This window comes from Streptomyces sp. NPDC058864 (assembly GCF_042742985.1).
Classification (GTDB): Bacteria; Actinomycetota; Actinomycetes; order Streptomycetales; family Streptomycetaceae; genus Actinacidiphila.
This window is the reverse complement of the sequence record NZ_JBHYMQ010000023.1, coordinates 57672-111808: the sequence shown is the minus strand read 5'-3', so window position 1 is coordinate 111808 and position 54137 is coordinate 57672. Positions and strand designations below refer to the sequence as shown.

Annotated in this window: 58 protein-coding genes and 1 pseudogene (2 of these 59 cut by a window edge); 34 read left to right on the top strand and 25 right to left on the bottom strand. The window is 74.1% G+C overall.

Features of this window, described 5'->3' with window-relative positions:
* On the top strand, positions 1–37 hold the end of the coding sequence (locus tag ACFW3D_RS19755; RefSeq protein WP_500505488.1) for an NCS1 family nucleobase:cation symporter-1. It extends 1496 nt beyond the left edge of the window; only the last 37 of its 1533 coding nucleotides appear in the window; its start codon lies off the left edge, out of view; it ends in the stop codon at positions 35–37.
* Positions 38–74: 37 nt separating this feature from the next.
* Here the strand turns inward: ACFW3D_RS19755 and ACFW3D_RS19750 are convergent, their stop codons facing one another.
* The 6 genes from ACFW3D_RS19750 to ACFW3D_RS19725 all read right to left on the bottom strand — a co-directional run bounded on the left by ACFW3D_RS19750 (position 75) and on the right by ACFW3D_RS19725 (position 6069).
* Positions 75–1718, bottom strand: a complete 1644-nt coding sequence (locus ACFW3D_RS19750; protein ID WP_500505487.1) for a PucR family transcriptional regulator — start codon at positions 1716–1718, stop codon at positions 75–77.
* A gap of 80 nt (positions 1719–1798) precedes the next feature.
* Positions 1799–2662: an amidohydrolase family protein gene (locus ACFW3D_RS19745; protein WP_500505485.1), complete on the bottom strand. Its 864-nt coding sequence runs from the start codon at positions 2660–2662 to the stop codon at positions 1799–1801.
* Positions 2650–2961: an L-rhamnose mutarotase gene (locus tag ACFW3D_RS19740; protein ID WP_500505483.1), complete on the bottom strand. Its 312-nt coding sequence runs from the start codon at positions 2959–2961 to the stop codon at positions 2650–2652. The genes ACFW3D_RS19745 and ACFW3D_RS19740 overlap by 13 nt, the downstream gene beginning before the upstream one ends.
* Positions 2958–3950: an aldo/keto reductase gene (locus tag ACFW3D_RS19735; RefSeq protein ID WP_500505481.1), complete on the bottom strand. Its 993-nt coding sequence runs from the start codon at positions 3948–3950 to the stop codon at positions 2958–2960. The genes ACFW3D_RS19740 and ACFW3D_RS19735 overlap by 4 nt, the downstream gene beginning before the upstream one ends.
* 14 nt (positions 3951–3964) lie before the next feature.
* The gene (locus ACFW3D_RS19730; protein ID WP_500505480.1) at positions 3965–4732 is read right to left on the bottom strand and encodes an SDR family NAD(P)-dependent oxidoreductase; all 768 of its coding nucleotides are present in this window, start codon (positions 4730–4732) and stop codon (positions 3965–3967) included.
* Entirely contained in the window at positions 4729–6069 is a 1341-nt protein-coding gene (locus ACFW3D_RS19725) for an enolase C-terminal domain-like protein (protein WP_500505479.1), read from the bottom strand. Before ACFW3D_RS19725 ends, ACFW3D_RS19730 begins: the two co-directional genes overlap by 4 nt.
* A 232-nt stretch (positions 6070–6301) precedes the next feature.
* Between ACFW3D_RS19725 and ACFW3D_RS19720 the strand changes: the two genes are divergently transcribed.
* The 3 genes from ACFW3D_RS19720 to ACFW3D_RS19710 are packed head-to-tail and all read left to right on the top strand — an operon-like array spanning position 6302 to position 10012.
* Positions 6302–7354: a sugar ABC transporter substrate-binding protein gene (locus ACFW3D_RS19720; protein ID WP_500505478.1), complete on the top strand. Its 1053-nt coding sequence runs from the start codon at positions 6302–6304 to the stop codon at positions 7352–7354.
* 34 nt (positions 7355–7388) lie between these two features.
* Positions 7389–8963: a sugar ABC transporter ATP-binding protein gene (locus ACFW3D_RS19715; protein WP_500505477.1), complete on the top strand. Its 1575-nt coding sequence runs from the start codon at positions 7389–7391 to the stop codon at positions 8961–8963.
* A gap of 2 nt (positions 8964–8965) precedes the next feature.
* Positions 8966–10012, top strand: coding sequence for an ABC transporter permease (locus ACFW3D_RS19710; RefSeq protein ID WP_500505475.1), 1047 nt, complete (start codon positions 8966–8968; stop codon positions 10010–10012).
* Between the two features lie 33 nt (positions 10013–10045).
* On the opposite strand, the gene ACFW3D_RS19705 is transcribed toward ACFW3D_RS19710, so the two are convergent.
* Entirely contained in the window at positions 10046–10480 is a 435-nt protein-coding gene (locus ACFW3D_RS19705; protein WP_500505474.1) for a nucleoside deaminase, read from the bottom strand.
* A 2-nt stretch (positions 10481–10482) separates the two neighbouring features.
* Entirely contained in the window at positions 10483–11328 is an 846-nt protein-coding gene (locus tag ACFW3D_RS19700) for a TIGR03619 family F420-dependent LLM class oxidoreductase (protein ID WP_500505473.1), read from the bottom strand.
* A gap of 93 nt (positions 11329–11421) precedes the next feature.
* On the opposite strand from ACFW3D_RS19700, the gene ACFW3D_RS19695 reads away from it, so the two are divergent.
* Complete coding sequence (locus ACFW3D_RS19695; protein WP_500505472.1) at positions 11422–11883, top strand: Lrp/AsnC family transcriptional regulator; 462 nt, start codon at positions 11422–11424, stop codon at positions 11881–11883.
* 2 nt (positions 11884–11885) lie between these two features.
* On the top strand, positions 11886–12263 hold the full coding sequence (locus ACFW3D_RS19690; protein WP_500505471.1) for a nuclear transport factor 2 family protein: 378 nt from the start codon (positions 11886–11888) through the stop codon (positions 12261–12263).
* Between the two features lie 25 nt (positions 12264–12288).
* Here the strand turns inward: ACFW3D_RS19690 and ACFW3D_RS19685 are convergent, their stop codons facing one another.
* Positions 12289–14346, bottom strand: coding sequence for a phosphocholine-specific phospholipase C (locus ACFW3D_RS19685; protein WP_500505470.1), 2058 nt, complete (start codon positions 14344–14346; stop codon positions 12289–12291).
* Positions 14347–15048: 702 nt separating this feature from the next.
* Between ACFW3D_RS19685 and ACFW3D_RS19680 the strand changes: the two genes are divergently transcribed.
* The 4 genes from ACFW3D_RS19680 to meaB all read left to right on the top strand — a co-directional run bounded on the left by ACFW3D_RS19680 (position 15049) and on the right by meaB (position 21023).
* Positions 15049–15807, top strand: a complete 759-nt coding sequence (locus ACFW3D_RS19680) for a potassium channel family protein (RefSeq protein ID WP_500505469.1) — start codon at positions 15049–15051, stop codon at positions 15805–15807.
* A 131-nt stretch (positions 15808–15938) separates the two neighbouring features.
* Positions 15939–17834: a methylmalonyl-CoA mutase small subunit gene (gene mutA / locus ACFW3D_RS19675; protein WP_500505468.1), complete on the top strand. Its 1896-nt coding sequence runs from the start codon at positions 15939–15941 to the stop codon at positions 17832–17834.
* The gene (gene scpA / locus ACFW3D_RS19670) at positions 17834–20035 is read left to right on the top strand and encodes a methylmalonyl-CoA mutase (protein ID WP_500505467.1); all 2202 of its coding nucleotides are present in this window, start codon (positions 17834–17836) and stop codon (positions 20033–20035) included. Before mutA ends, scpA begins: the two co-directional genes overlap by 1 nt.
* Positions 20036–20039: 4 nt before the next feature.
* Positions 20040–21023: a methylmalonyl Co-A mutase-associated GTPase MeaB gene (meaB, locus tag ACFW3D_RS19665; protein WP_500505466.1), complete on the top strand. Its 984-nt coding sequence runs from the start codon at positions 20040–20042 to the stop codon at positions 21021–21023.
* Between the two features lie 22 nt (positions 21024–21045).
* On the opposite strand, the gene ACFW3D_RS19660 is transcribed toward meaB, so the two are convergent.
* Positions 21046–21333 carry a hypothetical protein gene (locus ACFW3D_RS19660; RefSeq protein ID WP_500505464.1) on the bottom strand — a complete coding sequence of 96 codons (288 nt, stop codon included), beginning with the start codon at positions 21331–21333 and terminating at the stop codon, positions 21046–21048.
* 179 nt (positions 21334–21512) lie between these two features.
* On the opposite strand from ACFW3D_RS19660, the gene ACFW3D_RS19655 reads away from it, so the two are divergent.
* Positions 21513–21968 (top strand): PH domain-containing protein, encoded by a 456-nt coding sequence (locus ACFW3D_RS19655; RefSeq protein ID WP_500505463.1) that lies wholly within the window; start codon positions 21513–21515, stop codon positions 21966–21968.
* 77 nt (positions 21969–22045) lie between these two features.
* Here the strand turns inward: ACFW3D_RS19655 and ACFW3D_RS19650 are convergent, their stop codons facing one another.
* Complete coding sequence (locus ACFW3D_RS19650; RefSeq protein ID WP_500505462.1) at positions 22046–22855, bottom strand: DUF6597 domain-containing transcriptional factor; 810 nt, start codon at positions 22853–22855, stop codon at positions 22046–22048.
* A gap of 74 nt (positions 22856–22929) precedes the next feature.
* On the opposite strand from ACFW3D_RS19650, the gene ACFW3D_RS19645 reads away from it, so the two are divergent.
* The 3 genes from ACFW3D_RS19645 (at position 22930) to ACFW3D_RS19635 (ending at position 26228) form a co-directional block, all read left to right on the top strand.
* On the top strand, positions 22930–23514 hold the full coding sequence (locus ACFW3D_RS19645) for a TIGR03086 family metal-binding protein (protein WP_500505461.1): 585 nt from the start codon (positions 22930–22932) through the stop codon (positions 23512–23514).
* Positions 23515–23609: 95 nt separating this feature from the next.
* Positions 23610–25631: an FAD-dependent oxidoreductase gene (locus ACFW3D_RS19640; protein ID WP_500505460.1), complete on the top strand. Its 2022-nt coding sequence runs from the start codon at positions 23610–23612 to the stop codon at positions 25629–25631.
* Between the two features lie 54 nt (positions 25632–25685).
* Positions 25686–26228, top strand: a complete 543-nt coding sequence (locus tag ACFW3D_RS19635; protein WP_500505459.1) for a PadR family transcriptional regulator — start codon at positions 25686–25688, stop codon at positions 26226–26228.
* Positions 26229–26313: 85 nt separating this feature from the next.
* Here the strand turns inward: ACFW3D_RS19635 and ACFW3D_RS19630 are convergent.
* Positions 26314–26538: pseudogene (locus tag ACFW3D_RS19630) on the bottom strand (RNA polymerase sigma factor); the annotation flags it as partial.
* 14 nt (positions 26539–26552) lie between these two features.
* Positions 26553–27644: a PP2C family protein-serine/threonine phosphatase gene (locus ACFW3D_RS19625; protein WP_500505458.1), complete on the bottom strand. Its 1092-nt coding sequence runs from the start codon at positions 27642–27644 to the stop codon at positions 26553–26555.
* Between the two features lie 152 nt (positions 27645–27796).
* On the opposite strand from ACFW3D_RS19625, the gene rpmG reads away from it, so the two are divergent.
* Both rpmG and ACFW3D_RS19615 read left to right on the top strand, forming a co-directional pair.
* Positions 27797–27961: a 50S ribosomal protein L33 gene (gene rpmG, locus ACFW3D_RS19620; RefSeq protein WP_018561168.1), complete on the top strand. Its 165-nt coding sequence runs from the start codon at positions 27797–27799 to the stop codon at positions 27959–27961.
* Positions 27962–28011: 50 nt separating this feature from the next.
* The gene (locus ACFW3D_RS19615) at positions 28012–28269 is read left to right on the top strand and encodes a type B 50S ribosomal protein L31 (protein ID WP_500505457.1); all 258 of its coding nucleotides are present in this window, start codon (positions 28012–28014) and stop codon (positions 28267–28269) included.
* Between the two features lie 25 nt (positions 28270–28294).
* On the opposite strand, the gene ACFW3D_RS19610 is transcribed toward ACFW3D_RS19615, so the two are convergent.
* The 4 genes from ACFW3D_RS19610 to ACFW3D_RS19595 form a co-directional block, all read right to left on the bottom strand.
* Entirely contained in the window at positions 28295–28693 is a 399-nt protein-coding gene (locus tag ACFW3D_RS19610; protein ID WP_500505456.1) for a PTS-dependent dihydroxyacetone kinase phosphotransferase subunit DhaM, read from the bottom strand.
* Positions 28690–29361: a dihydroxyacetone kinase subunit DhaL gene (gene dhaL, locus ACFW3D_RS19605; protein WP_500505455.1), complete on the bottom strand. Its 672-nt coding sequence runs from the start codon at positions 29359–29361 to the stop codon at positions 28690–28692. Before dhaL ends, ACFW3D_RS19610 begins: the two co-directional genes overlap by 4 nt.
* Positions 29362–29385: 24 nt before the next feature.
* Positions 29386–30378 carry a dihydroxyacetone kinase subunit DhaK gene (gene dhaK / locus ACFW3D_RS19600; RefSeq protein WP_500505454.1) on the bottom strand — a complete coding sequence of 331 codons (993 nt, stop codon included), beginning with the start codon at positions 30376–30378 and terminating at the stop codon, positions 29386–29388.
* A 98-nt stretch (positions 30379–30476) separates the two neighbouring features.
* Positions 30477–31208, bottom strand: coding sequence for a GntR family transcriptional regulator (locus tag ACFW3D_RS19595; protein WP_500505453.1), 732 nt, complete (start codon positions 31206–31208; stop codon positions 30477–30479).
* 215 nt (positions 31209–31423) lie between these two features.
* Here ACFW3D_RS19595 and ACFW3D_RS19590 point away from each other — a divergent pair, with 215 nt between their 5' ends.
* The 5 genes from ACFW3D_RS19590 to ACFW3D_RS19570 all read left to right on the top strand — a co-directional run bounded on the left by ACFW3D_RS19590 (position 31424) and on the right by ACFW3D_RS19570 (position 35444).
* Positions 31424–32188 (top strand): LamB/YcsF family protein, encoded by a 765-nt coding sequence (locus ACFW3D_RS19590; RefSeq protein WP_500505452.1) that lies wholly within the window; start codon positions 31424–31426, stop codon positions 32186–32188.
* Positions 32185–32814, top strand: coding sequence for a 5-oxoprolinase subunit B family protein (locus ACFW3D_RS19585; protein WP_500505451.1), 630 nt, complete (start codon positions 32185–32187; stop codon positions 32812–32814). Before ACFW3D_RS19590 ends, ACFW3D_RS19585 begins: the two co-directional genes overlap by 4 nt.
* Positions 32811–33674: a 5-oxoprolinase subunit C family protein gene (locus tag ACFW3D_RS19580; RefSeq protein WP_500505450.1), complete on the top strand. Its 864-nt coding sequence runs from the start codon at positions 32811–32813 to the stop codon at positions 33672–33674. Before ACFW3D_RS19585 ends, ACFW3D_RS19580 begins: the two co-directional genes overlap by 4 nt.
* An 89-nt stretch (positions 33675–33763) precedes the next feature.
* Positions 33764–34954, top strand: a complete 1191-nt coding sequence (locus tag ACFW3D_RS19575) for an acyl-CoA dehydrogenase family protein (RefSeq protein WP_500505449.1) — start codon at positions 33764–33766, stop codon at positions 34952–34954.
* An 88-nt stretch (positions 34955–35042) separates the two neighbouring features.
* Positions 35043–35444, top strand: coding sequence for a VOC family protein (locus ACFW3D_RS19570; RefSeq protein WP_500505448.1), 402 nt, complete (start codon positions 35043–35045; stop codon positions 35442–35444).
* Here ACFW3D_RS19570 and ACFW3D_RS19565 read toward each other — a convergent pair whose 3' ends face one another.
* A complete protein-coding gene (locus tag ACFW3D_RS19565) occupies positions 35445–35936 on the bottom strand; it encodes a nucleotidyltransferase domain-containing protein (protein WP_500505446.1) in 492 nt (163 codons plus the stop codon). It abuts the gene before it with no gap.
* Between the two features lie 248 nt (positions 35937–36184).
* On the opposite strand from ACFW3D_RS19565, the gene ACFW3D_RS19560 reads away from it, so the two are divergent.
* From ACFW3D_RS19560 to ACFW3D_RS19535, 6 genes are all read left to right on the top strand, one after another.
* Positions 36185–36646 carry a fluoride efflux transporter FluC gene (locus ACFW3D_RS19560; protein WP_500505445.1) on the top strand — a complete coding sequence of 154 codons (462 nt, stop codon included), beginning with the start codon at positions 36185–36187 and terminating at the stop codon, positions 36644–36646.
* Positions 36643–36990 (top strand): DUF190 domain-containing protein, encoded by a 348-nt coding sequence (locus ACFW3D_RS19555; RefSeq protein ID WP_500505444.1) that lies wholly within the window; start codon positions 36643–36645, stop codon positions 36988–36990. Before ACFW3D_RS19560 ends, ACFW3D_RS19555 begins: the two co-directional genes overlap by 4 nt.
* A complete protein-coding gene (gene crcB, locus ACFW3D_RS19550) occupies positions 36987–37361 on the top strand; it encodes a fluoride efflux transporter CrcB (RefSeq protein WP_500505443.1) in 375 nt (124 codons plus the stop codon). The genes ACFW3D_RS19555 and crcB overlap by 4 nt, the downstream gene beginning before the upstream one ends.
* A 183-nt stretch (positions 37362–37544) precedes the next feature.
* On the top strand, positions 37545–38000 hold the full coding sequence (locus tag ACFW3D_RS19545; RefSeq protein ID WP_500505442.1) for an SPW repeat domain-containing protein: 456 nt from the start codon (positions 37545–37547) through the stop codon (positions 37998–38000).
* 140 nt (positions 38001–38140) lie between these two features.
* On the top strand, positions 38141–39007 hold the full coding sequence (locus tag ACFW3D_RS19540; RefSeq protein ID WP_500505440.1) for an oxygenase MpaB family protein: 867 nt from the start codon (positions 38141–38143) through the stop codon (positions 39005–39007).
* A gap of 76 nt (positions 39008–39083) precedes the next feature.
* On the top strand, positions 39084–41123 hold the full coding sequence (locus ACFW3D_RS19535; protein ID WP_500505439.1) for a serine/threonine-protein kinase: 2040 nt from the start codon (positions 39084–39086) through the stop codon (positions 41121–41123).
* A 5-nt stretch (positions 41124–41128) separates the two neighbouring features.
* On the opposite strand, the gene ACFW3D_RS19530 is transcribed toward ACFW3D_RS19535, so the two are convergent.
* A complete protein-coding gene (locus ACFW3D_RS19530; protein ID WP_500505438.1) occupies positions 41129–42025 on the bottom strand; it encodes a LysR family transcriptional regulator in 897 nt (298 codons plus the stop codon).
* Between the two features lie 181 nt (positions 42026–42206).
* Between ACFW3D_RS19530 and ACFW3D_RS19525 the strand changes: the two genes are divergently transcribed.
* The 5 genes from ACFW3D_RS19525 to ACFW3D_RS19505 all read left to right on the top strand — a co-directional run bounded on the left by ACFW3D_RS19525 (position 42207) and on the right by ACFW3D_RS19505 (position 48147).
* The gene (locus ACFW3D_RS19525; protein WP_500505437.1) at positions 42207–43124 is read left to right on the top strand and encodes an SDR family oxidoreductase; all 918 of its coding nucleotides are present in this window, start codon (positions 42207–42209) and stop codon (positions 43122–43124) included.
* 649 nt (positions 43125–43773) lie between these two features.
* On the top strand, positions 43774–44877 hold the full coding sequence (locus ACFW3D_RS19520) for an NAD(P)H-dependent flavin oxidoreductase (protein WP_500505436.1): 1104 nt from the start codon (positions 43774–43776) through the stop codon (positions 44875–44877).
* Between the two features lie 13 nt (positions 44878–44890).
* A complete protein-coding gene (locus ACFW3D_RS19515) occupies positions 44891–46459 on the top strand; it encodes an acyl-CoA synthetase (RefSeq protein ID WP_500505435.1) in 1569 nt (522 codons plus the stop codon).
* A gap of 83 nt (positions 46460–46542) precedes the next feature.
* On the top strand, positions 46543–47364 hold the full coding sequence (locus ACFW3D_RS19510; protein WP_500505434.1) for a universal stress protein: 822 nt from the start codon (positions 46543–46545) through the stop codon (positions 47362–47364).
* 84 nt (positions 47365–47448) lie between these two features.
* Positions 47449–48147 carry an alpha/beta fold hydrolase gene (locus tag ACFW3D_RS19505; protein ID WP_500505433.1) on the top strand — a complete coding sequence of 233 codons (699 nt, stop codon included), beginning with the start codon at positions 47449–47451 and terminating at the stop codon, positions 48145–48147.
* Here ACFW3D_RS19505 and ACFW3D_RS19500 read toward each other — a convergent pair.
* The 6 genes from ACFW3D_RS19500 to ACFW3D_RS19475 all read right to left on the bottom strand — a co-directional run bounded on the left by ACFW3D_RS19500 (position 48116) and on the right by ACFW3D_RS19475 (position 52962).
* Complete coding sequence (locus ACFW3D_RS19500; protein ID WP_500505432.1) at positions 48116–48538, bottom strand: rhodanese-like domain-containing protein; 423 nt, start codon at positions 48536–48538, stop codon at positions 48116–48118. The genes ACFW3D_RS19505 and ACFW3D_RS19500 overlap by 32 nt on opposite strands.
* Positions 48535–49122: a cysteine dioxygenase gene (locus ACFW3D_RS19495; RefSeq protein WP_500505430.1), complete on the bottom strand. Its 588-nt coding sequence runs from the start codon at positions 49120–49122 to the stop codon at positions 48535–48537. The genes ACFW3D_RS19500 and ACFW3D_RS19495 overlap by 4 nt, the downstream gene beginning before the upstream one ends.
* Before the next feature lie 215 nt (positions 49123–49337).
* Positions 49338–49886: a chloramphenicol phosphotransferase CPT gene (gene cpt / locus ACFW3D_RS19490; RefSeq protein WP_500505428.1), complete on the bottom strand. Its 549-nt coding sequence runs from the start codon at positions 49884–49886 to the stop codon at positions 49338–49340.
* Positions 49887–50082: 196 nt separating this feature from the next.
* Positions 50083–50748, bottom strand: a complete 666-nt coding sequence (locus ACFW3D_RS19485; protein ID WP_500505427.1) for a phosphotransferase — start codon at positions 50746–50748, stop codon at positions 50083–50085.
* A complete protein-coding gene (locus tag ACFW3D_RS19480; RefSeq protein WP_500505426.1) occupies positions 50739–51260 on the bottom strand; it encodes an isochorismatase family protein in 522 nt (173 codons plus the stop codon). The genes ACFW3D_RS19485 and ACFW3D_RS19480 overlap by 10 nt, the downstream gene beginning before the upstream one ends.
* Before the next feature lie 70 nt (positions 51261–51330).
* Positions 51331–52962: an acyl-CoA synthetase gene (locus ACFW3D_RS19475; RefSeq protein WP_500505425.1), complete on the bottom strand. Its 1632-nt coding sequence runs from the start codon at positions 52960–52962 to the stop codon at positions 51331–51333.
* 293 nt (positions 52963–53255) lie between these two features.
* Between ACFW3D_RS19475 and ACFW3D_RS19470 the strand changes: the two genes are divergently transcribed.
* Together ACFW3D_RS19470 and ACFW3D_RS19465 are read left to right on the top strand one after the other, a co-directional pair.
* On the top strand, positions 53256–54059 hold the full coding sequence (locus ACFW3D_RS19470) for a crotonase/enoyl-CoA hydratase family protein (protein ID WP_500505424.1): 804 nt from the start codon (positions 53256–53258) through the stop codon (positions 54057–54059).
* A 20-nt stretch (positions 54060–54079) separates the two neighbouring features.
* Positions 54080–54137, top strand: the beginning of a protein-coding gene (locus ACFW3D_RS19465; RefSeq protein WP_500505423.1) for an OB-fold nucleic acid binding domain-containing protein. The gene runs 890 nt beyond the window's last position; 58 of the gene's 948 nt are visible here — the first part of the coding sequence; its start codon is at positions 54080–54082; its stop codon lies off the right edge, out of view.

Below are 54137 nucleotides of genomic sequence, written 5' to 3'. Positions count from 1 at the left end.
CCTGCTCAGCCGTCTGGCGCCCGACCGCAGGAGCTGACCCCGGCGCCCCGCACCGGGGCCCGGGCCCGGCTCGCTCAGCGGCCGGACCCGGGCCCCGCGGCGCGTTGCGCCTCGTGCGCGAGCAGTGCCACGTAGAGCGAGGTGAGCTGTTCCCAGTCGTCCAGGTCGATGCCGAGCAGCGACTCGATGCTCTGCAGCCGCCGGTACAGGGCGGGCCGGCTGACGTGGTGCACCTGGGCGGCCGCCGACTTGTTGCGGCCCGTCGCCAGGTAGGTGCGCAGCACCTCCAGCAGCGCCGGGTTCCCCAGCAGGGGCCCCAGTTCCCGTCCGATGAAGGCCTGCAGCTCCGGCTCGTCGCGCAGCAGGCGCACCAGGCCCCGCAGCCGTACGTCGCGCAGCCGGGCCACCGGCGCGTCAGGAGGGCCGGCGACCGCCGCGTCCGCCACGTGCACCGCCTCGACGAAGGAGCGGCGGACCTCGTCCAGTTCCCGGCAGCCGAAGCCCGCGCCGACCACCGCGGTGCGGCTGCGCCCGGCCAGTTCCCCGTGCACCCGCACCGCCACCTTGTGCACGGCGGCGTCGGCGTCCTGACCGGCGGGGATGCTCAGCAGGACGGCCGTGCCCGCGGAGCCGATCCGGGCCACCAGCCCGGCGACGCCGGGGAGTTCGGCCAGCGCGTGCTCGATCAGTTCCGGCATGTCGTCCCGGCCCGCGGGCACCGCGCCGAGGGGGCGGACGACGACGGGCACGAAGGTGCGCCGGTTGACCGGGAGGCCCGCGGCGCGCACCCGGGTGACGAGCTGCTCGGGGCGGGCGGTACCCGTCGCCAGGTCGTGCAGCAGCGATTCGGCGGCCTGGTCCTCCCAGCCCCGGTCCTGGTCGCCGAGGAGGCGGTGCATGGCCAGTGCCTCGGAGGCCCGGGCGCCCAGCACCCGGCCGAACTCCTCCGGGCCGCGATGGCCGAAGAGCACCAGGCGCCCCCACTGCCGGCCTCGGGCCTCCAGCGGCGCGACGACCCAGCCGTCCGGGCCGACCGTCACCGCGCCGCTGCCGGCCAGCTCGGCGACCTGCCCGGAGACCCGCTCCCAGTCGCGCAGCAGGTCGTTGAGCGAACCCTTGTCCCCGGCCGAGGCCAGCACGCGCTGCGCGAGGTTCACGACGACGGCGGGACATCCGCTGTGCGCCGCGATCTCGTCCAGGACCTGCTGGAGGCTGGCGCCGGAGAGGTTGAGCGCGGTCAGCGAGGAGCGGATCCGGTCGGAGAGGTCGAGCGCGGCGAACCGGCCGTGCACCAGCCGCGCGTGCACCTCCTCGGTGAGCCGCGCGAACGGCGCCGGCCGGTGCAGCACGATCAGCGGCACCCCGCACCGTTCGGCGGCCCGGCGCATCGGCTCGGGCGTCGTACGGTACGCCCGGCCGAGGCCCAGGACGACCGCCGCCACGTCGGCGCGCTGCATCGACTCGACGTACTCGCGTTGCGCCCGCTCGTCGCCCGCCAGCAGCAGGCCGGTGGTCAGCACCATCTCCCCGCCGCTGAGCATGACGCCGACGTCCAGCGCCTCGGCCACGTGCAGCCAGCGCACCGCGCGGTGCAGATGGGCGGAACCGGCCACGACCTCCGGCACCCAGGGCGTCACCAGGTCCAGGTCGAGGACGTCGCGCACGGTGAGCCGCCCCGTCCCGCCCGCCGGGGGTGTGTCCGGTCTGCCGTCGCTCACGCGCCCACGCCCGTCCCTCGTGCCGCCAGGGGTGGGAGTCTAATCACCTCCGCCCCGCCCGGGGCCGTCCGTGCGGGGGATCAGAGCCCGTAGACGCGCCGTGCCGTCCCGGAGAAGACCTCCCGCCGCTCGGCGTCGGCCAGTCCGCCGGTCAGGGTGCGGGCGGTGTCGACCACCTCGGCGTAGGACGCGGCGAGCCGGCACACCGGCCAGTCGGATCCGAACATGAGGCGGTCCGGCCCGAACGCGTCGAGCACGGTGGCGGCGTAGGGTGCGAGATCCGCCGCCGTCCAGGTGTCCCAGTCGGCCTCGGTGACCATGCCGGACAGCTTGCAGGCGGTGTTGGGCCGTGCGGCCAGCGCCCGCACGTCCTCGCTCCACGGGTGCAGGGCGCCCCCGGCGATGGGCGGCTTGCCCAGGTGGTCGAGGACGAACACCAGCCCGGGCACGAGGCCCGCGGCGCGGGTGGCGGCCGGGAGCTGGTGGGGGAGCACCACCAGGTCGTAGACGAGCCCGGCGTCGGCCACCGCGCGCAGCCCGCGCAGTACGTCGGGACGAAGCAGCCACTGCGGGTCGGGCTCGCCCTGCACCTGGTGGCGGATCCCCACCAGGCGCTCCCCGCCGGGCAGTTCGCGCAGGGCCGCCAGCCGGTCGGCGACCGCCGGGTCCGTCAGGTCGGTCCAGCCGACCACCCCGGCCACCAGGTCGCTGCCCGCGGCCAGCGCCAGGAACTCCGGGGTCTCCTCGGCGACCGTGACGGTCTGGACGAGGACGGTCGCGGTGACGCCCGCGGCCTTCGCCTCCGGCTCCAGATCGGCGAGGGAGAAGTCGCGGCGCAGCGGGGCGAGCCGTTCCCCGGTGATCCAGTCCTGGTCGCGCACCGACAGGTCCCACAGGTGGTGGTGCGCGTCGACGATGCCCTCCGGCGCGGTCACAGCTGCCACACCACCGGCAGCGGCGCCCCGGCGCCCTCGGCGGAGTAGTCGTGGGCGACCTCCAGCAGCTCCGTCATCCGCGCCTGCCAGGCGATGTTGACGGGCAGCCGTTCCAGCGCGGCGAGCATCGCCGGGTAGTCGTCGACGTCCAGCAGGTGGAAGAGGTCACCGCCGCTGCGCCAGATCGTCCACTCCCGCACGCCCGCGCCGCGGATGGCGGCGGTCAGTTCGGCGGGCACCTCGCGGTGCGCCGCCTCGTACTCGGTGATCCGGTCCGTTCGCACCTTGGTGTGCAGGGCGACCCTCATGCCACCTCCTCGTCCGGTACGGGTACGTCCGCGCCGAGCAGGCCCTCGGCGCGCAGGTCGGCCCACATCGGGGCCGGGAGCGGCAGCCGCAGCATGGCGGCGGTGTCCCGTGCCTCGTCGGCGGAGCGCAGCCCCACCAGCGTGCTCGCGACGGCGGGATGGGCCGCGGGGAAGCGCAGCGCGGCCGCGCGCAGCGGCACGCCGTGCCGGCCGGTCACCGACCGCAGACGGCGGGCGCGGGCGAGCACGGGCTCCGGGGCGGGGGCGTAGTCGTACGTGGCGCCCTCGCCCGGGTCGATCAGCAGACCGGAGTTGAAGGCGCCGCCCACGACCACGCTCGCGCCGCGGGACGCCGCAAGCGGCAGCACGTCGGCCAGGCCCTCCTGCTCCAGCAGCGTGTAGCGGCCGGCCATCAGCACCACGTCGACGTCGGTGTCCCGCAGGAAACGGGCGAGCATGGCGGTCTGGTTCATGCCCGCGCCGATCGCGCGGACGACGCCCTCCGAGCGCAGTCGCTCCAGTGCCGGGTAGCCCTGCCCGAAGGCCTCCTCGGCGTGGTCGTCGGGGTCGTGGAGGTAGACCAGATCGACGTGGTCCAGGCCCAGGCGCTCCAGACTGGCCTCGACGGAGCGCCGGATGCCGTCGGCGCTGAAGTCCCAGACCCGGCGCAGCCGGGCGGGCACGGCGAAGCCGTTCGCCAGGTCGTCCCCGCCCGGACCGCCGGGCTCCAGCAGCCGTCCCACCTTGGTCGAGACGGTGTACTCGGCCCGTGGCCGGTCGCGCAGGGCGGCGCCGAGCCGTTGCTCGGACAGGCCGAGCCCGTAGTGGGGCGCGGTGTCGAAGTAGCGGACGCCGGCGTCCCAGGCGGCGTCCACGGCCGCGCGGGCGGCGTCGTCGCCGACCGGGGTGAAGAGGTTGCCGATCGGGGCGGCGCCGAAGCCCACCTCGGTGACGGCGACACCGCTGCGGCCCAGGGTGGTGGTGCGCATGGCGGTCCGGTTCCTCACTGCCCGGCCGGGCGCAGCCGCAGTCCGGCCATGCCGCCGTCCACCGCGAGCGCGGTGCCGGTGACGGAGGCCGCGGCCGGGCTCGCCAGGTAGACGATGGCGGCGGCGACCTCGTCGGCGGTCACCAGCCGGCCCATCGGCTGCCGGGCGTCGAGGGCGGCGCGTTCCGCCTCGGGGTCGTCGGCGGCGTCCAGCAGCCGGGCCACCCACGGGGTGTCGGCGGTGCCGGGGTTGACGCAGTTGACCCGGATGCCCTCGCGGACGTGGTCGGCCGCCATCGCCAGGGTCAGCGAGAGCACGGCGCCCTTGCTGGCGCTGTACAGCGCGCGCTGCGGCAGCCCGGCGGTGGCGGCGATGGAGCAGGTGTTGACGATCGCGGGCCGGGCCGAGCGCCGCAGGTACGGGAGCGCCGCGCGGGTGGTGCGCACCATGCCGAGCACATTGACGTCGAGCACGCGGTGCCACTGCTCGTCGGGGTTGTCCTCGACGGTGCCCGCCGCGCCGATGCCCGCGTTGTTGACGAGCACGTCGAGGCCGCCGAGAGCCTCCGCCGCGGCGTCCACGGCGTCCCGGGTGGAGGCGTCGTCGGAGACGTCGGCCTTGAAGCCGGTCAGCTGCGCGGGCAGCCCGTCCGGCGCCAGGTCCAGTACGGCGACCCGGGCACCGCGCGCGGCCAGCAGCCGCGCGGTCGCCAGGCCGATCCCGGAGGCACCGCCCGTCACCAGGGCGCCGAGGCCCTCCAGGTCGCGCAACTCCTCGCTCATGCCGTCCCACCTTCCTGCCGTGCCCGGTCCGCCACCCAGAACGTACCGTCGGGGTAGCGGTACGCGTCGATCGATTCCGGTCGCATCTGCGCCGAGAAACCGGGCGCCACCGGGGCGGTGTAGTGGCCGCGGCGCATGACGACCGGCGTGGTGAAGTGCTCGTGGAGGTGGTCCACGTACTCGATGGCGCGGTCCTCGGTCGTCCCGGTCAGCGCCACGAAGTCGAACATCGACAGGTGCTGGACCAGTTCGCACAGCCCGACGCCGCCCGCGTGCGGGCACACCGGGACGCCGAAGGCCGCGGCCAGCAGCAGGATCGCCAGGTTCTCGTTGACCCCGCCGACCCGCGCCGCGTCGATCTGCAGCACGTCGATCGCGCCGGCCTGCAGCAACTGCTTGAAGACGATGCGGTTCTGCACGTGCTCGCCGGTGGCGACCCGGACCGGGGCGACCGCCTTGCGGATCGCGGCGTGGCCGAGGACGTCGTCGGGGGAGGTGGGTTCCTCGATCCAGTACGGGTCGAACTCGCCCAGGGCGGTGACCCAGTCGACGGCCTCGGCGACGCCCCACCGCTGGTTGGCGTCGATCGCGATGCGCACGTCCGGACCCACGGCGGCACGGGCCGCGCGCATGCGCCGTACGTCGTCGCCCAGGTCGGCGCCGACCTTGAGCTTGATCTGGGTGAAGCCGTCGGCCACGGCCTCCTTGGCGAGCCGGGTCAGCTTCTCGTCGGAGTAGCCGAGCCAGCCTGGCGAGGTGGTGTAGCCGGGGTAGCCGCGCTCGAGCAGCGCGGCGGCGCGCTCGGCGGCGCCCGCGCGGCCCGCGCGCAGCAGTTCGAGCGCGCGCTCGGGGCTGAGGGCGTCGGCGATGTAGCGGAAGTCGACCTGGGAGACGAGCCATTCGGGGTCGGCCTCGGCCAGCAGCCGCCACAGCGGCAGGCCCCGGCGCTTGGCGGCCAGGTCCCACACGGCGTTGACGACCGCTCCGATCGCCATGTGCATCACGCCCTTCTCGGGCCCCAGCCAGCGCAGCTGGCTGTCGCCGGTCAGGTCGCGCGCCACGGAGCCGGGGTCGGCGCACAGCTCCTCGACCGGCCGGCCGACGAGATGGGGGCGGAGTGCCTCGATCGCCGCGACCTGGACGTCGTTGCCGCGTCCGATGGTGAAGACGAAGCCGTGCCCCTCGTGGCCGTCGTCGGCGTCGGTGCGCAGCACCACGTACGCGGCGGAGTAGTCGGGATCCGGATTCATCGCGTCCGAGCCGTCCAGTTCCCGGGAGGTGGGGAAGCGGATGTCGTGGGTGTCGATCGCGGTGATGCGGGCGGAGGTTGCGGACAAGTGGCTGCCTTTCACGCTCGGCCTGGCCAAGACATCGGAGGTCTCGCGCCACGGTGACTCTAGGCCCCCGGGACGGGACTGGCAATCCATTCCTCGGATGTCTCGTCAGTCGAACTCCATTCGATCGTGTCCGTATAAGGGGTTGTCAGGGTCGCGGGACGGACTTACCTTCCTCTCGTCCGGGATACCTCGGATGAATAGCCCCGGCTCACCCGGACAGGGAGAACACGGCATGAAGCCCGCCCGCACGCGCTCCACCGCCGCGATCGCCGCGACCGTGCTCGTCACGGCCGCCCTCGCCACCGCCTGCAACCGCGGCAGCACCGGCACCGCCGCCGGCTCCGGCGACGACAAGCCCGCCATCGGCATCGACCTGCCGCGCTCCGACTCCGACTTCTGGAACTCCTACGCGCAGTACATCGAGAAGGGCATCGAGGACGACGGGCTGAACGCGCTGCCGCGGAGCAACTCGCAGAACGACATCACCAAGCTCGTCGCCAACGTCCAGGTCTTCGAGAACACCGGCGCCAAGGCCGTCGTCATGGCCCCGCAGGACACCGGCGCCATCGCCTCCACCCTCGACACCCTCGCCGGCAAGAAGATCCCGGTGGTCAGCGTGGACACCCGTCCCGACAAGGGCGACGTCTACATGGTCGTGCGCGCGGACAACAAGGCGTACGGGACCAAGGCCTGCGAGTTCCTGGGCGAGCAGCTGGGCGGCAAGGGCAAGGTCGCCGAGTTCCAGGGCGCCCTGGACTCCATCAACGGACGCGACCGCTCCGAGGCGTTCGCGGCCTGCATGAAGGAGAAGTTCCCCGGCATCACGGTCTTCGAGCTGCCCACCGACTGGAAGGGCGACGTCGCCTCCGCCAAGCTGCAGAGCCTGCTGGCGCAGCACCCCGACCTCAACGGCATCTACATGCAGGCCGGCGGTGTCTTCCTGCAGCCGACGCTGGCCCTGCTCAAGCAGAAGGGCCTGCTCAAGCCGGCCGGGCAGAAGGGCCACATCAGCATCGTCTCCAACGACGGCATCCCGCAGGAGCTGGACGCCATCCGCAAGGGCGAGATCGACGCCACCGTCTCCCAGCCCGCCGACCTCTACGCCAAGTACGCGCTGTACTACGCCAAGGCCGCCGCCGAGGGGAAGACCTTCAAGGCGGGACCCACCGACCACGACTCGACGATCGTCAGCATCCCCAACGGCCTGGAGGACCAGCTCCCGGCGCCGCTGGTGACCAAGGACAACGTCGACGACAAGGCCCTGTGGGGCAACAACATCGGCTGACCGCCCGTCCGCACCCGAAGAACGGAAGACCACCATGGCGGACCCCGCCACCGCGCCCCCGGCCGTGGCCGAGGCGACCGGGATCGGCAAACGCTTCGGCGCCACCGTGGCGCTGCGCGACGCGGGCATCTCGGTCGCCCCGGGCGAGTCGCACGCCCTCGTGGGCCGCAACGGCGCCGGCAAGTCCACCCTCGTCGGCATCCTCACCGGCCTCCAGCAGCCCGACACCGGCACCCTGCGCTTCTCGGGCGAACCGGCGCCCTCCGTCGGCGACACCGACGCCTGGCGCTCCCGGGTCGCCTGCGTCTACCAGCGCTCCACCGTCATCGGCGACCTCTCCGTCGCCGAGAACCTGTTCCTCAACCGGCAGAGCCCCGGCGCGCTGCGCCCCATCCGGTGGACGGCGCTGCGGCGCCGCGCGGCGGAACTGCTCGGCGAGTACGGGGTCGACATCGACCCGGCCGCACGTGCCCGCGACCTCACCGTCGAACAGCGGCAGTTCGTCGAGATCGCGCGCGCCCTCTCCTTCGGCGCGCGCTTCATCATCCTCGACGAGCCCACCGCACGGCTCGACGCCCGCGGCATCGCCCGGCTCTTCGACAAGCTCCGCGACCTGCAACGGCAGGGCGTGGCCTTCCTCTTCATCTCGCACCACCTCCAGGAGGTCTACGACCTCTGCAGCACCGTCACCGTCTACCGGGACGCCCGCCACATCGTCACCGCCCCGGTGACCGAACTGGACCACGACGCCCTGGTCGAGGCGATGACCGGGGAGAGCGCCACCGCGTCCGCGGCGGGCGCCCCGGCGTCCGGCCGCGCCGCGGCCGGCACGGGCGCGCCACTGCTGGACGTGACCGGCCTGACCCTGCGCGAGGCCTACGCGGACGTCTCCCTGGAGGTGCGTGCGGGCGAGGTCGTCGGCCTGGCCGGGGCCACCGCCAGCGGCAACGTCCGGCTGGCGGAGACCCTCGCCGGACTGCACCGCGCCGACGCCGGGCGGATCACCGTGGCCGGGCGCGAGGTCCGCGCCTCCGGCGTCCCCGCCGCCCTGGCCGCGGGGGTGGGCCTGGTCCCCGAGGACCGCCACCACCAGGGCCTGGTCGGCTCGCGCAGCGTGGCCGAGAACGCCACCCTCACCGTCACCGACCAGCTCGGGCCGTACGGCACCGTACTGCCCTCACGGACCCGCGAGTTCGCCGAGCGCATGATCAAGGACCTGGACATCAGGACGCCGGGCGCGGGGACCCCCGTCTCCGCGCTGTCCGGCGGCAACCAGCAGAAGGTGGTGGTCGCCCGAGCCCTGGCCACCGACCCCCATGTGCTGGTCGCCGTGCGGCCCACCAACGGGGTGGACGTGCGGTCCAAGGAGTTCCTGCTGGGCAGGATCCGCAAGGTCGCCGACGACGGGCGGGCGGCGCTGGTCGTCTCCGACGAACTGGACGACCTCAGGGCGTGCGACCGGGTCGTGGCCATGTTCCACGGCCGGGTGGTCGCCGAGTTCGGCCGTGGCTGGCGCGACGAGGAACTGGTCGCCGCCATGGAGGGCGTGGCCGCCCGTCCCGCCGCGCAGGAGCGGGACAACGAGCAGGGAGAGGAACAGGAAGGTTAGCCATGTCCACCACCACTGACGTCACCGAGCCGCCGGTGCCCGCCACCGAGGCGGCCGCGGCCGGGACGCCGCGCCGCGTACCGGGCGGACTCGCCCGCTTCCGTGAACTGTCCCTCGTCCCCGCCATCCTGGTGCTGGGCGTCATCGGCTTCATCGTCTCGCCGGCCTTCCTCACCTCCGACAACCTCATCGGCGTCGCCCAGCAGTCCACCGAGCTCAGCCTGCTCGTGCTGGCCCAGGCGCTGATCCTCATCGCGGGCCGGATGGACCTGTCGCTGGAGTCCACCATCGGTGTCGCGCCCGTGATCGCCGTCTGGCTCGTGCTGCCCGCGACGGGCGGCCGCTTCACCGGACTGGAACTGCTGCCGGTCTGGACGGCGATACCGGTGTGCCTGCTGGTCGGCGCGGTCATCGGCGCCGTCAACGGCTTCTTCATCCTCAAGCTGCGGCTGAACGGCTTCATCGTCACCCTCGGCGCGCTCACCATGCTGCGCGGGCTGCAGATCGCCATCTCCGAGGGCCGTTCCATCGTCGAACTGCCCGCCTCGTTCACCTACCTCGGGCACGCCTCCTGGGCCGGGGTGCCCGCCGCGATCTGGGTCTGCGCCCTGCTCTTCGCGGTCGGCGGCTGCGCGCTCGCCTGGCTGAGGCACGGCCGGGCGCTGTACGCGATCGGCGGCAACCCCGAGGCCGCGCGCACGGCCGGAATCCGGGTGGACCGGATCACCTGGGTGGTGCTCATCGTGGGCGGCGTGCTCGCGGCCTTCGCGGGCGTGCTCTACAGCGGGCACTACGGCTCGATCTCCGCCGACCAGGGCAGCGGCTGGATCTTCCAGGTCTTCGCCGCGACCGTCATCGGCGGGGTCAGCCTCAACGGCGGCCGCGGCACGCTCTTCGGCGCGCTGACCGGCGTCCTGACCCTGCAGCTCGTCGTCAACGTGATGACCCTGGCGGGCGTGCCCCCGCTGTGGAACCAGTTCCTCAACGGGGCCATCATCATCGTCGCCCTGATCATCTCCCGCTTCGCCTCGGGCGAGAAGCAGGAGTGAGGGGGCGCGGCGGGATCAGCGGGGCCCGCGGGATCAGTAGTAGCCCTCGACCGGGACGCGGGCCTCGTCGTACAGGGCCGGGCCGTCCTGCGGCACGTGCGGGAAACCGGCCTTGGCCGCGGGCGACTTGAGCCCGGTGAGCTGGTCGGTGGACAGCGCGTAGACGACGCGGCCCAGCCCCGAGCGCTCGATGGCGCCCGCGCACATCCCGCAGGGCTGGCAGCTGGTGTACATGGTGGTGGCGGCCGCGGTGGCCGGATCGAGCTCCCGGGCCGCCCACCGCGCCAGCTTCAGCTCGGGGTGGGCGGTGATGTCGCCGTCGCTCAGGCTGCTGTTGCGGTCCTCGGCGAGCACGGTCCCGTCCGGGCCGGCCAGCAGCGAGCCGAAGGGCGGGTTGCCGGACGCGCGGGCCTCGGCGGCCAGTTCGACCGCCCGGCGCAGCAGGCGGGTCGTCATCTCGTCGGTCATCGTCACTCCGATCGTGAGCGGTGGGCGGCGACCGCCGCGAGCGCCTGCCACGCCGTGTGCGGGCGCAGGATCTCGCGGGGGTCGCCGTTGAAGGGGTCCAGGACGACGGTGTCCGCGCCGAGCGCCCGCAGTTCCGCGAGGTCGGCGATGACCTGCTCGAGGGTGCCCTCACCCGCGAGCCGGTCCGGACCGGTCACCGGCTCCGCCGTGAGCCGCAGCGCGATGCGGGGCGTGAGGGCGGGTACGGGCCGGCCCTGCTCGTGCGCCTGAGCCCCGAGCCCCGCGGCGGCCTCGCGCAGCCACGGCAGGGTGAACCGCAGCGGATGCCAGGCGTCGCCGACGCGGACCGCCCGCCGGCGTGCCGCCGCGCTGTTGCCGCCGATCCACAGCGGCACGGGGCCGCCGGCGTAGTCCGCCCCGTCCTTCCAGGCCTCGCGCAGGGCCGTCAGGTGCTCGTCCGTCAGCGCGCCGCGCCGCTCGAACGGGACGCCGAGCGACGCGAACTCCTGCCGCGCCCAGCCCACTCCCACGCCGAGCACCAGCCGGCCGCCGCTGAGCATGTTGAGGTTCGCGGCCATCCGGGCCGTCAGCAGCGGGTGCCGGTACGGCAGGATCAGCACCGTCGTCCCCAGCCGGATCCTGTCGGTGACGCCGGCGAGCCACGACAGGGTGGTGAAGGGCTCGTAGAAGGGCGCCGGGTACTGCTCCGCCACGTCCGCGGTGACCACCACGTGGTCGGAGACCATCAGCAGGTCGAAGCCCAGCCCCTCCACCGTCCGCGCCCAGTCGCGCAGCACGCCGGGGTCGGTTCCGGGCCCGAAATTCGGGACGTTCACACCGATTCGCACCCCGTCAGGCTATCCAGTCGGCACTCCCGCCAGGAAGGGGTTCCTCCCGGTGCGGGCGGCGTCCCGCCGTGGATCCGCCGGTATCTTCGCCGTATGGCCGAGAATCTCGACGCGACCGACTGGGCGATCCTCACCGAGCTGCAGCGCGACGGCCGGGTCCCCTTCACCGAACTGGCCCGCCGGGTCAGCCTCGGCGCCTCCGCGACGACCGAGCGGGTCCGCCGGCTGGAGGCCCTGGGGGTCATCACCGGCTACCGCGCCGAGGTCGACCTCGGCAAGGCCGGATACCTGGTGCTCGCGGTCGTCCGCCTGAAGTACCCGGGCAGCCGGCACGAACCCCTGCACCGGCTGCTCGGGGAGCGCCCGGAGATCCTGGAGTGCCTGCGCACCACGGGGGAGGAGTGCTACGTGCTGAAGGTGGCCGCCGCCTCCATGGGCCACCTGGAGGACGTCATGGACCAACTCGCGCAGTTCGGGAGTGTGACGACGAGCGTGGTCTACCGGCAGACCCTGCCGTACCGGGGTCCTGGCGGCGCGCCGTCCGGCATGCTGTGAGCATGGAGTCTGCGAAGGTCGTCGAGGAGTTGTGGCAGCGGATCCAGGCGCGCGACTGGGCCGGTGCCGGTGAACTGATCGCCGAGGACGCCGTGGTGGAGTGGCCCGTGAGCGGCGAGCGCATCGTCGGCAGGGCCAACTTCCTCGCCGTCAACAGCGTGTACCCGGAGGGCTGGTCGATCCGCGTGCTCAGGGTGGTGGCCGACGGGGACCAGGCAGTCTCGGAGGTCGAGGTGCCGCACGTGCACCTCGGGATGTTCCACGCGGCGTCGTTCTGGACCGTCCGCGACGGACGGGTCGTCGCCGGCCGCGAGTACTGGACGAGCCCGGGCGCCGACCCCCGCCCGGAGTGGCGCGCCCGCTACGTCGAGCCGATGTAGCGGGCGCGCCGGGCGCGAGTGGCGGTCAGCCGCCGATCGCCGGGTCGCTGGTGCTGTCCCGGCCCGTCTCGACGTGGCCGGCGAGACGGCGCTCGAAGCCGCCGTCGTGGCCGGCGGTGACGGTCAGGTCGTACCAGCCGTGGGTGCGCTCGGTCCCGGCGACGTGGACCACGTGGGCGCCCGGACGCAGCCGGTGGGAGGCCGCCTTGTGCTCGCCGTAGCCGTCCCGGACCGTGAGCGTGACCGTCGCGTGGCCGTGGTTGGTCAGGACCAGGCGCACGGCGCCGCTCCTGCCGTCGTGGCGGGCGCTGACCTCGGCACCGGCCGCCGCCGCCCGGCCGGCGAACCGGCGCAGGAAGCCGTTGGGGCCGTGCACGGTGACGTCGTAGTCGCCGTGGACGCCTGCCGGGACGTCCCAGGTGCCCGTGAGCGAGTGCCCCGACCCGACGGTGTACGTCCACGGACCGGAGGCGTCCGTCGTGGAGGTGACCAGGAAGCCGGCGCCGGCCTCGCCGTGGGACGCGAACTCGACCCGCAGCGTGCCCGCGGCGCTGATCCCGCCGTCCGCGGAGAGGTCGTACGGGACGGGCCGCGCGGGGCGCAGACCGCGCTCCTGACGGGGCAGCGAGCCCACGGCGGGCGGGACCGGCGAGTAGTCGGGGTGGCGGTCGCCGTCCGGCGGGAGGTAGCCGTCGGTGCCGGGCAGCCGCGGGGTGCGGCTGTCCTTGTGCCGGAAGTCGAAGGCGCTCGTCAGATCGCCGCAGACGGCGCGGCGCCAGGGGGAGATGTTGGGCTCGGTCACGCCGAAGCGGCGCTCCATGAACCGGATGATGGAGGTGTGGTCGAAGGTCTGCGAGCAGACGTAGCCGCCCCTGCTCCAGGGGGAGACGACGAACATCGGGACGCGCTGGCCCAGGCCGTACGGACCCGCCGGGCGCCCGCTGTCGCCGGCGTAGACGTCGAGGCCGACGTCGACGGTGGAGGCGCCCTGCGCGGACGAGCCGGCCGGGAACGGCGGCACGACGTGGTCGAAGAACCCGTCGTTCTCGTCGTAGGTGATGAACAGCGCGGTCCTGCTCCACACCTCCGGGTTGGAGGTGAGCGCGTCGAGGACCTGCGAGATGTACCAGGCGCCGTAGTTGGCAGGCCAGTTGGGGTGCTCGGTGAACGCCTCGGGGGCCACGACCCAGGAGACCTCCGGCAGCTTCCCGGCCTTGACGTCGGCGCGCAGGACGTCGAAGAAGCCCTCGCCCTTGCGCGCGTCGGTGCCGGTGCGGGCCTTGTCGTACAGCGGGTCGCCGGGCTTCGCGTTGCGGTACTGGTCGAAGTACAGCAGCGAGTTGTCGCCGTAGTTGCCGCGGTAGGCGTCGTCGATCCAGCCCCAGCCGCCCGCGGCGTCCAGGCCGTCGCCGACGTCCTGGTAGATCTTCCAGGAGACCCCGGCCTTCTCCAGCCGCTCGGGATAGGTCGTCCAGGAGTAGCCCTTCTCGTCGTTGCCGAGGACGGGGCCGCCGCCCTTGCCGTCGTTGCCCGTGTGGCCCGTCCACATGTAGTAGCGGTTCGGGTCGGTGGAGCCCATGAAGGAGCAGTGGTAGGCGTCGCAGACCGTGAACGCGTCGGCGAGCGCGTGGTGGAACGGGATGTCCTCGCGGGTCAGGTGCGCCATCGTCGTGGCGGACTTGGCCGGGATCCACCGGTCGTACCTGCCCTTGTTGAAGGCGGTCTGGGTGTCCTTCCACCCGTGCGGCAGGTCCTCCAGGAAGGCCAGGCCGAGGTCGTCGGCGTCCGGGTGGAAGGGCAGCACCTCCCTCGTGCCGTCCGACTGGTGCCAGACCGGTTTGCCGCTCGGCAGCGTCACGGGGTGCGGGTCCCCGAACCCCCTGACGCCGCGCAAGGTGCCGAGGTAGTGGTCGAAGGAGCGGTTCTCCTGCATCAGGACCACGATGTGCTCGACGTCCTTGATGGAGCCGGTGCTCCGGTGCGCGGGTATCTCCGCCGCGCGGGCGATGCTGGTGGACAGCGCGGTCAGGGCGGCGGTACCACCCGCCAGTTGCATGAACCTTCTGCGGTCGAGGGCGTTCATGAAGGGTCTGTCTCCCGGGAGTTGCGGGGGGCCGCCGGATGTGCGGGGGCGTCAGTCTCCTCAACTTGTCCGAACAAGTGGGGGCCAGTGCGCTAACCGTTCGGGAAACCTGCCCCAACCCGGTCCGCGGTCGGCGACGCCGCGATCAGGCCCGGCCATGCCATCGGCGCGTACGGGATCGGGTTCCAGGACGGGCCGGGGACAGTCCGCTCGCGGTGGCGGCGGCCACGGCCCGGTGGTCTCCGCCGCCGTCCGGGAGCAACCGCCCGCAGGGGAGCGCCGATCCACCGTGACGCGGCCGGCCACCGCCCGCGGACGACCGTTTCTCCGCCGCGGGATTCGACGTCGCCGAAGCCCTGTCCCACGCGGACCGCCGCGGACGCGCGCGCGTCCACCTCGGCAACCTCACCCGTGTACGGCGACATGACCGCCGGTCATGTCCGCCCGTTCGACTGCGAGACGCGGGTGACGGCACGGCGCCGCGTGGTGCGTTTCGAGCGGAGCCCGGTCAGCGGCGACCGAGGGCCGATCCGTACCGTCGTGACGCTCTCCCGGTCCGGCGTGCCCGAGGAGACCGCTGCCCCGGTGGATCCCCGAGCGGCCCGGCCGAGTGCCGAAGACCCGCCGTCGCCGCAGGTCAGCGGCTGCCCGTGGACGCGGATCGGCGCCACCGGGGTACGGGGCGCGGGGGATACTGCCCCCATGAACCGTCTCGAACGCTGGGAGCAGCAGACCAGGGCGCCGCTGCTCGCGCTGGCCGTGGTGTTCGGTGCCGCGTACGCCCTGCCGATCCTGGTGCCGGCGGCCGACCCCGCGCTCATCACCACCGCGCACTGGACGGAGCGCACGGTCTGGGCCCTGTTCGCCGCCGACTACGCGGTCCGCCTGGGCCTGAGCGAGCGGCGGTGGGAGTTCGTCAAGCGGCAGCCGCTCAGCCTGGCGGTGGTCGTCCTCCCGCTGCTCCAGCCGCTGCGCCTGCTGCGGCTGGTGTCCGCGCTCTTCCTGGTCGGCCAGCGGGTACGGCTGGCGGCTCAGGTGCGCCTGACGACCTATGTCGTCGGTGCGGTGCTCGGCCTGCTGGCGTTCGGGTCGGTCGCCGTCCTCGAGGCCGAGCGCGGCTCCCCGCACGGCAACATCCGCACCATCGGCGACGCCCTGTGGTGGTCCTTCACCACGATGACGACGGTCGGCTACGGCGACCACTCACCCACCACCGGCGTCGGCCGGCTCATCGCCGTCGGGCTGATGCTCTCGGGCATCGCCCTGCTCGGTGTGGTCACCGCCAACATCGCCGCCTGGTTCCTGGCGCGCTTCCAGGAGGACGAGGAGGAGAACCGCCGGGTCCAGGAGGTCACCGAGGAACTGCTGCGGGAGGTCCGCGAACTGCGCCGGCAGGTCGCCGACCTCACGGAGGCCACGACCGGCGCCCGTGCCGGGGCGTCCGGACGGGCCGTCGAATAGCGCCGGCGGCGCCGTCGGACGGCGCGCCGGATAGAGCATCGCGTCCGAACGGATCAAGGGCGCACCGGAATGGGCAAGGTCACAGGTGTGCCCCCTGCTGCTCACCTGCTAACGGGCACTAACCTCTGAGCATGACGGTCCTGCCTGATGACGGGCTTTCTCTGGCCGCCGAATTCCCGGACGCGACCCACGAGCAGTGGCGGCGCCTCGTAGAGGGCGTCCTGCGCAAGGCGGGCAAGGACGTCCCGGGTCAGGCGGCGGAGGACGCGCTGTCCACCCCCCTCGAAGACGGGCTCACCACGCGCCCGCTGTACACCGCGCCCGACGCGCCCGACGCCTTCGGCGACGGCGTCGGCCTCCCCGGCTTCGCGCCCTTCACCCGGGGCGGGGCCCCGGCGGGCGGCGTCCTCGGCGGCTGGGACGTACGCCAGCGCCACGCACGGCCCGACGCGGCCCGCACGAACGAGGCCGTGCTCGCCGACCTGGAGAACGGCGTCACCTCCCTCTGGCTCGTCCTGGGCGAGGCCGGGCTCCCGGTGTCCGCGCTCGGCACGGCCCTGGACGGCGTCTACCTCGACCTCGCCCCGGTCGTCCTCGACGCCGGCGCGGAATTCGAGGCCGCCGGGCAGGCGCTGCTCGGGCTCTACGACGAACGCGGCGTGGCCCGCGCGGACGCGCGCGGCAACCTCGGCGCAGACCCCCTCGGCCACGTCGCCCGTACCGGTGACGCGGACGCGCTCGCCGCGCACACCGCCGCCGCCGCGAGACTCGCCCGCCGGGCCCACGAGGCGTACCCGGGCCTGCGCGCACTGACCGTGGACGCCCTGCCGTACCACGAGGCGGGCGGCTCGGCCGCCGAGGAACTCGGCGCCTCCCTCGCCACCGGCGTGGCCTACCTGCGGGCGCTCACCGAGGCCGGGCTGCCGGTCGACGCCGCCTGCGGGCAGCTGGAGTTCCGCTACGCCGCCACCGCCGACCAGTTCCTGACGATCGCCAAGCTGCGTGCCGCGCGCCGGCTGTGGGCCCGTGTCGCCGAGGTGTGCGGCGCGACCGCGACCGCGGCGGGGCAGCGCCAGCACGCCGTCACCTCGCCGGTGATGATGACCCGCCGCGACCCGTGGGTGAACATGCTGCGCACCACCGTCGCCACGCTCGGCGCCGGTGTCGGCGGCGCGGACTCCGTCACGGTGCTGCCGTTCGACCACGCGCTCGGCCTGCCAGACGCCTTCGCCCGTCGCATCGCCCGCAACACCTCCACCATCCTCCTGGAGGAGTCCCACCTGGCCCGGGTCGTCGACCCCGCGGGCGGCTCCTGGTACGTGGAGCGGCTCACCGACGAACTCGCCGGGGCCGCCTGGTCCTGGTTCCAGGAGCTGGAGCGGGCCGGCGGACAGGCCGCCGCCCTCGCCTGCGGCCTGGTCGCCGACCGGCTGGCCGCGACCTGGGCGAAGCGCACGCGGGCGCTGGCCAGGCGCCGCGAGCCCATCACCGGCGTCAGCGAGTTCCCGCTGCTGTCCGAGCCGCCCGTCGAGCGCGACCCGGCCCCGGCCGCCCCCTCGGGGGGGCTTCCCAAGGTCCGCCGGGACGGGGCCTACGAGGCCCTGCGCGCCCGCTCGGACGCCCACCTGGCCGCGACCGGGTCCCGCCCGAAGGCCTTCCTGGCCGCTATCGGCCCCGCCGCCGCGCACAGCGGCCGGGTCACCTTCGCCGCCAACCTCCTCCAGGCCGGCGGCGTCGAGCCCGTCCACGACCCGGTGACGGTCGACGCCGCGACCGCGGCCGAGGCCTTCTCCCGCAGCGGGGCGCGGGTGGCGTGCCTGTGCTCCAGCGACGCGCTCTACGAGGAGCACGCCGCGGACGTCGCCGCGGCCCTGAAGGCCGCGGGCGCGGACCGGGTGCTCCTGGCCGGCCGCCCCGGGGAGCACGAGGCCGCCTACACGGCGGCCGGCGTAGACGGCTTCGTCTTCGCGGGCGGCGACGCGGTCGCCGTCCTGACCTCCGTTCTCGACCGGATGGGAGTGGCGTGATGCGGATCCCGGACTTCTCGGAGATCGAGCTGGGACCGGGCGCCGGGAACGGCGCCACCGAGGAGCAGTGGCGCGCCGCGGTCAAGGAGACCACCGGCCGCGGCGCCGAGGACCTGGTGTGGGAGACGCCCGAGGGCATCGGCGTCAAGCCGCTCTACACGGGCCGCGACCTGGAGGGCCTGGACTTCCTGGGCACCTACCCGGGCATCGCGCCCTACCTGCGCGGCCCGTACCCGACGATGTACGTCAACCAGCCCTGGACGATCCGGCAGTACGCGGGCTTCTCCACCGCCGAGGAGTCCAACGCCTTCTACCGGCGCAACCTGGCCGCCGGCCAGAAGGGCCTGTCGGTCGCCTTCGACCTGCCCACCCACCGCGGCTACGACAGCGACCACCCGCGCGTCACCGGCGACGTCGGCATGGCCGGCGTCGCCATCGACTCCATCTACGACATGCGGCAGCTCTTCGACGGCATCCCGCTGGACCGGATGACCGTGTCGATGACGATGAACGGCGCCGTGCTGCCGGTGCTGGCGCTCTACATCGTCGCCGCGGAGGAGCAGGGCGTACCGCCCGAGAAGCTGGCGGGGACCATCCAGAACGACATCCTCAAGGAGTTCATGGTCCGCAACACCTACATCTACCCGCCCAAGCCCTCGATGCGGATCATCTCCGACATCTTCGCGTACACCTCGCAGAAGATGCCGCGCTACAACTCGATCTCCATCTCCGGCTACCACATCCAGGAGGCCGGGGCCACGGCCGACCTGGAGCTGGCCTACACCCTCGCCGACGGCGTGGAGTACCTGCGCGCCGGGCTCGGCGCGGGCCTGGACGTCGACGCCTTCGCGCCGCGGCTGTCGTTCTTCTGGGCGATCGGCATGAACTTCTTCATGGAGGTCGCCAAGCTGCGCGCGGCCCGGCTCCTGTGGGCCAAGCTGGTCCGGCAGTTCGAGCCGCAGAACGACAAGTCGCTCTCCCTGCGCACCCATTCGCAGACCTCCGGCTGGTCGCTCACCGCGCAGGACGTCTTCAACAACGTCACGCGCACCTGCGTGGAGGCGATGGCCGCCACTCAGGGCCACACCCAGTCGCTGCACACCAACGCCCTCGACGAGGCCCTGGCGCTGCCGACGGACTTCTCCGCGCGCATCGCCCGCAACACGCAGCTGCTGCTGCAGCAGGAGTCCGGCACCAACCGGGCCATCGATCCGTGGGGCGGCTCCGCCTACGTCGAGCGGCTGACGTACGACCTGGCGCGGCGCGCCTGGCAGCACATCCAGGAGGTCGAGAAGGCCGGGGGCATGGCGCAGGCGATCGACGCGGGCATCCCCAAGATGCGCGTCGAGGAGGCCGCGGCCCGCACCCAGGCGCGCATCGACTCCGGACGCCAGCCGGTCATCGGCGTCAACAAGTACCGGGTGGACAGCGACGAGCAGATCGAGGTCCTCAAGGTCGACAACTCCTCCGTGCGCGCGCAGCAGATCGCCAAGCTGCGCCGGCTGCGCGAGGAGCGCGACGAGGCCGCCTGCCGGGACGCGCTCGCCGCGCTGACCGCCGCCGCCGAGCGCGGCGCGGGACGGGGCCTGGAGGGCAACCTGCTGGCGCTCGCGGTCGACGCCGCCCGCGCCAAGGCGACCGTCGGCGAGATCTCCGACGCCCTGGAGAAGGTGTACGGCCGGCACGCCGGCCAGATCCGTACGATCTCCGGCGTGTACCGCAACGAGGCAGGGGAGTCGCCGTCCGTGGACCGCACCCGCGCGCTGGTCGACCGCTTCGAGGAGGCGGAGGGCCGCCGCCCGCGCATCCTCGTCGCCAAGATGGGCCAGGACGGCCACGACCGCGGCCAGAAGGTGATCGCCACCGCCTTCGCCGACCTGGGCTTCACGGTGGACGTCGGGCCGCTCTTCCAGACCCCGGCCGAGGTCGCCCGGCAGGCGGTGGAGGCCGACGTGCACATCGTCGGCGTCTCCTCGCTCGCCGCCGGCCACCTCACGCTGGTGCCCGCGCTGCGCGAGGAACTGGCGGCGGAGGGCCGGGAGGACATCATGATCGTGGTCGGCGGCGTCATCCCGCCGCAGGACGTCCCCGAACTGCTCGGCATGGGCGCGGCCGCGGTCTTCCCGCCCGGCACCGTCATCCCCGACTCGGCGTACGACCTGGTCACGCGGCTCGCTGCCGCGCTCGGCCACGAACTGTGAGCCCATGCCTCCCGTCATCGACCTGGACGCGTACGTCAAGGGCGTGCTCGACGGCTCCCGGGCCTGGATCGCGCGCGCCATCACCCTGGTGGAGTCGTCGCGGCCCGATCACCGGGAGCTCGCCCAGCGGCTCCTGACCGAGCTGCTGCCGCACGCGGGCAAGGCCCGCAGGATCGGCGTCAGCGGGGTGCCGGGGGTGGGCAAGTCCACCTTCGTCGACGCCTTCGGCACCCTGCTCACCGGCCTAGGTCACCGGGTCGCGGTGCTCGCCGTCGACCCGTCGTCCACGCTGACCGGCGGCTCCATCCTGGGCGACAAGACCCGCATGGAGCGGCTGGCGGTGGACCCCTCGGCCTTTGTGCGGCCCTCGCCGTCGGCAGGGACGCTGGGCGGCGTGGCCAAGGCGACCCGGGAGTCCGTGGTCGTCGTGGAGGCGGCAGGGTACGACGTGGTGCTCGTGGAGACCGTGGGCGTCGGCCAGTCCGAGACGGCGGTCGCGGGCATGGTCGACACCTTCCTGCTGCTGACCCTGGCCCGTACCGGCGACCAGCTCCAGGGCATCAAGAAGGGCGTGCTGGAGCTCGCCGACGTCATCACCGTCAACAAGGCCGACGGCCCGCACGAGCGCGACGCCCGCGCCGCCGCACGCGAACTGTCGGGCGCCCTGCGGATGATGACCCCCGTGGACGCCGCCTGGACCCCGCCCGTGCTGACCTGCAGCGCCCGCGAGGGTACCGGCCTCGAGGCCCTGTGGGAGCGGCTGGAGCAGCACCGCACGCTGCTGGAGTCCACGGGACGGCTGGCGGCCAAGCGGCGCGACCAGCAGATGGAGTGGGCCTGGAGCATGGTCCGCGAGGAGCTGCTGGGCCGTCTCCGTGGCCACCCCGAGGTGCGCAGGCTGACCCCGGAGATCGAACGTCAGGTCCGCGAGGGCACGTTGACGCCCACGCTGGCCGCCGCGCGCATCCTGGACGCCTTCTCGGGCTGAGCCCCGGGGTCCGCCGTCGGGGTCAAGCCGCCCGCGCCTGGCCCCGGGGCACGGCGCAGCGCCCCGCCGCCCACAGCGCCCCCGGCATGTTGCAGTCCGGGCCGACCTGGTGGCGGTCGACGTACGCGAACAGCCGCCGCGCCTCCGCCATGTGCGCCGCGCACGCGAACGAGCCGTCCCCGGGCAGCCATTGGATGTGCCACCGGGCGGCCTCCCCGCACGGGTCCGCCGCGCCGGTGGCGACGCGGCCGCACGGCGTCATGCCGTCGACGGGGATTGGGGTGAGCCGGGGCGTGATGGGATCGGTCATGGGGCAGGCCTCCTGTGCCGCGTGAGGCGACGTGACCTGTGAGCGTGTGGGGGGATGGGGCCGTTTGCGCGCACTCGATGTCGTTATGCCCCGCGGTGGCCGTCTCCGACGCATGTGCGGAGGTCAGGAGTTGGTAACCCTGCCGCCCCTGGGACCTGGGGCACGGCCACAATGCGGGCATGGACGAACAGAGCGGGGAATCGGCAACGGTGCGGCGGGTGGGCGGGGTGGGCCGCGTGGTGGGCATCCTGCTCCCGTCGGTCCTCGGCGTGAAAGCGCTCGTCGGCTGGGCCGGCTGGGTCGCCGCTCCGGACGTGGCGGCGGCCCGGTCGGCCGGGCTGTGGTCGGCAATCGCCGTCGGCGTCACGCTCTTCTTGTGGTGGAACGTCTTCAGGGTGCGGCTCGAAGTCGGCCCGGCCGGGATCGTGGCCGTCAACCCGTGGGGCACCCAGCGTCTGGCGCGGGACGAGGTGGTCGCGGTGCGACTGGCTGCCTGGGGGGCGGAGTTCCACCACCGGGACGGCTTCAAGACCACGGCGTACGCCCTCAGCGAGCTGGCCGCGGGCACGCCGCAGGCCCGGCGCTTCGCCGAACTGCGGGCCGTCATGGAGGCGGGTTCCGAGCGCGGCGAGTGACGCGGCGGGGATCGCGGACGCCGCCATGGTGACGGCCGGGCCCGGCGGCACCTGCGCGGGCCGTAGGCCCCCGGCGCTCAGCCCGCGTAGGCGGTGGGCGGCACACCGACGGTCGCGGTGAAGTCCCGCACCAGATGGGCCTGGTCGCTGTAGCCGAGTTCCGCGGCGAGGGCGGACCAGTCGACGGACGTCTCGGACTCCGCGCGCTCCAGGGCCTCGTGGATGCGGTAGCGGAGGATGACCCACTTCGGGCTGACGCCGACGTACGCCGCGAACAGCCGCTGCAGCGAGCGGGCCGACATGCCCTCGGCGCGGGCGAAGTCCTCGACCCGGAGGATGGTCCGGTCGTGCCGGATGCGGTCGGCCAGGGCCGTCGCGAGGGCCGCCTGCGGGTCGGGCGCGGGGGAGAGCGACAGCAGGAACGCGTCGAGGGCGGCGACGCGGGCGTCCTCGTCGCGCGGGCCGAGCACCGCGCCCGGCGCGGTCCCGTGGCCGGGCAGCGCCTCGTCCAGCGGGACGCGTCGCCCCGTCCAGTGCGAGACCGGCACCGCGGGCGCGAACGGCCGGAAGCCGCCCGGCCGGAACTGGATGCCGCAGACGCGTCCGGCGGCCTCCAGTTTCTGCGTGAACAGTTCGAGCCCGATGCCCGCGACCTCGCAGAACTCCGGGGTGGTGCCGTGCCGCTGGAAGACGATGTTGACCGAGGGGTGCGGCACGACGTGCGAGGCGTACGGCTCGGCGAGGTCCCAGTCGATCAGCCAGTAGTGCTCCAGGTACGGCCGCAGCGCGGGCGCGGGCGCCCGGCGCCGGAAGCGGACGCGGGCGAACAGCTCCGGGGCGTCGACGATGCCCCGGGTGTCGCGGCGCGGGCTGTCCGGACCTGCCATACCCGTGATCCTACGGGGCGCCCTGTCGCATTTCTTCAAGCCGCAGGGCCCTGTCCCGGCCTAGCGTCGGTGCCATGACGACGAGGACCAGTGAACTGCTCGCCGCGGCCCGCGACCGGGCGCTGCCCCTGGTGCGGGCGCTGCCGGACGACGCCTTGGACGCGCCGACGCCGTGCGCCGAGTACGACGTGCGGAGCCTGCTCAACCACCTCTTCCACGTGGTCGTCGGCTTCCAGGCCCTCGCGGCCCGGGAGGAGGCCGACTTCACGGTCACCCCGGACCGTCTCTCCGCTCACGGCGACGGCTGGCGGGCGCGTTTCGAGAAGGAGACGCAGCTGCTCGTCGACGCCTGGGCGGCGCCCGGCGCCGACGAGGGGGTGGCGGGGTCGATGAACCTGCCCGCGCGTACCGTCGGCGCCATGGCGCTGCTCGACCTGACGGTGCACCCCTGGGACCTCGCCCGCGCCACCGGGCTGCCGTACACGCCGGATGTCGAGGGGCTGCGGGCGCTGGAGGAACTGGTGGCCGCGATGGGGCCGACCGCCAGGAAGATGGGGGTCTTCGGCGAGCCCGTTCCCGCACCCCCCGAGGCGTCCGCCTTTGAGGCGCTGCTGGCGGGCACCGGCCGGGATCCGCGGTGGAGCCGTCCGGCGGAGTAGTGCGGAACACTTTTGCAACTGGTTGCACAATCGGCTCCGGGTGGTCTACAAAAGTCGCGACGACACCGCGCGCCGCCGCCCGAGGAGACCCCGCGATGAGCCCGTACCCGCACCTGCTGAGCCCGCTCGACCTCGGTTTCACGACGCTGCCGAACCGGGTGCTCATGGGCTCCATGCACATCGGACTGGAGGAGGCCGAGCGGGGCTTCGAGCGGATGGCCGCGTTCTACGCCGCCCGGGCCCGCGGCGGGGTCGGCCTCATCGTGACGGGCGGCATCGCCCCCAACGACCGGGGCCGCCCCTACCCGGGCGGGGCCCGGATGACCACCGAGGCCGAGGCGGCGCAGCACGCCGTCGTCACCGACGCCGTGCACCGCGAAGGCGGCCGCATCGCCATGCAGATCCTGCACTTCGGCCGGTACGCGTACCACCCCGACCTGGTCGCGCCGAGCGCGCTGCAGGCACCGATCAGCCCCTACGTCCCGCACGCCCTCACCGACGAGGAGGTCGAGCGCACCGTCGAGGACTTCGTGCGGGCGGCAGCCCTCGCGCAGTCGGCGGGTTACGACGGGGTCGAGATCATGGGCTCCGAGGGCTATCTGATCAACGAGTTCATCGCCTCCGCCACCAACCACCGCGACGACCGCTGGGGCGGCTCCTACGAGAACCGGACGCGCTTCCCCCTGGAGATCGTCCGCCGCACCCGCGAACGGGTCGGCCCGGACTTCGTCATCGTCTACCGGCTGTCCATGCTGGACCTGGTGCCCGGCGGCTCCACCCTGGAGGAGGTCGTCTCCCTCGCCAAGGAGATCGAGGCGGCCGGCGCGACCATCATCAACACCGGCATCGGCTGGCACGAGGCGCGCATCCCGACCATCGCGACCTCGGTCCCGCGGGGCGCGTACACCTGGGTGACGAAGAAGCTGATGGGCGCGGTCTCGGTGCCGCTGGTCACCAGCAACCGGATCAACACCCCGGAGGTGGCCGAGCGGTTGCTCGCCGAAGGTGCCGCCGACATGGTGTCGATGGCCCGCCCGATGCTCGCCGACCCGGACTTCGTCGCGAAGGCCCGCGAGGACCGCGCGGACGCCATCAACACCTGCATCGGCTGCAACCAGGCGTGCCTGGACCACACCTTCAGCGGCAAGATCACCTCCTGCCTGGTCAACCCCCGGGCCTGCCACGAGACCGAGCTCGTCCTGCTCCCCACCCGGCTGCGCAAGCGCGTCGCCGTCGTCGGCGCCGGGCCCGCGGGACTCGCCTGCGCCGTCTCCGCGGCCGAACGCGGGCACGCCGTCACCCTCTTCGACGCCGCGGACCGGATCGGCGGGCAGCTGAACGTCGCGCGCAAGGTGCCGGGCAAGGAGGAGTTCGACGAGACGCTGCGCTACTTCCGCACCCGGCTCGCCGAGGAGGACGTGGAACTGCGCCTGGACACCCACGTCACGGTGGAGTCCCTGGCGGGCCTGGGCTTCGACGAGATCGTCCTGGCCACCGGCGTCACCCCGCGCACCCCCGAGATCCCCGGGGTCGACCACCCCAGCGTGCTGAGCTACCTGGACGTGCTGCGCGACGGCGCCCCGGTCGGTCGGCGCGTCGCCGTCGTCGGCGCGGGCGGCATCGGCTTCGACGTCGCCGAGTTCCTCACCGACGGCGGCGAGGGCGCGAGCCGGGACCCGGAGACGTACTTCCGCCAGTGGGGCGTCGACACCGAGTACCGCGGCCCCGGCGGGCTGCGGGTGCCCGAGCGGCCGAAGCCGCCGCGCACGGTGCACCTGCTGCAGCGCAAGACCACCAAGGTCGGCGCGGGGCTGGGCAGGACCACCGGCTGGATCCACCGCACGGAGCTGAAGCAGCGCGGCGTCACCATGGTCGCGGGCGCCGTCTACGAGCGCATCGACGACGAGGGCCTGCACATCACCGTGGACGGCGAGCGGCGCACCCTCCCCGTCGACACCGTCGTCCTGTGCGCCGGCCAGGAGCCGCGCCGCGACCTGTACGAGGAGCTGCGTGCGGCCGGGCACTCCGTCCACCTGATCGGCGGCGCCGACGTCGCGGCGGAACTGGACGCCAAGCGGGCCGTCCGCCAGGGCACGGAACTGGCCGCGGCGCTGTGACCTCGACCCCGTGACCCCGACCCCGTGACCCCGGCCCGTCCGTAGGATGCGGGCATGTCGCTGCCGCACGCCATCCTCACCGCCCTGCTGGAGAAGCCGTCGTCGGGGCTCGAGCTGGCACGCCGCTTCGACCGCTCCATCCGCTACTTCTGGTCCGCGACGCACCAGCAGATCTACCGCGAGCTGGGCCGGCTGGAGGAGGCGGGCCTGATCCGGGCGCTCGCCGCGGCGCAGCCCGCCCGCGGGCAGCGCAAGGAGTACGAGGTGCTGCCCGCGGGCCGCGCCGAGCTCACCGCCTGGGTGGCCACGACCGAGGACCCCAAGCCCATCCGCGATCCGCTGCTGCTGCGGCTGCGCGCGGCCGCGGTCGTCGGGACCGACGGGCTCGCGGCCGAACTGCGCCGCCATCTTGAGCTGCACGAGCGCCAGTTGGGCGAGTACACAGAGATCGAGCGGCGCGACTTCCCGCCGGGGCGCGGCGCCGACGAGGACCGGTTGAGGCACCTGGTGCTGCGCGCGGGCATCGAGCTGGAGACCTTCTGGGCGCAGTGGCTCGGCGAGGCGGTCGCCGAGGTCGAGGGGATGGGGCGGTCCTGACCGGCCGCCGGGGTCAGTGGTCGGCGATGCCGTTGGCGGCGACGTAGCCGAAGGTCATCGCGGGGCCGGTGGTCCGACCCGCCCCGGCGGCGATCACCCACAGCCAGCCGCCCGCGGTCCCGCCGCGGTGGGTGCCCGCCGAGCGCCAGGCCGCCATGAAGGTGTCCTGCAGCACCTCCCGGACGGTCTCCGGGTCCGGGCAGCGCCGCGTGAGCCGGGCGTGCAGCCATCCGGAACGGCGGTCGTACAGATCTGCGAGGGCCTGCGTGTCGCCCCGGGCGATCGCGCGCATCACCCCGTCCAGCGCCATGATTGCGTGATCCCTCACCGCGTACGGCGCAGCGCCAGCAGCGCCGCGTCGTCGCCGAGGCCGCCGCCGGTCCACGACCGCAGATCGGCCAGCACCCGGTCGAGCAGGTCGTCCGGGTCCTGCTCGGGCATCTCCCGCACCCGCTCGGCCAGCGGGTAGAAGCGGCCCCGGCGGTCGCGGGCCTCGATCACGCCGTCGGTGCAGAACAGCAGCAGGTCGCCGAGGTGGAAGGGGACCGTCTGGGGGCGGTAGCGGCCGCCGGTCAGGGCGAGGAGCCCGAGCGGCGGCGACGGAGCCTCGGGCGCCAGCTCGGTCACGGTGCCGTGTCGTCGCAGCAGGGGCGTGGGATGGCCGCAGTTGACCAGCACGGCGGCGTCGTCGTCCTCGGGGACGGTCAGGAGTACGGCGGTGACGAAGTCCTCGCTGCCGCCGCTGCGGGTGAGCGCGGCGTCCAGCCGGGTGGCGACCGCGTCCAGGCCCGGTTCCGAGCGGGCGGCGTCCCGGAAGACGCCGAGGACGTCGGCGGCGGTCTCCACGGCGGCCAGCCCCTTGCCGCGTACGTCACCGAGCAGCACCCGCACCCCGTGGTCGGTCCGCATCACCTCGTACAGGTCCCCGCCGATGCGGGCCTCCGCCTCCGCCGCCACGTAGCGCACCGCGACGCGCAGCGGGCCGATCCGGGGCGGTGGCGGACGCAGCAGGGCGCTCTGCGCCGCCTCGGCGACCCCGCGCACCCGGGCCAGCTCCCGCTCCCGACCGGTGATCAGGACGACGGCACCGGTGCTGGTGAAGGTCACCGCGAGCACGGTGATCGCGGAGGTCACGTGGACCAGCGCCGGCACCCCGTGGTTCGCCGCCGCGAGCGCGAAGACCAGGCCGATCGCCAGCGCCCCGGCCGCCAGAGGGCCGCGGGCGCGGCGCGAGTGCGCACCGGCGAGCACCGGGAGCGCCGCGAGCACGGGGGCGAGGGTCGTACTCGGGCCGCTGGTCAGGTCCAGGACCACGCAGCCGGCGATCAGCAGGTAGGCCAGCACCAGGAAGCAGATCGCCCCGCGGGGCAGTGCGAGCGGGGGCGCCCCGGTGTGCTCGTGCGGGCCGCGGGCCATGGGTGCCAGCCCTCCTGTCGCCGGTGCGGGACACCTCCACTCCATCTTCGCCGCACCGGGCGGGCACCGCCGGGAATGGACGCGACGGCCCCCGTGTTGAACCGCACGTCCGAGAAAATGAAAACCATTGTGGACCCTGGGAGGACCCCCGCATGGCACGCAGTGAGCAGCGCCCGGTGATCACCCTCCGGTCGACCGCCGGCACCGGCACGGCCTACGTGACCCGCAAGAACCGGCGCAACGACCCGGACCGGATGGTCCTGAGCAAGTACGACCCGGCCGTCGGCCGCCACGTGCCGTTCCGCGAGGAGCGCTGACACCGGGCGAAGGCCGCCGTTCCCGTACCTTCCGCAGACTGGAGCACACCGTGCAGCACACGATCCACCCCGCCTACCGCCCGGTCGTCTTCCGCGACCGCAGCGCGGACCACGCCTTCCTCACCCGCTCCACGATGACCAGCGAGAAGACCGTCGTCTGGACGGACGGGAACAGCTACCCCGTGGTCGACGTGGAGATCTCCTCCGCCAGCCACCCGTTCTACACCGGCAACGCCCGCGTCATGGACACCGCCGGACGCGTCGAGCGCTTCGAGCGCCGTTACGGCACCGGCGCCCGCCGGAGCTGACCCCCGCCTGCGGCCGCGGCGCCGCTCAGGTCTTGCGGTACGTGTACGCGTCCTGAGCCGCCGCGGCCACGGCGTCCAGGTCACCGCCCGCCGACGCGGTGACCACGGCGGCCACCGCGCCCTCGACGAACGGCGCGTCGAGCAGCCGGGTGCCGGGCGGCAGCTCGTCCTCGTCGGCGAGCAGCGTCTTCACCGTCAGGACGGCGCTGCCCAGGTCGGCGAGGACGGCGACACCGTCGCCCTCGTCGACCGAGCGCGCGGCGGCGACGATCTTCCCGGCGTCCGTGCCCAGCCCGCCGTCCGGCGCGCCGCCCGCGGCGGCCACCGGCACCTTGACTCCGCCACCGCTCAGACCGGTCGCCATTCGGGCGACCGTCTCGGCGACCTGGGCGCTGTGCGACACCAGCACCAGTGCGACCGTCACGCGGCGTCCTCCCGAGCGGCGCCGGCCAGGGTTCCGACCAGGAGCGCCGAGGAAGCCGCCCCGGGATCCTGGTGCCCGATGCTGCGTTCCCCGAGGTAGCTCGCGCGCCCCTTGCGGGCCTGCATCGGCACGGTCGCCAGCGCGCCCTCGTCGGCGGCGATCGCGGCCGCCGACAGCGCCTCCGCGAGCCCGGCGCCCTTGTCGAGGGCGAAGGACAGCGCCTCCACGGCCGGGACCAGGGCGTCCAGCATCGTCTTGTCGCCCTGTGCCGCGCCGCCCAGCTGGGCCACGCCGTCGACCCCTTCCCGCAGTGCCTGCGCGAACTGCTCGGGCGCCACCCGCGGGGCCTGGCCCAGGGCCTTGCCCGTCTTGCGCAGGAGCGTCCCGTACAACGGGCCCGAGGCCCCGCCGACCGTACTGATCAGCTGCCGCCCGACCAGCACCAGCACGCCGCCAGGGGTGTCCGGCGGTTCCTTCTCCACCGCGGTGCGCGCCGCGATGAAGCCGCGCCGCATGTTCGCGCCGTGGTCGGCGTCCCCGATGGGGGAGTCCAGCTCCGTCAGCCGGTCCGCCTCACGCTCGATCACCGAGGCCGCGGCGGTGAACCAGCGGCGGAGGAAAGCCGTGTCGATCACCTGGCCCGCTCCGGTGGACGATGCCTCGCTCATCTCTCCCGCTCTCCTTGATCTCGCTCAGGCGCCCCAGCGCAGGGCCGGCGTGCTCACCGGCGCGTCCCACAGCCGCAGCAGTTCCTCGTCCACCTGGCACAGGGACACCGACGCGCCCGCCATGTCCAGCGACGTCACGTAGTTGCCGACCAGTGTGCGGGCCACCGTCACGCCGCGCGCCCCGAGCACGCGGTGCACCTCGGCGTTGAACCCGTACAGCTCCAGCAGCGGTGTCCCGCCCATGCCGTTGACCAGCAGCAGCACCGGACCGTCCGGACGGAAGTCGTCCAGGACGGCGTCGACGGCGACCTCCGCGATCTCGCCCGAGGTCATCATCGCCCGCCGTTCCCGGCCCGGCTCCCCGTGGATGCCGATGCCCAGCTCCAGTTCCCCCGCCGGCAGGTCGAAGGTCGGCGCGCCCTTGGCCGGTGTGCTGACCGCGGTCAGTGCGACGCCGAAGCTCCGCGAGAGCTCGTTGACACGCCGCGCGGCCGCCTGGACGCGCTCCAGCGGCGCCCCCTCCTCGGCCAGCGCGCCCGCGATCTTCTCCACGAAGAGCGTGGCGCCGGTGCCGCGCCGCCCCGCCGTGAAGAGGCTGTCGGTCACGGCGACGTCGTCGTTGACCAGGACCTTGCCGACCATGATCCCCTCGTCCTCGGCCAGCTCGGCGGCCATGTCGAAGTTCAGCACGTCACCGGTGTAGTTCTTCACGATGAACAGCACCCCGGCCCCGCTGTCCACCGCCGCGGCCGCCCGCACCATCTGGTCCGGCACGGGGGAGGTGAACACCTCGCCCGGGCACGCCGCGTCGAGCATCCCGGGTCCCACGAACCCCCCGTGCAGTGGCTCGTGCCCCGACCCGCCCCCGGAGAGCAGCGCGACCTTCCCCGCGACCGGCGCGTCCCGGCGCACGACCACGCGGTTCTCCACATCGACGGTCAGCTCGGGATGCGCTGCCGCGAACCCCCTCAGCGCGTCGGCCACCACGGTTTCCGGGACATTGATCAGCATCTTCATGGAACGGCTCCGTCCAAAGGCTGGGTCTGGCGGTGCTGCGCTGTCACATCAGCCTACAAATCCGCCGGGCCATGGGCAGTCCCGATGACGCACGAGTCTCATGTGCACCGTGCACAGGCCTGCCCGGGCCCGATCCCGTCCGGGACGGGCGGCGCGTACCGACGCACGAGCTGTGTCTCGGCCCGGTCGAGGTAGGAGGTCAGCAGCAGCTCCGCCCTCGGCGGGTCGGCCGCCTCCAGGGCGCGGAGGATCTCCCGGTTGCCGCCCAGATAGGGCTCGTGGAACTCCCGGGGGTCGTCCATCGCGTGGAAGGCGAGGCGGAGTTCGGCGAGCACACCCGTCATGAGCCCGGTCAGCCGGGCGCTGCCCGCCAGGTCCACCAGCGCCTGGTGGAAGTGGATGTCGGCCGTGCCGAGCGCCCCCCACCGCTTCCGGGCGGCGGCCCGCTCGCCCTCCGCCACGGCCTCCGCGGCCCCGGACAGCGCGTACGGCGGGGCCCCGAGCCCGCGGATCACGGAGCACTCGACCAGGCGCCGCACCCGGTAGATGTCGGCGACGTCCGCGGCCGTCAGCACCCGGACGAAGACCCCGCGGTTCAACTCGTGCACCAGCAGTTTCTCGTGCGTCAGCAGCCGGAACGCCTCCCGGAGGGTGTTGCGGGACACCCCGAGCGCCCCCGCGACGACGTCCTCGGCGAGCTTGCCCCCCGGCGGCAGGTGGCCCTCTGAGATCCGGGTGCGCAGCACCGCGGCGACCCGGTCGGCGGTGCTGGCGCGCGCCAGCAGCGCGCGGTCTTCCGCGAGGACCGCCGGATCCACCTCGGCTGCCATCGTCCCCGCCCCTCTCGCTCCGTGCCGGGCCGCGGGCCCGCGGCGCGGGCCCAGTCAATCCGAGCGCGGAGGGGATGACAACGGGACTCTTGTCGGATTGTTCAACAAGAATCTACGGTGATCGGATGCCGGGAACCCGTGGCCCCGGCCCGCCGGACACCGCAGCTCGCGTCGCCCGACAGGACGCGATCCTTCCCGAGGAGTTCGCCGCACCGATGACAGACCTCGTGATCGACCTCAACGCGGACCTGGGTGAGGGCTACGGACGGTGGGTCCTCACCGACGACGACGCCCTGCTGTCCGTGGTCACCAGCGCCAACGTCGCCTGCGGCTTCCACGCGGGCGACCCCGGCATCATGCGCAGGGTCTGCGACACCGCGGCCGCGCGCGGGGTGCGCATCGGCGCCCAGGTCGCCTACCGCGACCTGGCGGGGTTCGGCCGGCGCGCGATGGAGGTGCCCGCGGACGAACTGGCCGACGAGATCACCTACCAGATCGGCGCGCTGGAGGTCTTCGCCCGCGCCGCCGGGGCCCAGGTGGCGTACGTGAAACCGCACGGGGCCCTCTACAACAAGGTCGTCGTCGACGACGAGCAGGCCGCCGCCGTCGCCGCGGGCACCCTGCGGGCCGACCCGGCCCTGCCGGTGCTCTGCCTGCCCGGCTCGGCCATGGAGCGCGCGGCCCGGCGGGCGGGGCTCGGCGTGGTGGGGGAGGCCTTCGCCGACCGCGCCTACACCGCCGCCGGAACGCTCGTCCCGCGGGGTACCTCGGGCGCGCTCATCGCCGATCCCCACGAGGTCTCCCGGCAGGCGGTCGCCCTCGCCCGCGACGGTGTCACCACCGCTCTGACCGGTGAACGGGTGACCGTACGGGCGCGGTCGCTGTGCCTGCACGGCGACTCCCCGGACGCGGTGGCCACGGCCCTGCGGGTGCGGGCCGCGCTCGAGGACGCGGGCGTGCGGCTGGAGGCGTTCACATGAGGGTCCTCACGGTCGGGGAGGACGCCCTCCTGATCGACCTGCCCACCGCCGAGGAGGCACGGTCCTGGCATGCCGAACTCCTGCGCCGCCGCGGCGAGGGCGGCCTCGGGCCGGTGCGCGAGATCGTCCCCGGCGAGCGGACCGTGCTGCTCCACGGGGTGCCGGACGCGGAAGCGCTGCGCGCCGAGTTGCGCGGCTGGTCCGTCACGGCCCGGGCGGCGGACGGCGGGCCGCTCGTGGAGATCCCCGTCCGTTACGACGGGCCCGACCTGGCGGTGGTGGCGGAGCGGTGGGGGGTGGCGGAGGAGGACGTCGCCCGGGTGCACAGCGGCGCCGAACACCGCGTCGCCTTCTGCGGGTTCGCCCCCGGCTTCGCCTACATGACCGGGCTCGGCGAACGGTACGGCGTGCCGCGGCGGGCCGAGCCGCGCACCTCGGTGCCCGCCGGCTCGGTGGCCCTCGCGGGTGCCTACACCGGTATCTACCCGAGGAGTTCACCGGGCGGCTGGCAGCTGATCGGGACCACCTCCGTCCGCCTGTGGGACCTGGAACGCGATCCGGCCGCGCTGCTCGCGCCCGGCACCCGCGTGCGCTTCGTCCCCGCGCCCGAGGGGGCGGGAGCGTGAGCGGGGGCGAACTGCGGATCGTCAGGGCCGGGGCGCTGACCACCGTCCAGGACCTCGGTCGGTACGGTCACGCCGCCCTCGGCGTCGCCCGCTCCGGGGCGCTGGACCGGCCGGCGCACCGGCTGGCCAACCGCCTGGTGGGCAACGCCGACGGAGCCGCGACCCTCGAGACCACGCTGACCGGGGTGGCCGTGCGGGTCGTCCGCCCGGCCGTCGTCGCGGTCACCGGCGCCCCGGCACCGGTCCTGCTCGACGGCCGCCCCGCTCCCTGGGGCACCGCCGTGCGGCTGCCGGCCGGGGCCGTCCTCGAGGTGGGGCCCGCCACGCGGGGCGTGCGCAGTTACCTCGCGGTCGGCGGCGGCGTGGCCGTGCCGGCGGTGCTCGGCAGCCGCTCCACCGACCTGCTCTCCGGGCTGGGGCCCGCGCCGCTCGGGGACGGTGACGTGCTGCCGCTGGGCCCGAGGCCCGGGCTCCCCGTCCACGCCGACCTGGCCCCGCACGCCGGTCCGCCGCGGGAGCTCGTGCTGCCGTTGCGCCTCGGGCCGCGCGACGACTGGTTCACGGCCGCCGCGATCCGCACCCTCGCGGCCGGCCGCTTCCACGTGTCGGACCGCAGCAACCGCATCGCGCTGCGCACCACGGGGCCCGTGCTGGAGCGGGCGGTCCACCGGGAACTGCCGAGCGAGGGCATGGTCGTGGGCGCCGTCCAAGTGCCGCCCGACGGAAGGCCGGTGGTCTTCCTCGCCGACTCGCCCACCACCGGCGGCTACCCGGTGGTCGGCGTCGTCCCCGAGCGCGGCCTGGCCGCGGCCGCGCAGGCGGTCCCGGGGCTGCCCGTGCGCTTCGTCCCCCAACGCTGAAGCCGGTCACGGCCCTTCCGGATTTCTGCAACGCGTTCTACTCTTGCGCCGTCGTCGCTCAGGGACGCGACCGGACCTCGGGAGGGGCCGTGCACCTGGACCACACACCGCAGCAGCAACGGCTGCGCGCCGAACTCAGGTCGTACTTCGCCGGACTGGTGCCCGACAACGCCTACGCCCGCCACTTCGACCGGGCCGCCGCCAAGCGCTTCTACCGCGACACCGTCCGCCGGCTCGGCCGCGACGGCTGGCTCGGCGTGGGGTGGCCCGAGGAGTACGGCGGCCGCGGCATGACCCCGATGGAACAGTTCATCTTCTTCGACGAGGCCGCGCAGGCGGGCGTCCCGCTGCCGCTCATGGCGCTCAACACCGTCGGCCCCACGATCATGCAGTTCGGCACCGAGGAGCAGAAGGCGTACTTCCTGCCGCGCATCCTCTCCGGCGAGACCGACTTCGCCATCGGCTACTCCGAGCCCGACGCCGGCACCGACCTGGCCGCGCTGCGCACCCGCGCCGTACGCGAGGGCGACGGGGCCACCGGCCACTACACGGTCAACGGCCAGAAGATCTGGACCACCAACGGCGACACCGCCGACTGGGTCTGGCTCGCCGTCCGCACCGACCCGGGCGCCCCGCCCCACAAGGGCATCTCGATCCTGCTGGTGCCGACCAGCGCACCCGGCTACTCCTGCACGATCATCAACACCCTCGCCTCCCACGACACCACCGCGAGTTACTACGAGGACATCCGCGTCCCCGTCGACCGCCGCGTCGGCGAGGAGAACCAGGGCTGGCGGCTGATCACCACCCAGCTCAACCACGAACGCGTCACCCTCGCCGCCCACGGCACGATGGCGATCCGCGCCTTCCACGACGTGCGCCGCTGGGCCGCCGACACCAAACTGGCCGACGGCCGCCGCGTCATCGACCTCGCCTGGGTCCGCGGCCGCCTCGCCCGCGTCCACGTCCGGCTCGACGCCATGAAGCTGCTCAACTGGCAGATGGTCGACGCCCTCCAGCGCGGCACCCTCACCCCGCACGACGCCTCCGCCGTCAAGGTCTACGGCTCCGAGGCCCGCCGCGACGCGTACGCCTGGCTGATGGAGATCACCGCCGCCGTCGGCCCCATGAAGGAGGGCTCCGCGGGCGCCGTCCTCCACGGCGAGCTGGAGCGCGGCTACCGCAGCGCCGTCATCTTCACCTTCGGCGGCGGCAACAACGAGATCCAGCGGGAGATCATCTCCTGGATCGGGCTGGGCATGCCGCGCGTGCGCAGGTGAACGGGCGGCCCACGCCGGTCCTACGTCCACCGGCCCAATGCACGACCGGACCTCCGCTCGATGCCCGGCCCCTCGGCGCGGGCCTAACGTGCCGCGCATGGAGATCCCCGAGCAGTACAAGTACGCCGTCATCCCGCACGCGTTGGTCGACGGGGCCGCGGAGGCGATCACGTTCTACGCCGCCGCGTTCGGAGCGAAGGAGTCCTTCCGGCTCGAAGGCGACGACGGCCGGATCGTGCACGCCGAGATCACGATCCACGGCTCCACCCTCATGCTCGGTGACGCCGATGCTCCGTCCCCGCCCGCTGCCGGGCCCTCCGTCGTCCTGCACGTCTACGTGCCGGACGTCGACGCCCTGACCGACCGCGCCGTGGCCGCCGGCGCCGAACTCCTCACGGCCCCGGCCGACATGCCCTACGGCGCGCGCCAGTCGATGCTCCGGGACCCCTTCGGACACGTGTGGATCTTCCTGACGCCCCTCACCGGCTGATCAGAAGTGGGTGGCGATCCCGAAGGCCTCGCGCAGCCGGAGCATGTCGTGGCGGTCCCGGTCGGCCGGCTCGTACCCCTGGTGGAAGTACACCTGCTGCTCGGCCGACAGGCACGGGACGACGGTCCCCTCGACCTCCCCGGTGACGAAGCACGCGGCCGGGTAGACGAACGGGCGCCCCGGCTCCGGCGAGGCCTGTTCCGCGCTCCCGTCGGCGGCGAACACCAGGGGGTGCAGATCGATCTCGCGGCCCCGGGCGTCGGTGACGACGAAACGCACGGGCCGCCTGTCCAGCGACTCGGCGAAACCAACCGCGGCCAGCGCCGCGACGACGGCCTCCTCCTGCTCCCGGCGGTGCATGAGGTCCAGGTCCCGGTGGTCGCGGGTCTGCCTTCCCAGCAGGGCGTCGATCCCCCAGCCCCCGCCGGCCCAGACCTCGGTTCCGGCCCTCCGCAGCAGGTCCAGGATCTCCACCACGTCCCCGCCGGTCATTATCGCCGCATCCCCTCGCCCGGTCCGAAAGCCCCAGGGTGGCACCCCGGAACGGATCACGGGCCCGGAACTCCGGAGTATGCTGAAAGCGGCGGTGGTCCCTCGTGACCGCCGCGCGGCGGTGGGGCCCGCCGTACCCGAACCGCGGTGAGGATGCCGCCAACGGTCCCTACTTGTGACGGAACGCGCCCTGCGCAGGGTGCCTCACGAGTAGGAGAACCATGACCTCACCAGTCCCCCTCCCCGCGATGACCGAGCCAGCCTCCCCTGACGCCGAGCCCCGGCCTCCCCTGCCGCGATCCGCGCGGATGCGGGAGCAGGCGCCCGTCGTCGCCGTGGTCGCGGTCGGCGGAGCGCTGGGGGCCTGCGCACGCTACGGCGCGGGCCTGCTGTGGCCCACCGCGCCGGGCGCCTTCCCGTGGACCACCCTCGGCGTCAACGCGCTCGGCTGCGCCGTGATCGGCGTGTTCATGGTGGTCATCACCGAAGTGTGGTCCGCGCACCGGCTCGTCCGCCCGTTCTTCGGCACCGGCGTACTCGGGGGCTTCACCACCTTCTCCACGTACGCCGTCGACATCCACGGCCTGGTCGAGGGCGGTCACGCCGGGGAGGGGCTGGCCTACCTCGCCGCCACGCCGCTGATCGCGCTTGCCGCGGTGTGGGGCGCGGCGCACACGGCCCGCCGTCTGATCGGATGGAGGCAGACATGACACGGCTGCACGGCACCGCGCTGCGGCTGACGGTCCTGATCGGCGACAACGACACCTGGCACCACAAGCCGCTGTGCTCCGAGATCACCCGCCGCGCCCACGACGCAGGGCTGGCCGGGGCCAGCGTCTTCCACGGGGTCGAGGGCTTCGGTGCCTCCTCACTGATCCACACCACCCGGCTGCTCTCGCTGACCGACAACCTTCCGGTGGCCGTCGTCATCGTCGACCACGAGGAGCGCATCCGCGCGTTCCTGCCGCAGCTCGACGAACTGGTCACCGAAGGGCTGGTCACCCTCGACGAGGTCGAGGTCATCCGCTACGTGGGACGGGGGAACCACGGGTGAACTGGTTGCTCGTCATCGCCGGGGCCGTGGTCGGGGCGCCGCTGCGCTACCTCACGGACCGTGCCGTCCAGGGCCGGCACGACTCGGTGTTCCCGTGGGGCACGTTCACGGTCAACGTCGTCGGCTGCCTCGTCCTGGGCCTGCTGGCCGGCGCCGTCACCTACGGCGCGGCCTCGCACTCGGTGCAACTGCTGGTCGGCACGGGCTTCTGCGGGGCGCTCACCACCTACTCGACCTTCTCGTACGAGACCCTGCGGCTGGCCGAGACCGGGGCGCGGTTCTTCGCCGTCGCGAACGTCGTCGCCGGCGTGGTCGCCGGGATCGGGGCGGCCTTCACGGGTGCGGCCGTGGCCCAGGCGATCTGGGCCTGAGCCGTACCCGCCTCCGGAAGGCCGCCGAACAGGACGTTCCACTCGACCCACCTAAAATGGGAGAGGTCCACACTCCGGCCCGTCGCCCGGAGCGGATGCGGGCGCGGGCGCGTTCCCGCCGACAGGCGCCGCGGGGCGTACGCCCCGTTCCGGGCGACGCGGCTCCCACCGCGGGAGGGCACCATGTCCCTGACTCAGCGTCCCGGCACCCGGATCCAGACCGCGGGCCACACCCAGACCCCGCCGGCCGACATCCGAGACTCGCTGTTCACGGCGCCCCTGCTGCTGATCGGCGGATGGCTGTTCGCCGCCGGCTGGGCGCTGGCGTATCCCGACACGCCCATCGGCAACAACGTGCGCATCGTCGACCTCGTCTTCTCGACCATCGTCCTGCTCAACGCGATCGCGCGGGTCGCCCGGACCCGGGGGCCCGGCAGCGACGTCATCACCATCGTGTGCGGTGCCTGCCTGGTCGCCTCGCCGTTCGTCTTCGGCTACTTCGACAACCCGGGCGCGGGTCTCGCGCCGCTCAACCAGATCGTGACGGGTGCGGCCCTGATGGTCCTGGGCGCGGTCAGCCTGGCGCTGATCGAGCGACGGCGCTCCCACCCGCCGCGTGACGCCGCGCCCGCCCGCTGACGCGGCGGCGCGGGAGACCGCGCGGGGCAGACCCGGCGCCCCGCGCGGCCCTATGCTCGGCGCTGCGGGCACCAGGCCGTCCGTCGCCGACCCGGTCACGGGCGGGACCGGCCGTGGCCGCACGGCGACAGGAGGCCGCGATGCGCGACGCCGACCCCGGGCTCTTCGGGCCCGCCTCGGTCACCTGGCAGATGCACGGCGACCCCATGATGTGGATCGCCGGCGTACGGGCGCTGTACCTGCAGGCGCTGCACCCGCGCGCAGTGCGCGGCGTCACGCAGAACTCGGACTTCCGCCGGGACGCCTGGGGCCGCCTGCTGCGCACCGCGGACTTCGTCGGCACGATCACCTACGGCACCACATTGGAGGCCGAGCGGGCCGGGGCAAAGGTGCGCGGCATCCACCGCAGGCTGTCCGCGACCGACCCGGACGACGGCGAGCGCTTCCCCGTCGACGATCCCGCACTGCTGCTGTGGGTGCACTGCGCGGAGATCGACTCCTACCTGGAGGTCGCGCGGCGCTCCGGCTTCCCCCTCTCCGACGCGCAGGCCGACGCCTACGTCGCCGAACAGCGGGAGGCCGCACGGCTGGTGGGCCTTGACCCGGCGCAGGTCCCCGACGACACCGAGTCGCTCGCCGCGTACTTCGAGAAGGTGCGGCCCGAGCTGGCCGCCACCCCCGAGGCCATGGAGGTCCACGACTTCCTGCAGGGGCCGCCCGTGCCCCGGGCGCTGCTGCCCCTGCGGTTCGCCGTGTGGGGCCGGGCCACCGCGCTGGCCTACGCCGCGCTGCCGCCCTTCGCCCACGAGCTGTACGGGCGGCCCGCCCCTGCCGTCCCCGTCACCGGGCGGCGGCTGCGCGGCGCGGGCGTGCTGCTGCGCACGATCCCCTCCTTCGTGCGGTGGCAACTGCCCCCCGGCCACATCCTCAGGGCGGTCGGACGTCTCGGCCCCGGCACCCACCCGTCCGCCCACCGGCTGCGCGAACAGGCGCGTTCCCAGGGGTAACGGCGGGTCCCCAAGTGCGCCCCCCGCGGTCATACTGGGTGCGGGGAGAGGCGGACGACCGGGGGCGGCGTACACCATGACGGCGGGTCAGTACGACGGGGGAAAACTGCTGCGCGAGCGCTACCGGCTGCGGGAGCGGATCGGGCGCGGCGGCATGGGCGAGGTCTGGAAGGCGCTGGACGAGTCGCTGGGCCGGGAGGTCGCGGTCAAGTGCCTGAAGCCGACCAGCCCTTCGCTCGACCCGTCCGTCCACCGGGTGCTGCGGGAACGGTTCCGCAGGGAGGCGCGGGTCGCGGCGGCGCTCCAGCACCGCGGCATCACCGTCGTCCACGACTTCGGCGAGAGCGAGGGCGTGCTCTTCCTCGTCATGGAACTGCTCGACGGCCGCAACCTGCGGCAGCTGCTCGGCGACAACGAGGGCCGCCCGCTGCCCCTGCCCGACGTCACCGACATCGCCGCACAGATCGCGGCGGCCCTCGCGTACACCCACGCGCGGGGCATCGTGCACCGCGACCTGAAGCCGGCGAACGTCATGCGGCTCGCCGACGGGGACGTCAAGATCTGCGACTTCGGCATAGCGCGCCTCGGCCACGACATCGGCTTCACCTCGCGGCTGACGGGCACCGGGGTCGCCATGGGCACCCCGCACTACATGTCCCCGGAGCAGATCGGCGGCGAGGACGGGATCGACCACCGCAGCGACCTCTACTCGCTTGGGTGCGTGCTCTACGAGATCGCCACCGGCGCCCCGCCCTTCGACATGGACGACACCTGGGCCGTCCTGGTCGGCCACCGCGACACCCCGCCCCGGCCGCCCCGCGAGCACCGCCCCGACCTGCCGGGCGAACTGGAGCAGCTCGTCCTCGACCTGCTCGCCAAGAGCCCGGAGGACCGCCCGCAGAGCGCCGCCGACGTGGCCGGCCGGCTCAAGACGCTCCGCGACGGCAGCCCCGGCGGCCCCGGCGGCACTCGCCCCGGACCCGGGCTGCCGTCCTGGGCGCGCCGTCTGGAACTGCAGTCGGGGGCGCCCAGCGTGCACGGCACGGGGGCCCTGGCGAGCCGGCACACCGCGGCCGTCGGACTCGCCCGGCTGGGCCGCTGGTCCGAGGCCGAACGGTCGCACCGCGCCGTGGCCGAGGAGCGCGAGCGGCTGCTCGGCGCCACCCATCCCGACACGCTCACCAGCCGCTACGAACTCGCCCTGTGCCTCAGCCGCGGCGGCCGCCACGCCGAGGCGCTGCGCGGGTACGAGGAGGTGGCGGCGGCCCGGGCGCGGACACTGGGCGCCGACCACCCCGGCACGCTCGCCGCCCGCCAGGAGGCCGCCTACGCCCTCGGGCGCCTGGGCCGTCACGAGGAGGCCCGCCAGGGGTACGCCGCGGTCCTCGCCGCCCGGGAACAGCGGCAGGGCGGCGACCACCCCGACACCCTCCACTGCCGGCACAACCTCGCCGTCACGCTCGGGCGGCTCGGCCGTACGCAGGAGGCGTACACCTCGGCAGCCCAGGTCGCGGACTCCCGCACCCGCGTCCTGGGCCCCGCCCACCCCGACACGCTCACCACCCGCTGCGAGGTCGGCCATCTGCTCGGGCTGCTCGGCCGCTGGCGGGAGGCACGTTCCACCTACGCCCACGTGGCCGCGATCCGGGCGGGCCTGCTGGGCGCCGACCACCCGGACACCCTCGCCACCCGGCACGAACTGGGCATCTGCCTGGGACGGATGGGCCTCGGCGCCGAGGCGCACGAGCTCTACACCGACCTCGTCGCCCTGCGCACCCGCGTCTCGGGCCCCGCTCACCCCGACACCCTCCGGGCCCGGCACGGCCTCGGGGTCAACCTCGGGCGCCTGGGCCGCTGGCGGGACGCCCTCGCCGAGGCACGCGACGTCGCGGCGGTCCGTACCCGCGTGCTCGGCGCGGACCACCCGGACACCCTCGTCAGCCGCCGTGAGATCGCCGTCGCCCTCGGTTGGCTGGGCGACTGGCGCGAGGCCCTGGCCCTCCACGAGGCCGTGGCGGAGGCCCGCGGGCGCGTCCTCGGCCCGGAGCACCCCGACACGGTGGCCAGCGCCGAGGACCGGGCCCGCTGCCGTGAGCAACTGGGACTGCGCGACTGACCGGTTCAGGGACGGCCGGTCAGCCGTGCCCGGGCCGCCTTGCGGAACGCCGCCACGAGTCGGTTGCCGTCGCCGTCGCGGGTCGCCAGCACGACGTGGCTGGGCTCGACGCCCTCGAGGGGGATCGCGGTGAGGTCGGGTCGCAGGCCGCCGCGGACGCCCGCCGAGATGGCCACGGCCTGCCCGGCGGCGACCACCTCGAACTTGTCCTCGACGGCGTCGATGAGGGGACCGTCCGGTGCCGGGCTGCCGTCGGGCCGGGGATCGATGCGCCAGAACGCACTCCACGACGGGTCGGACTCCCGCACCCGGGGCAGGGGTTCGCCGGCGATGTCGTCCAGGGTGACGGACTCCCTGCCCGCCAGGTGGTGGTCCAGCGGCACCACCAGCACCCGGGGTTCGTCGTACAGCACCGTCACGTGGAGCCCGGCGGTGGGGAACGGCAGCCGGGTCACCAGCGCGTCCACCCGGTGGTCCAGCAGCGCCGCGCTCGCCCCGTTCCAGGGCACGTGCTGGGTGCGCACGTCGGCGTCCGGGTGGCGGTGGCGCAGCTCCCGCACCGCGGGGGTGACGATGAGGCCGGCGGTGTAGCCCACGGTGATCCGGCTGGGCCGGGCGGCGGCACGGGTCTCGGCCGCCGCGCTCGCGGCCGAGCGCAGCAGCGCCCTGGCACGGGGCAGGAAGACCTCACCGGCCCTGGTGAGGACGGTGCCGCGCGGGGTGCGGTCCAGCAGGCGCGCGCCGAGCTGCTGCTCCAGGCGCCGGATCTGCCGGCTCAGGGACGGCTGCGTGACGTGCAGCGCCTCGGCGGCCCGGCCGAAGTGCCGGTGCTCGGCCACGGCGGTGAAGTAGCGCACGAGCCGCAGGTCGAGGTCCGGTGACGCGGAAGAGGACTCGGACATGCTCCCAGCCTAGCCCGCCCCAGCCCTTACCACCTGCGGTGATGCCCGGAACGCATTGCGCCGTGCAGAACGGGCCTTGGACCGCGGCAGCTCCCCGCCCGCACGATGGAGAACGCCCCGGACCGCGCCGCCGGCACCGCGCGAGGGGCGGCACCACATCACCTCATCGAAGGATCGCAGCATGCGTGTATTCGTCACCGGCGCCACCGGGCACATCGGGACCGCCGTCGTCACCGAACTCCTCGGGGCCGGGCACGAGGTCGTCGGCCTCGCCCGCTCGGACCGTTCCGCCGCCGCCCTGAGGGCCGCGGGCGCCGCGGCGCACCTCGGCAGCCTGGAGGACCTCGACGCTCTGCGCCGCGGCGCCGCGGAGGCCGACGGCGTCATCCACCTGGCCTTCGGCCACGACTTCTCCGACTACGCGGGCGCGGTCGCCACCGACCTGCGGGCCGTCGAGGCGATGGGGGAGGCGCTGGAGGGGTCCGGCCGCCCCTTCGTGATCACCTCCGGCACGCTGATGCTCGCGCTTGCCGCACCGGGACGCCTCGGGACGGAGGACGACGTGATGGCCCCCGCCTCGCCCCCGGTGCCGCGGGGCGAGGCGGAGAACGCGGCGGTCGCGCTCGCCGCGCGCGGGGTCCGCTCCTCGGTGGTCCGGCTCGCCCCGTCCGTGCACGGCCCCACCGACCGGCACGGGTTCGTCCCGCGGTTGATCGGCTTCGCGCGCGACAAGGGCGTCTCGGCGTACGTGGAGGACGGCGCCACCCGCTGGCCCGCCGTCCACACCCTTGACGCGGCGCGTCTGTTCCGGCTGGCGCTGGAAGCGGCACCGGCGGGCTCGCGACTGCACGGGGCCGCCGACGAGGGCATCCCCTTCCGGGAGATCGCCGAGGCGATCGGCGGCGGCCTGGACGTCCCGGTGAAGAGCGTGCCGCGCGAGGCGGCGCAGGAGCACTTCGGTTTCCTGTCCGGCTTCGTGACGCTCGACAACCCGACGTCGAGCACGCGCACCAGGGAACTCCTGGGATGGCGCCCGGAGCACCCGGCCCTGCTCATGGACTTGGCGGGGGGTCACTACTTCGGCCGGTCCGACGCCTGACCCGGGGCGGGGGCGGCCCCGCGGGCAGCCTGCGGCCATGACCGGGAACCCGTACGACACGGCGCACATCTCTCCCGGAGTTCGACGCCGGGGTGCGCACGCGGCCGGGGATGTACTTCCGGTACGGGCATGGTGATCCCCGGCTGCCGACCGCCGTGCTGTCCGCCGACGGCGGTCGCCCCGGCGCATTCCCTGAGCGCGCTCGTCGAGATCACCGGTGACCTCGCCTTCACGGTGACCTTCGGCGAGCCGCACACCTGGGAGGGGCGACAGGAGCCCGCCGCAGGCTGCTTCGGGCCCTGCTCGGTCCCGAGTGGTGCTGCCCGGCGGCCGCCGCGGCGCTGAGCACGCGCACGGTGGCGGAGGTGTGGTGCGGCGGCCGCGGCTTCCGGCAGGAACTGCGCGGGATCCGGCCCTGCCCGGCGCCGCGGGAGTTCGCCGCGCCCGCGGGAGCGGGACCCGGTGGGAATTCGTCCTGGACGCGGACTGGTTCGGGCAGGATGCGGCCCTCGCCGCGGAGCCCGCGGGCCCCGGGTACGTCCTCGTACGGGACCTGCGTGACGGCGGCCGTGAGACGCAACCGCCTAAAATCTGACGCTGCATCAGAAAATCTCTTCCCCCGGCCGGTCCGCTCGGGCATCCTGCCCCCATGGAGACGGAGCTGAGCAAGAGGCTGGGCATCGAGCACGCCATCTTCGGCTTCACGCCGTTCCCCGCCGTCGCGGCCGCGATCAGCCGGGCCGGGGGCATGGGCGTCCTCGGCGCGGTGCGCTACACCGCGCCCGACGAGCTGGCCCGGAGCCTGGAGTGGATGGAGGCCCACGCGGACGGCCGGCCGTACGGGCTGGACGTCGTGATGCCGGCCAAGAAGGTCGAGGGCGTCACCGAGGCGGACGTCGAGGCGATGATCCCCGAGGGGCACCGGGACTACGTCCGCGAGGTGCTGGCCAAGTACGGGGTGCCCGAGCTGGAGCCGGGCGATCCCACGGGCTGGCGCATCACGGGCTGGATGGAGCAGGTGGCCCGCTCGCAGCTCGACGTCGCCTTCGAGTTCCCGATCGGCCTGCTCGCCAACGCGCTGGGCTCCCCGCCCGCGGACGTCGTGCAGCGCGCCCACGAGCGGGGCGTCCCCGTGGCCGCCCTCGCCGGCAGCGCCCGGCACGCCCGCCACCACCAGGAGGCGGGGATCGACATCGTCGTCGCGCAGGGCTACGAGGCCGGCGGGCACACCGGCGAGATCGGCGGCATGGTGCTCGTTCCCGAGGTCGTCCGAGCCGTCGACCCGCTGCCCGTCCTCGCCGCCGGGGGCATCGGCACCGGCGAACAGGTCGCCGCCGGGCTGGCGCTGGGCGCCCAGGGCGTGTGGCTCGGCTCGGTGTGGCTGACCACCACGGAGGCCGAACTCCCCTCCTCCGCCCTGGTCCGCAAGCTCCTCGCGGCGGACTCCGGCGACACCGTCCGCTCGCGTGCCCTGACCGGCAAACCGGCCCGCCAGCTGCGCACCGAGTGGACCGACGCCTGGGACGACCCGGCCGGCCCCGGAACGCTGCCCATGCCGCTGCAGGGCCTGCTGGTCGCCGACGCGATCACCCGGATCCAGAAGTACGAGGTGGAGCCGCTGCTCGGCACGCCGGTCGGCCAGATCGTCGGCCAGATGCGCGAAGTGCGCGGCGTCCAGGCCGTCTTCGACGATCTGACCCGAGGCTTCGAACGGACCCTGGAGCGCATGAACCGCATCGCCGGACGCACCTGAGGAGGCGGCACCCATGACATCGACCGCGGCGAGCGCCCCCAACGGATTCTGGGCCCAGGCCGGCGCCGACCCGGAACGCATCGTGCTCATCGCACCCGACGGGGAGCGGTGGAGCGCCCGGCGGCTGCACGAGGAGAGCAACCGCCTCGTCCACGGCCTGCGCGCCGCCGGCCTGCGGACCGGTGACGCCTTCGCGGTCGTGCTGCCGAACGGCGCCGAGTTCTTCACGGCGTACCTCGCCGCCTTCCAGGCCGGGTTCTACCTCGTCCCGGTCAACCACCACCTGGTGGGGCCCGAGATCGCCTGGATCGTCGCCGACTCCGGCGCCAAGGTGCTGCTCGCCCACGAGCGCTTCGCCGACCAGGCCCGCGCCGCCGCCGACGAGGCGGGACTGCCCGGCGAAGCCCGCTACGCCGTCGGCGCCACGGGCATCGAGGGCTTCCGCCCCTACGCGGAGCTGCCGGCCGGGATGCCCGGCACCCCGCCGGACGAGCGCACCACCGGCTGGGTCATGAACTACACCTCGGGCACCACCGGCCGCCCCCGCGGCATCCGGCGCGCCCTGTCCGGCAGGCCCCCGGAGGAGACCCACCTCGGCGGATTCCTCGGCATCTTCGGCATCCGTCCCTTCGACGGGAACGTCCACCTCGTCTGCTCGCCGCTCTACCACACGGCCGTGCTGCAGTTCGCCGGCGCCGCCCTGCACATCGGCCACCCGGTCGTCCTGATGGACAAGTGGACGCCCGAGGAGATGCTGCGGCTGATCGACGCCCACCGCTGCACGCACACCCACATGGTGCCCACCCAGTTCCACCGGCTGCTGGCCCTCCCGGAGGAGGTCAGGAGCCGCCACGACGTCTCCTCGATGCGGCACGCCATCCACGGCGCCGCGCCCTGTGCCGAGCACATCAAGCGGGCCATGCTGGAGTGGTGGGGGCCGTGCGTCGAGGAGTACTACGCGGCCAGCGAGGGCGGCGGCACCTTCGCCTCCGCGGCCGAGTGGCTGAAAAGGCCCGGCACGGTCGGCAGGGCGTGGCCCATCAGCGAGATCGCCGTCCACGACGACGACGGCAACCGGCTGCCGCCCGGCGAACTCGGCACCGTCTACATCAAGATGAACACCCCCGGCTTCCGCTACCACAAGGACGAGGCCAAGACCCGGGCGAGCCGCATCGGCGACTTCTTCACCGTCGGGGACCTGGGCTACCTGGACGAGGACGGCTACCTCTACCTCCGCGACCGCAAGATCGACATGATCATCTCCGGCGGGGTCAACGTCTACCCCGCCGAGATCGAGGCCGCCCTCCTCAGCCACCCCGCGGTCGCCGACGCCGCCGCCTTCGGCGTCCCGCACGACGACTGGGGCGAGCAGGTCAAGGCCGTCGTCGAGGCCGCCCCCGGCCACGCACCCGGGCCGGAACTGGCCGCCTCCCTCCTGGCCCACTGCGAGGAGCGACTGGCGGGGTACAAGCGCCCGCGGTCGGTGGACTTCGTCGCCGAGATGCCCCGCGACCCCAACGGCAAGCTCTACAAGCGCCGGCTCCGCGACCCGTACTGGGAGGGCCGCGCGCGGCCCGTGTGACGGCCGCCCCCGTCCGGCACCGCCGGGGCGCCGGGCGGGGCGGCGGCGCCTACTGTGGAGGCGAGGCGAGGGAGGCACATCCGATGACCCGACCCGTCACCGTGGGCCTGGACGGCTCGCCGGAGAGCCGCGCCGCCATGTACTGGGCGGCGGGGGAGGCGCTGCGGCGATCGGTGCAGCTGCGCCTGGTGCACGCCGGGGGACACCCCTACGGCGACGCGCTGCTGCGCGACGCCGCACAGGAGCTCGCCGAGCGCCACCCGGACCTGCCCGTGACGACCGATGTGGCCGACGCCCCGCCCGCCGAGCTGCTGGTCGCGGAGGCGGGACGCAGTGAACTGCTGGCGCTCGGCTCCCAGGGACTGAGCGGGGTCAGCGGCTTCCTCCTCGGTTCCGTGGGGCAGATGACGCTGGCCCGCGCGGAAGGCCCCGTCGTGGTCGTCCGCACCGGCCAGGAGGAGGAGGCCGGGGGCGACCCGCGGCCTGTGGTGCTCGGCTTCAGCCTGCGCAAGGGCGCCGAGGAGGTGGTCGCCTTCGCGGTGGAGGACGCACGGCGGCGCGGGGCGCAGCTGAGGGTCGTCCACGCGTGGTCGTACCCGCCGACCTACGGCTACGTCCCCGCGGCCATGGACCCCACGTGCGGCGCGGAGATCTGCGCGGCGGAGCGGCACGCGGTGCAGGCCGCCCTGCTGCCGTGGCGGGAGAAGACGCCCGGCGTGGAGATCACGGAGGAGGTCGCCGCGGGCAACGCCGCGCAGCCCCTGGTGGACGCGGCGGCCGGGGCCTCGCTGCTGGTCGTCGGGCGGTGCCGGAACCGGCCCGGCGGCGTGGGCCCGCACCTCGGCCCCGTGGCGCACGCGGTGCTGCACCACGCGGCCTGCCCCGTCGCCGTCGTCCCGCACTGACACCCGCGCGGACCGTCTCAGCCCTAAGCGGAAGGGTGTCGCCCGGACGGGTGCGGTCCACCGCCGGCGGGTACCGTCGCCCGGGTGAGCGATCTACGCACCGTGCACGTGAACGGCATCCGGATGGCCTACCGCACCTGGGGCGAACCGGACGCACCGCCCCTCGTCCTGCTCCACGGACGCGGCTCGGACGGCGCCGACTGGCAGGCGGTCGCGCCCGCCCTCGCCGCCACCCACCGGGTGTACGCCCCCGACCTGCGCGGCCACGGGGCGAGCGACTGGCCGGGCGAGTACGCCTTCGAGGCCATGCGCGACGACGTCGTCGCCTTCCTGGACACCCTCGGCCCGCGGCCGGTGGTGCTGGCCGGGCACTCGATGGGTGCGGTCGTCGCCTACCTGGTGGCGGCGGAGCGGTCGTCCCGGCCGGCCGCCCTCGTCCTGGAGGAGCCCGTGCCACCGGACCCGGAGGTGCCGCCGCGGGTCGTGCCGTCGGGCCCGGAGGGGGACGAGCCCTGCGACTGGCGGGTCATCGCGGCCGTCAACCGCTGGCGCAACGCCCCCGACCCGGGCTGGTGGGACCTGCTGGAAACGATCGACTGCCCGACCCTCGTCCTCGCCGGCGGGGCGGGCAGCCACGTCCCCCAGGACGGGATCGCGGCCGTCGCCGCGCGCGTGCCGGGGGCGCGGCTGGTGACCGTGGAAGCGGGGCACCTGGTCCATCAGGAACGCCCGGCTGAGTTCCTCGCCGAGGTCAGCGGTTTCCTTCCGGCGCCCCGCCCCTGACCGGCAGCCCGGCCCGCAGCCACGCCTGGAATCCGCCCTCCAGGTCGGTGGCCCGGGTCAGGCCGACGTCCAGCAGGGAGGCCGCGGCGAGGCTGGAGGTGTAGCCCTCGGAGCACGCCACGATCCAGCGCACACCGGGGCCGGTGGCCTCCGGGATCCGGGCGTCGCTCAGCGGGTCCAACCGCCATTCGAGGACGTTGCGCTCGATCACCAGGGCGTCCGGGAACTCGCCCTCCGCGGCCCGCTGCGCCGCCGGGCGGATGTCGACCAGCAGCGCCTCACCCGCGGCGATCTCGGCCGCCGCGTCCTCGGGTCCGATCCGCTGCAGCCGGGCCCGGGCGCGGTCGAGCATCCGGTCGATGCCGGACCTGGCGGTGGTGGACGGGTTCATCGGACGGCCTCCGGGGCGATCGTGGACGCGGACGCGGTCACGGACAGGGCACGTGACACGGGGACGGCGCGCGGGACCGCCGAGGGCTCCGGCTCGTCCGTCAGCACGGTACGCGTGCGCCGCAGGGAGCGCGCGTCGTCGACCGCGTAGTACGACATCGCCGTGAGCGGCGGCGAGTAGGCGTGCACGCTCACCGCGGGCGCGGCGGAGGCGTTGACGACGTCGTGGACGTGTCCGAGCGGGAAGGCCGCTCCGCCGCCCGCGGCGAGTTCGCGGGTCGCGATGCCGCCCCGGCCCCGGTCGTCGTGGAGCCAGCGGTGCTCGGTGAGGGTGCCGCCGACGACGCTCAGGGCACCGAGCGAGCCCGCGTGGTCGTGGAGTTCGGTGGAGGTGTCGCAGGGCCAGGTGATCAGCCAGACGTCCACATAGGGGTCCTGGTGCAGCCGGGTGTACCAGCGGCGGTCGGGCAGGTGGACGGGGAGGTGGACACCGGCCTCGACGGCGGCGGCGTAGCCGAGGACGAGCGCGCGCAGTTGGGGGAGGACGAGCGGGGTGGGACCGCTCGCCCGGTCGTGCAGGGCCATGGGAAGGGCTCCAGAGCGGGAACACGACGTGCCCCGCCTGGGCGGGGGCAGGTCATGGAGTGGTCGGGGCTACTGAGGTCAGCCCCGGCGACAGCTCTGGTCGAAGTGGTGCGCACGGCGTCCCGGCCACAGGGGGCCCAGGTTCCAGATGTTCGTGCGCATGGTGCCATGAAAGCACAGGACCGCCCGTTCCGTCGCGGTCACCGTCGCGGACGTCACATGGGTGACACATGAGCGGCGATGATCCGGGCGCACTCCATCGACTCGGTGTGTGTCGTGTCCACTTCGAGGTCGTAGACGACGCCCCGGTGCACCGCCTCCGCCTGCGCCGCCGCCATGCCCGCCACCCGGTCGCCCCGGGCGGTCTCCCGGCCCGCCGCCACCTCGGGCGCGCAGCGCACGCCCACCCACAGCACCTCCAGGCCGTCCAGCGCCCGCCGCCAGCGGTCCTGCGAGGCCGGTCCGCCGAGGAACACCTCGTCGACCACCACCCGCGCCCCGGCCCGCGCCATGGCGGCGACGCCGATCGCCCAGGCCTCGTCCAGGGCCCGGAAGGCGTCGCCGACCGACACGCTCCCGTCCGTGCCGAAGCCGATGCCCGCGCCGGACCCGGAGCCCCGCAGCCCGGCGGGCAGGCCGTCGACCAGCGTGTCCGTGCCGAACGTCAGCCACGCCTGCGGCAGCAGCACCGCCTGCAGGCAGCGCGCGATGCCCGACTTGCCCGAGCTGGAGCCACCGTTGAGCACGATCACCTGGTACGCCACCGCGCCAGGCTAGGTGCCCTCCGTGCGGGTCCGCGAGCCATTTGCCGATCGGCGCGCGGCGAGGTCGAGGCGTAAGGCGGGGCCTCCGGAAGGTGAGCAGCAGCGGGGCTCCGGGGCACGGGGCGGACGGACGCCGCGGCCGCCGGGGCGGGGCCTCGGGGCGTGGGGCCGGGTGGCCGCTCCCGCGATCCGCGGGTCAGTTGCCGCTCGGGGCATGGCGGGCGAGGCGTCCGAGCCTGCGTGCTTCCGCGGGCAGCAGGTTGGGGTCGGCGAGGCGGGCGGCGATCGCCTCGGCCATGCGCGGGGCGGGGTCGGTGGGGGCGGCGCGCAGGAAGCCGGCGAGGAAGAGGCGCAGTCCGGCGTCGCGGACGGGGCCCAGGCTGACGCCGCGCAGGATGGCGACGGTCAGCGCGGTGTCGGCGGCGGGGTCGCCCCCGGCGGCGCCGCTCCAGTCGATCAGCACCGGCCCGTCGGGGGTGAGGATCACGTTCTCCGGGTGCAGGTCGAGGTGGAGGACGCGGTCACGGGCGGGATCCCCGGTGGCGAAGCGGCGGCGGAGCCAGCCGGGTGCCGGGACGGCGTGCAGGGACGCCTGCAGCCCGGCCAGCAGCCGGCCGTGGGAGTGTGCCCGCCAGGGCCTGCGGGCCAGGTCCTCGGCCATGGTGGGCCCGGTCAGGCGGTCCATGACGAGGTCGGCGCCGTCCGCGTCGTGCACCCGGGGCACCGCGAACCCCACCGCGGCCAGGTGGGCCATCACCCGGGCCTCCTCGTCGGCCGAGCCGCCGTTCCGGTAGCGGCGCAGGACCCGCGTGCCGTCGAGGGCCCATACGTCGGCGTCGCGGCCCGCGCCGATCAGCTCCACAGTGCCTTGACCAGCTCCGCGGCGGGGGCCACGGTCCCGAAGCGCGGGAGGGTGAGCGTGACCGCGGCCTCGTGCTCCGCACCGCTGAGCGCGCTCATCGCGTCCTCGGCGAAGTGGAGTTCGTACCCGTGGTCGGACGCGGCTCGGGCCGTGGACTCGACGCCCATGTTCGTCGCGATGCCGGCCACCACGAGGGTGTCGATGCCGCGGGCCCGCAACTCCCCGTCCAGGCCGGTGCCGTGGAAGGCGCCGACGGTCCGCTTGACGATCACGAGGTCGCCCTCCCGTTCCAGGCCTTCGACCAGTTCGCTCCCCGGCGGCTGCTCGTCGACGCCGGGGCGCTCCACACGCACCAGTACGACCGGCGCCCCCGCCTCCCGGAACGCCGTCGCGAGTCCGAGGGAGGCGAGTACGACCTCCTCACCGGAACGCGGCTCCAACGGCAGTTCCACGATGCGTTCCATCAGGTCGATCACGACAAGTGCGGTGCGCTGGGCCTCGAGACGCGTCATGCGCACACCTTAAGTACCGGGGCTCGCGGGCGTCCCGGAATCGCCCGCACTGCGCCCGGCCCTGCGGCGTTCAGCCCCCGGCCGCGGCCTCGGCGGCCACCGTGCGGGCCCAGCGGTAGTCGGCCTTGCCGCTGGGGGAGCGCTGGATGAGGGGGGTGACGACGAGGCTGCGCGGCACCTTGTAGCCGGCGAGGCGGGCCCGGCAGTGGTTCTGGACGGCCTCCAGGGAGAGCGCGGGGGCGCCCTCGCGCAGTTGGACGACGGCCGAGACGTGATGGCCCCACTTCGCGTCGGGGACGCCGGCGACCAGGGCGTCGTACACGTCGGGGTGGGCCTTCAGCGCCTCCTCGACCTCCTCCGGGTAGACCTTCTCGCCACCGGTGTTGATGCACTGCGAGCCGCGTCCGAGCACGGTGACGATGCCCTCGTCGTCGACGGTGGCCATGTCGCCCAGCAGCACCCAGCGCTCCCCGTCGCGCTCGAAGAAGGTCCGGGCGGTCTTGCCGGGGTCGTTGTAGTAGCCGAGCGGTACGTGGCCGCGCAGCGCGATGCGCCCGGGTTCGCCCGGGGCCACCGGCCCCAGGGAGGCGGGGTCGACCACCGCGATGTGCGCGCTGACGCGCAGCCGGAAGCCCTTGCGCGGACCGGAGTCCTCGGTGGCGGTGCCGTTGAAACCGGACTCGGACGAGCCGAAGTTGTTGAGGATCATGCAGTTCGGGGCGAGCGACTGGAAGTGCGCGCGCACGGTCTCGGAGAGGATCGCGCCGGAGCTGGAGAGGCTGAACAGCGAGGAGACGTCGGTGTCCTTCAGCGGCCCGGCCAGGGCGTCCGAAAGGGGCCGCAGCATGGCGTCGCCCACCAGCGAGACGCTGGTGACCTTCTCGCGCTCGATGGTGCGCAGTACCTCCTCGGGGACGTACTTGCTGTGGACGACGACCTTCTGGCCGTAGTGGAAGCCGATGAAGGCGGTCAGCGTGGAGGTGCCGTGCATCAGGGGCGCGGTGGGGAAGAAGACCAGTCCCTCGCCGCCGGCCGCGACCCGTTCGGCGAGTTCCTCGGGGCGGCTGACGGGGATGCCGGTGGGGGCGCCGCCGCCCATGCCGGAGAAGAAGAGGTCCTCGTGGCGCCACATGACGCCCTTGGGCATGCCCGTCGTGCCGCCGGTGTAGATGATGAAACGGTCGTCGGCGGAGCGGGCCGGGAAGTCGCGCTCGGGCGAGCCGGAGGTCTCGGCCTCGGCGAAGGCGACCGGGGCGACGGCGGGTTCGGGCGCGTCCGGGGGCGCGGCACCGACCCGGATCAGGTGGCGCAGCCGTTCGGCGCGGGGGAGGGCCGCCGCGACGCGGTCGGTGAACCCGGCGTCGAAGACGAGCGCGGTGAGGTCGGCGTCGCGGTAGAGGTAGACGAGCTCGTCCGCGACGTAGCGGTAGTTGACGTTGACCGGGACGGCACGGATCTTCATGCAGGCCAGCGCCGTCTGCAGGTACTCGACGCCGTTGAGGAGGTGCAGGCCCACGTGCTCGCCGGGGGCGACGCCCTGGGCCGCCAGGTGGTGCCCGAGACGGTTGGCGGCGGAGTCGAGCTGCGCGTACGTGAGCCGCCGTTCGGCCCCCGTGCCGGGGTGGTCGAGGTGCACCAGCGCCTCGCGGCCGGGCACGGTGTCGGCGACCGATTCGAAGAGGTCGGCAAGGTTGTACTCCACGGCTCTCCTCCTGACCGGGGCCGGGGGACCGGGAACGTGCGCGACCGGCTCCCAGCCGGTCATCAGAGCACCCCGCGAGGGGGCTGTGAAGGGGTCCCGCGGCAAGAATCTGACTGACAGTCAGAAAAGTATTGAACTCCACCTGCGCCTACTGCAACCTGTTCTAGGTCCGGTCGTCGAAGTAGCCCCACCGGCTACCGCCGGGAGGTGCCCCCGAACGCCCGGAGGGCGGGCTCCACGGCTCCCCCGGCACGACAGGGCCCAGGTCCGGTACGCGACGCGGGAGGACGGCGATGGGCGGCACCGAACACCTCACGGTGGAGCGCGTCGGCGCGACACTCGTACTGACCCTCAACCGGCCGGAGGCGCGCAACGCGCTCTCCCTGCCCATGCTCGTGGGCCTGCACGACGGCTGGGTGGAGGCCGACCGGGACGACGCGATCCGCTCCGTGGTCCTCACCGGCGCCGGCGGGGCCTTCTGCTCCGGCATGGACCTCAAGGCCCTCGCCGCCGACGGCGGGATGGCCGGGCAGCAGTACCGGGAACGGCTCACCGCCGACCCGGACCTGCACTGGAAGGCCATGCTGCGCCACCACCGTCCCCGCAAGCCGGTGATCGCCGCCGTCGAGGGGCACTGCGTCGCCGGAGGCACCGAGATCCTCCAGGGCACCGACATCCGCGTCGCGGGGGAGGGCGCCGTCTTCGGCCTGTTCGAGGTCCGCCGCGGTCTCTTCCCCATCGGCGGCTCCACCGTTCGCCTCGCCCGCCAGATACCGCGCACCCACGCCCTGGAGATGCTGCTCACCGGCCGTCCCTACAGCGCGGCCGAGGCCGAGCGGATCGGGCTGGTCGGCCACGTGGTCCCCGACGGCACCGCCCTGGACAAGGCTCTGGAGATCGCCGCACTGGTCAACGCCAACGGCCCGCTGGCCGTCGAGGCCGTCAAGGCCTCGGTCTACGAGACCGCGGAGATGACCGAGGCCGAGGGACTGAGGTCCGAACTGGAGCGCGGCCGGCCCGTCTTCGCCACCGCCGACGCCAAGGAGGGCGCCCGGGCCTTCGGCGAGAAGCGCCCGCCCGTCTACCGCCGCGCCTGACACGGGAGGTCACCACCACCATGCCCGAACCGCTCACCGCCCCCCTCGTCGTCGAGTTCCCCTTCACCCGCTCCCTCG

Excerpts from the sequence above, each read along its gene's own strand:
- ACFW3D_RS19740 (WP_500505483.1), bottom strand. The coding sequence starts at position 2,961 with ATGAGGGTCGCCCTGCACACCAAGGTGCGAACGGACCGGATCACCGAG.
- ACFW3D_RS19735 (WP_500505481.1), bottom strand. The coding sequence starts at position 3,950 with ATGCGCACCACCACCCTGGGCCGCAGCGGTGTCGCCGTCACCGAGGTG.
- ACFW3D_RS19730 (WP_500505480.1), bottom strand. The coding sequence starts at position 4,732 with ATGAGCGAGGAGTTGCGCGACCTGGAGGGCCTCGGCGCCCTGGTGACG.
- ACFW3D_RS19720 (WP_500505478.1), top strand. The coding sequence starts at position 6,302 with ATGAAGCCCGCCCGCACGCGCTCCACCGCCGCGATCGCCGCGACCGTG.
- ACFW3D_RS19715 (WP_500505477.1), top strand. The coding sequence starts at position 7,389 with ATGGCGGACCCCGCCACCGCGCCCCCGGCCGTGGCCGAGGCGACCGGG.
- ACFW3D_RS19710 (WP_500505475.1), top strand. The coding sequence starts at position 8,966 with ATGTCCACCACCACTGACGTCACCGAGCCGCCGGTGCCCGCCACCGAG.
- ACFW3D_RS19705 (WP_500505474.1), bottom strand. The coding sequence starts at position 10,480 with ATGACCGACGAGATGACGACCCGCCTGCTGCGCCGGGCGGTCGAACTG.
- ACFW3D_RS19695 (WP_500505472.1), top strand. The coding sequence starts at position 11,422 with ATGGCCGAGAATCTCGACGCGACCGACTGGGCGATCCTCACCGAGCTG.
- ACFW3D_RS19690 (WP_500505471.1), top strand. The coding sequence starts at position 11,886 with ATGGAGTCTGCGAAGGTCGTCGAGGAGTTGTGGCAGCGGATCCAGGCG.
- ACFW3D_RS19685 (WP_500505470.1), bottom strand. The coding sequence starts at position 14,346 with ATGAACGCCCTCGACCGCAGAAGGTTCATGCAACTGGCGGGTGGTACC.
- ACFW3D_RS19680 (WP_500505469.1), top strand. The coding sequence starts at position 15,049 with ATGAACCGTCTCGAACGCTGGGAGCAGCAGACCAGGGCGCCGCTGCTC.
- mutA (WP_500505468.1), top strand. The coding sequence starts at position 15,939 with ATGACGGTCCTGCCTGATGACGGGCTTTCTCTGGCCGCCGAATTCCCG.
- scpA (WP_500505467.1), top strand. The coding sequence starts at position 17,834 with ATGCGGATCCCGGACTTCTCGGAGATCGAGCTGGGACCGGGCGCCGGG.
- meaB (WP_500505466.1), top strand. The coding sequence starts at position 20,040 with ATGCCTCCCGTCATCGACCTGGACGCGTACGTCAAGGGCGTGCTCGAC.
- ACFW3D_RS19660 (WP_500505464.1), bottom strand. The coding sequence starts at position 21,333 with ATGACCGATCCCATCACGCCCCGGCTCACCCCAATCCCCGTCGACGGC.
- ACFW3D_RS19655 (WP_500505463.1), top strand. The coding sequence starts at position 21,513 with ATGGACGAACAGAGCGGGGAATCGGCAACGGTGCGGCGGGTGGGCGGG.
- ACFW3D_RS19650 (WP_500505462.1), bottom strand. The coding sequence starts at position 22,855 with ATGGCAGGTCCGGACAGCCCGCGCCGCGACACCCGGGGCATCGTCGAC.
- ACFW3D_RS19645 (WP_500505461.1), top strand. The coding sequence starts at position 22,930 with ATGACGACGAGGACCAGTGAACTGCTCGCCGCGGCCCGCGACCGGGCG.
- ACFW3D_RS19640 (WP_500505460.1), top strand. The coding sequence starts at position 23,610 with ATGAGCCCGTACCCGCACCTGCTGAGCCCGCTCGACCTCGGTTTCACG.
- ACFW3D_RS19635 (WP_500505459.1), top strand. The coding sequence starts at position 25,686 with ATGTCGCTGCCGCACGCCATCCTCACCGCCCTGCTGGAGAAGCCGTCG.
- ACFW3D_RS19625 (WP_500505458.1), bottom strand. The coding sequence starts at position 27,644 with ATGGCCCGCGGCCCGCACGAGCACACCGGGGCGCCCCCGCTCGCACTG.
- rpmG (WP_018561168.1), top strand. The coding sequence starts at position 27,797 with ATGGCACGCAGTGAGCAGCGCCCGGTGATCACCCTCCGGTCGACCGCC.
- dhaL (WP_500505455.1), bottom strand. The coding sequence starts at position 29,361 with ATGAGCGAGGCATCGTCCACCGGAGCGGGCCAGGTGATCGACACGGCT.
- dhaK (WP_500505454.1), bottom strand. The coding sequence starts at position 30,378 with ATGAAGATGCTGATCAATGTCCCGGAAACCGTGGTGGCCGACGCGCTG.
- ACFW3D_RS19595 (WP_500505453.1), bottom strand. The coding sequence starts at position 31,208 with ATGGCAGCCGAGGTGGATCCGGCGGTCCTCGCGGAAGACCGCGCGCTG.
- ACFW3D_RS19590 (WP_500505452.1), top strand. The coding sequence starts at position 31,424 with ATGACAGACCTCGTGATCGACCTCAACGCGGACCTGGGTGAGGGCTAC.
- ACFW3D_RS19585 (WP_500505451.1), top strand. The coding sequence starts at position 32,185 with ATGAGGGTCCTCACGGTCGGGGAGGACGCCCTCCTGATCGACCTGCCC.
- ACFW3D_RS19565 (WP_500505446.1), bottom strand. The coding sequence starts at position 35,936 with ATGACCGGCGGGGACGTGGTGGAGATCCTGGACCTGCTGCGGAGGGCC.
- ACFW3D_RS19560 (WP_500505445.1), top strand. The coding sequence starts at position 36,185 with ATGACCGAGCCAGCCTCCCCTGACGCCGAGCCCCGGCCTCCCCTGCCG.
- ACFW3D_RS19555 (WP_500505444.1), top strand. The coding sequence starts at position 36,643 with ATGACACGGCTGCACGGCACCGCGCTGCGGCTGACGGTCCTGATCGGC.
- ACFW3D_RS19545 (WP_500505442.1), top strand. The coding sequence starts at position 37,545 with ATGTCCCTGACTCAGCGTCCCGGCACCCGGATCCAGACCGCGGGCCAC.
- ACFW3D_RS19540 (WP_500505440.1), top strand. The coding sequence starts at position 38,141 with ATGCGCGACGCCGACCCCGGGCTCTTCGGGCCCGCCTCGGTCACCTGG.
- ACFW3D_RS19535 (WP_500505439.1), top strand. The coding sequence starts at position 39,084 with ATGACGGCGGGTCAGTACGACGGGGGAAAACTGCTGCGCGAGCGCTAC.
- ACFW3D_RS19530 (WP_500505438.1), bottom strand. The coding sequence starts at position 42,025 with ATGTCCGAGTCCTCTTCCGCGTCACCGGACCTCGACCTGCGGCTCGTG.
- ACFW3D_RS19525 (WP_500505437.1), top strand. The coding sequence starts at position 42,207 with ATGCGTGTATTCGTCACCGGCGCCACCGGGCACATCGGGACCGCCGTC.
- ACFW3D_RS19520 (WP_500505436.1), top strand. The coding sequence starts at position 43,774 with ATGGAGACGGAGCTGAGCAAGAGGCTGGGCATCGAGCACGCCATCTTC.
- ACFW3D_RS19515 (WP_500505435.1), top strand. The coding sequence starts at position 44,891 with ATGACATCGACCGCGGCGAGCGCCCCCAACGGATTCTGGGCCCAGGCC.
- ACFW3D_RS19510 (WP_500505434.1), top strand. The coding sequence starts at position 46,543 with ATGACCCGACCCGTCACCGTGGGCCTGGACGGCTCGCCGGAGAGCCGC.
- ACFW3D_RS19500 (WP_500505432.1), bottom strand. The coding sequence starts at position 48,538 with ATGAACCCGTCCACCACCGCCAGGTCCGGCATCGACCGGATGCTCGAC.
- ACFW3D_RS19495 (WP_500505430.1), bottom strand. The coding sequence starts at position 49,122 with ATGGCCCTGCACGACCGGGCGAGCGGTCCCACCCCGCTCGTCCTCCCC.
- ACFW3D_RS19480 (WP_500505426.1), bottom strand. The coding sequence starts at position 51,260 with ATGACGCGTCTCGAGGCCCAGCGCACCGCACTTGTCGTGATCGACCTG.
- ACFW3D_RS19470 (WP_500505424.1), top strand. The coding sequence starts at position 53,256 with ATGGGCGGCACCGAACACCTCACGGTGGAGCGCGTCGGCGCGACACTC.